General features: G+C 61.6%; 39 protein-coding genes and 1 tRNA gene (1 of these 40 cut by a window edge). 27 read left to right on the forward strand and 13 right to left on the reverse strand.

What is annotated here, in order from left to right; all coding sequences use genetic code 11:
- The 5 genes in view from HJO_RS04825 to maiA are tightly spaced (at most 14 nt apart) and all read left to right on the forward strand, a layout consistent with a single transcriptional unit that may run on beyond the window.
- Positions 1 to 1113, forward strand: partial view of a hydrolase gene (locus tag HJO_RS04825; RefSeq protein ID WP_035613987.1) — the 3' portion only. It extends 147 nt beyond the left edge of the window; only the last 1113 of its 1260 coding nucleotides appear in the window; the start codon falls outside the window, past its left edge; it ends in the stop codon at positions 1111 to 1113.
- 1 nt (position 1114) lies between these two features.
- On the forward strand, positions 1115 to 2155 hold the full coding sequence (locus HJO_RS04830) for an arginine N-succinyltransferase (RefSeq protein ID WP_035613990.1): 1041 nt from the start codon (positions 1115 to 1117) through the stop codon (positions 2153 to 2155).
- Positions 2156 to 2157: 2 nt separating this feature from the next.
- Complete coding sequence (gene astD / locus HJO_RS04835; RefSeq protein WP_035613993.1) at positions 2158 to 3612, forward strand: succinylglutamate-semialdehyde dehydrogenase; 1455 nt, start codon at positions 2158 to 2160, stop codon at positions 3610 to 3612.
- The gene (locus HJO_RS04840; protein ID WP_035613996.1) at positions 3609 to 4928 is read left to right on the forward strand and encodes an N-succinylarginine dihydrolase; all 1320 of its coding nucleotides are present in this window, start codon (positions 3609 to 3611) and stop codon (positions 4926 to 4928) included. Before astD ends, HJO_RS04840 begins: the two co-directional genes overlap by 4 nt.
- Before the next feature lie 14 nt (positions 4929 to 4942).
- Positions 4943 to 5590: a maleylacetoacetate isomerase gene (gene maiA / locus HJO_RS04845; protein ID WP_035613999.1), complete on the forward strand. Its 648-nt coding sequence runs from the start codon at positions 4943 to 4945 to the stop codon at positions 5588 to 5590.
- On the opposite strand, the gene HJO_RS04850 is transcribed toward maiA, so the two are convergent.
- The 3 genes from HJO_RS04850 to HJO_RS04860 are packed head-to-tail and all read right to left on the reverse strand — an operon-like array spanning position 5587 to position 7860.
- Positions 5587 to 6411 carry a hypothetical protein gene (locus HJO_RS04850; RefSeq protein ID WP_035614002.1) on the reverse strand — a complete coding sequence of 275 codons (825 nt, stop codon included), beginning with the start codon at positions 6409 to 6411 and terminating at the stop codon, positions 5587 to 5589. The two genes, maiA and HJO_RS04850, sit on opposite strands and share 4 nt — an antisense overlap.
- A 26-nt stretch (positions 6412 to 6437) precedes the next feature.
- On the reverse strand, positions 6438 to 6821 hold the full coding sequence (locus HJO_RS04855) for a DUF6285 domain-containing protein (protein WP_035614004.1): 384 nt from the start codon (positions 6819 to 6821) through the stop codon (positions 6438 to 6440).
- Position 6822: 1 nt separating this feature from the next.
- Positions 6823 to 7860 carry a phosphotransferase family protein gene (locus tag HJO_RS04860; RefSeq protein ID WP_241764663.1) on the reverse strand — a complete coding sequence of 346 codons (1038 nt, stop codon included), beginning with the start codon at positions 7858 to 7860 and terminating at the stop codon, positions 6823 to 6825.
- A gap of 46 nt (positions 7861 to 7906) precedes the next feature.
- On the opposite strand from HJO_RS04860, the gene HJO_RS04865 reads away from it, so the two are divergent.
- Entirely contained in the window at positions 7907 to 8635 is a 729-nt protein-coding gene (locus HJO_RS04865) for a DUF502 domain-containing protein (protein ID WP_051618215.1), read from the forward strand.
- On the opposite strand, the gene recG is transcribed toward HJO_RS04865, so the two are convergent.
- Positions 8636 to 10705, reverse strand: a complete 2070-nt coding sequence (gene recG / locus HJO_RS04870; protein ID WP_035614008.1) for an ATP-dependent DNA helicase RecG — start codon at positions 10703 to 10705, stop codon at positions 8636 to 8638.
- Between the two features lie 96 nt (positions 10706 to 10801).
- Between recG and HJO_RS04875 the strand changes: the two genes are divergently transcribed.
- A complete protein-coding gene (locus HJO_RS04875; protein WP_035614011.1) occupies positions 10802 to 11062 on the forward strand; it encodes an FAD assembly factor SdhE in 261 nt (86 codons plus the stop codon).
- 48 nt (positions 11063 to 11110) lie between these two features.
- On the forward strand, positions 11111 to 14572 hold the full coding sequence (mfd, locus tag HJO_RS04880; RefSeq protein WP_035614014.1) for a transcription-repair coupling factor: 3462 nt from the start codon (positions 11111 to 11113) through the stop codon (positions 14570 to 14572).
- Here the strand turns inward: mfd and HJO_RS04885 are convergent.
- Positions 14569 to 15816: a nucleotidyl cyclase domain-containing protein gene (locus HJO_RS04885; protein ID WP_035614017.1), complete on the reverse strand. Its 1248-nt coding sequence runs from the start codon at positions 15814 to 15816 to the stop codon at positions 14569 to 14571. The genes mfd and HJO_RS04885 overlap by 4 nt on opposite strands.
- 116 nt (positions 15817 to 15932) lie before the next feature.
- Between HJO_RS04885 and HJO_RS04890 the strand changes: the two genes are divergently transcribed.
- The 16 genes from HJO_RS04890 (at position 15933) to HJO_RS04965 (ending at position 31814) form a co-directional block, all read left to right on the forward strand.
- Positions 15933 to 17030 (forward strand): CaiB/BaiF CoA transferase family protein, encoded by a 1098-nt coding sequence (locus HJO_RS04890; RefSeq protein WP_035614582.1) that lies wholly within the window; start codon positions 15933 to 15935, stop codon positions 17028 to 17030.
- On the forward strand, positions 17030 to 17605 hold the full coding sequence (locus tag HJO_RS04895) for a histidine phosphatase family protein (protein ID WP_051618216.1): 576 nt from the start codon (positions 17030 to 17032) through the stop codon (positions 17603 to 17605). Before HJO_RS04890 ends, HJO_RS04895 begins: the two co-directional genes overlap by 1 nt.
- Positions 17606 to 18030: 425 nt before the next feature.
- Positions 18031 to 19275 (forward strand): dipeptidase, encoded by a 1245-nt coding sequence (locus HJO_RS04900; protein ID WP_084141474.1) that lies wholly within the window; start codon positions 18031 to 18033, stop codon positions 19273 to 19275.
- A 122-nt stretch (positions 19276 to 19397) separates the two neighbouring features.
- On the forward strand, positions 19398 to 19583 hold the full coding sequence (gene rpmF, locus HJO_RS04905; protein ID WP_035614020.1) for a 50S ribosomal protein L32: 186 nt from the start codon (positions 19398 to 19400) through the stop codon (positions 19581 to 19583).
- A 117-nt stretch (positions 19584 to 19700) separates the two neighbouring features.
- Positions 19701 to 20981 (forward strand): phosphopyruvate hydratase, encoded by a 1281-nt coding sequence (gene eno / locus HJO_RS04910; protein WP_035614024.1) that lies wholly within the window; start codon positions 19701 to 19703, stop codon positions 20979 to 20981.
- A gap of 42 nt (positions 20982 to 21023) precedes the next feature.
- Positions 21024 to 21323 carry an FtsB family cell division protein gene (locus HJO_RS04915; RefSeq protein ID WP_035614028.1) on the forward strand — a complete coding sequence of 100 codons (300 nt, stop codon included), beginning with the start codon at positions 21024 to 21026 and terminating at the stop codon, positions 21321 to 21323.
- A 66-nt stretch (positions 21324 to 21389) separates the two neighbouring features.
- A complete protein-coding gene (gene pdhA, locus HJO_RS04920) occupies positions 21390 to 22403 on the forward strand; it encodes a pyruvate dehydrogenase (acetyl-transferring) E1 component subunit alpha (RefSeq protein WP_035614585.1) in 1014 nt (337 codons plus the stop codon).
- On the forward strand, positions 22404 to 23813 hold the full coding sequence (locus tag HJO_RS04925; protein ID WP_035614031.1) for a pyruvate dehydrogenase complex E1 component subunit beta: 1410 nt from the start codon (positions 22404 to 22406) through the stop codon (positions 23811 to 23813).
- Between the two features lie 4 nt (positions 23814 to 23817).
- The gene (locus tag HJO_RS04930) at positions 23818 to 25149 is read left to right on the forward strand and encodes a pyruvate dehydrogenase complex dihydrolipoamide acetyltransferase (protein WP_035614033.1); all 1332 of its coding nucleotides are present in this window, start codon (positions 23818 to 23820) and stop codon (positions 25147 to 25149) included.
- 39 nt (positions 25150 to 25188) lie between these two features.
- A complete protein-coding gene (locus HJO_RS04935) occupies positions 25189 to 25596 on the forward strand; it encodes a hypothetical protein (protein ID WP_035614036.1) in 408 nt (135 codons plus the stop codon).
- On the forward strand, positions 25593 to 27014 hold the full coding sequence (lpdA, locus tag HJO_RS04940; RefSeq protein WP_035614039.1) for a dihydrolipoyl dehydrogenase: 1422 nt from the start codon (positions 25593 to 25595) through the stop codon (positions 27012 to 27014). Before HJO_RS04935 ends, lpdA begins: the two co-directional genes overlap by 4 nt.
- A gap of 220 nt (positions 27015 to 27234) precedes the next feature.
- A complete protein-coding gene (locus HJO_RS04945; RefSeq protein WP_422120068.1) occupies positions 27235 to 28296 on the forward strand; it encodes a DUF2891 domain-containing protein in 1062 nt (353 codons plus the stop codon).
- Positions 28293 to 29501, forward strand: a complete 1209-nt coding sequence (locus HJO_RS04950) for an Nramp family divalent metal transporter (RefSeq protein WP_035614042.1) — start codon at positions 28293 to 28295, stop codon at positions 29499 to 29501. Before HJO_RS04945 ends, HJO_RS04950 begins: the two co-directional genes overlap by 4 nt.
- Positions 29498 to 30259 (forward strand): 5-oxoprolinase subunit PxpA, encoded by a 762-nt coding sequence (locus HJO_RS04955; protein WP_035614588.1) that lies wholly within the window; start codon positions 29498 to 29500, stop codon positions 30257 to 30259. Before HJO_RS04950 ends, HJO_RS04955 begins: the two co-directional genes overlap by 4 nt.
- Positions 30256 to 30891 carry a 5-oxoprolinase subunit B family protein gene (locus HJO_RS04960; protein WP_035614045.1) on the forward strand — a complete coding sequence of 212 codons (636 nt, stop codon included), beginning with the start codon at positions 30256 to 30258 and terminating at the stop codon, positions 30889 to 30891. The genes HJO_RS04955 and HJO_RS04960 overlap by 4 nt, the downstream gene beginning before the upstream one ends.
- On the forward strand, positions 30888 to 31814 hold the full coding sequence (locus HJO_RS04965) for a 5-oxoprolinase subunit C family protein (protein WP_035614048.1): 927 nt from the start codon (positions 30888 to 30890) through the stop codon (positions 31812 to 31814). Before HJO_RS04960 ends, HJO_RS04965 begins: the two co-directional genes overlap by 4 nt.
- A 229-nt stretch (positions 31815 to 32043) precedes the next feature.
- Here the strand turns inward: HJO_RS04965 and HJO_RS04970 are convergent, their stop codons facing one another.
- From HJO_RS04970 to HJO_RS17560, 6 genes are all read right to left on the reverse strand, one after another.
- Positions 32044 to 32853: an MBL fold metallo-hydrolase gene (locus HJO_RS04970; protein WP_035614052.1), complete on the reverse strand. Its 810-nt coding sequence runs from the start codon at positions 32851 to 32853 to the stop codon at positions 32044 to 32046.
- Complete coding sequence (locus tag HJO_RS04975) at positions 32850 to 33623, reverse strand: TatD family hydrolase (RefSeq protein ID WP_035614055.1); 774 nt, start codon at positions 33621 to 33623, stop codon at positions 32850 to 32852. The genes HJO_RS04970 and HJO_RS04975 overlap by 4 nt, the downstream gene beginning before the upstream one ends.
- Before the next feature lie 10 nt (positions 33624 to 33633).
- Positions 33634 to 34569 (reverse strand): DNA polymerase III subunit delta', encoded by a 936-nt coding sequence (locus HJO_RS17555; RefSeq protein WP_051618220.1) that lies wholly within the window; start codon positions 34567 to 34569, stop codon positions 33634 to 33636.
- Entirely contained in the window at positions 34566 to 35225 is a 660-nt protein-coding gene (tmk, locus tag HJO_RS04985) for a dTMP kinase (protein ID WP_241764665.1), read from the reverse strand. The genes HJO_RS17555 and tmk overlap by 4 nt, the downstream gene beginning before the upstream one ends.
- Positions 35215 to 36369, reverse strand: a complete 1155-nt coding sequence (locus tag HJO_RS04990; protein WP_035614058.1) for a D-alanyl-D-alanine carboxypeptidase family protein — start codon at positions 36367 to 36369, stop codon at positions 35215 to 35217. The genes tmk and HJO_RS04990 overlap by 11 nt, the downstream gene beginning before the upstream one ends.
- 121 nt (positions 36370 to 36490) lie before the next feature.
- Entirely contained in the window at positions 36491 to 37666 is a 1176-nt protein-coding gene (locus HJO_RS17560) for an SPOR domain-containing protein (protein WP_051618222.1), read from the reverse strand.
- A 229-nt stretch (positions 37667 to 37895) separates the two neighbouring features.
- On the opposite strand from HJO_RS17560, the gene HJO_RS05000 reads away from it, so the two are divergent.
- The 3 genes from HJO_RS05000 to HJO_RS05010 all read left to right on the forward strand — a co-directional run bounded on the left by HJO_RS05000 (position 37896) and on the right by HJO_RS05010 (position 42443).
- Positions 37896 to 37985, forward strand: a tRNA-Ser gene (locus tag HJO_RS05000).
- 313 nt (positions 37986 to 38298) lie between these two features.
- A complete protein-coding gene (locus HJO_RS05005; RefSeq protein ID WP_035614061.1) occupies positions 38299 to 38925 on the forward strand; it encodes a DUF6445 family protein in 627 nt (208 codons plus the stop codon).
- A 146-nt stretch (positions 38926 to 39071) separates the two neighbouring features.
- Positions 39072 to 42443 carry an autotransporter domain-containing protein gene (locus tag HJO_RS05010; protein ID WP_084141483.1) on the forward strand — a complete coding sequence of 1124 codons (3372 nt, stop codon included), beginning with the start codon at positions 39072 to 39074 and terminating at the stop codon, positions 42441 to 42443.
- A 61-nt stretch (positions 42444 to 42504) separates the two neighbouring features.
- Here HJO_RS05010 and HJO_RS18345 read toward each other — a convergent pair whose 3' ends face one another.
- Both HJO_RS18345 and HJO_RS18350 read right to left on the reverse strand, forming a co-directional pair.
- Entirely contained in the window at positions 42505 to 42960 is a 456-nt protein-coding gene (locus tag HJO_RS18345; RefSeq protein WP_156945416.1) for a hypothetical protein, read from the reverse strand.
- Positions 42961 to 43146: 186 nt separating this feature from the next.
- Complete coding sequence (locus HJO_RS18350; protein WP_156945417.1) at positions 43147 to 44766, reverse strand: hypothetical protein; 1620 nt, start codon at positions 44764 to 44766, stop codon at positions 43147 to 43149.
- Positions 44767 to 45019 lie beyond the last annotated feature (253 nt).

The raw sequence follows: 45019 nt of genomic DNA on the forward strand, positions 1-45019 counted from the left end.
GGCCATCTTGCGGATGCGTTCTCGGAGCTTGATGCCGATGTGCGACTCGCCGAGGCACCCGGATTCGAATCGATCGACGCCAAAGGGCAGGTTGAGACGATCCACACCGGCCCCATTCTCCGCGTGTCGTCCCGCCCTGCAGCGCCCATTCAGGTCGTCCTTTCCGGGCACTATGACACCGTGTTTCCGCCCGGCACTTTCGAAGGCGTCACCGACTTGGGTGATGGGCGCCTCAACGGCCCGGGACTGGCTGACATGAAAGGCGGGCTGTGTGTCATGCTCGAAGCCCTCAAGGCGTTCGAGGCAGGCCCTCTCAAGGACCGGCTCGGCTACCAGATCGTCGTGACACCCGATGAAGAGATCGGGAACCTGGCAAGCGCGCCGTCATTGACTGAAGCAGCCCGCGCCGGCGCCCATATCGGCATGACCTATGAGCCGGCCATGGATACGGGTGCCATGTCAGGCGGCCGCAAGGGTTCGGCCGTATTCGACATTGTCCTCCATGGTAAGGCCGCCCACGCCGGACGGGCAAAAGAGGAGGGGCGCAGCGCGCTCGAGGCCGCCGCCGAACTGGTGGTCGGGTTGGAATCCCTGAACGGCGCGCGCGATGGCGTCACCGTGAATGTCGGCAGCATCGATGGCGGAAGTCCGGTCAATATCGTGCCTCAACTGGCGATCGTCAGGTTTGGCGCACGTGCCCCGGATGGCGCAGCAGCCGACTGGACGGTCAGCCAGGTGCAGCGCCTGTTAGACCGCGCAACCGCGAGAGATGGCATCACCGGGCACCTCCATGGCGGATTCTACCGGCCACCAAAGCCCCGCAACGCCGCGCAGCAAGCCCTTTTCGATGCCGTCCACGCGACCGGCCAGTCGATCGGCCTCGATCTCGAATTCATCGACACGGGTGGCGTCTGTGAAGGAAACAATATTTTCGCTGCCGGCGTGCCCAATGTCGATACATTGGGTGTCCGCGGCGGTCGCATTCATTCCAATGAGGAATTCGTGGTCGTGGAGAGCTTCGCAGAGCGCGCTATCCTGTCGGCATTGTTGCTCAATCGACTCGCAGACGGGCGTCTCGACGGAGCCCGTATCAAGGCGATGATGGAGCACTGACATGGCGGCAAACTACGTCATGCGTCCATCGCGGCTCGACGACTTCGACGCGCTGCTGCAATTGGCGCAGCTGTCCGGCCCGGGCTTCACCAGCCTGCCTGTCGATGAGGGCATCCTGAAGGAGCGTCTCGAGAAGTCGGAACGCGCCTTCTCCGGGCGACAGAAGCGCATCGACTACGGCAAGTACCTGTTGATGATGGAGCACCTGGACACGGGCGAAGTTGTCGGATGTTCGGCCGTCAAGGCGGGTACCGGGATCGACCAGCCATTCTTCAATTATCGGGTCATCACCCTCGCGCAGGCAAGTCACGCTGCTGGCAATATGCGCTTTGATATGGATGCGTTGATCCTGACCAATGAATATGTCGGCTACACCGAGGTCGGCACGCTGTTCCTGAAACCCGAGCACCGAGGCGGCGGGGCGGGGCGCCTTGCGGCGCAGTCGCGCTACCTCCTCATGGCTGCAGCACCGGACCGCTTCAGCGATCATGTCCTCGCAGAACTCCGCGGCGTTGTGGACGACAAGGGGCGTTCGGAGTTCTGGGAATGCCTCGGCCGGCATTTCTTCCGCATGGATTTCACGGAAGCAGACAGGCTCTCGGCCACTACCGACAACCAGTTCATTGTCGACCTGATGCCCAAGTATCCGATCTATGTCGACCTGCTGCCTCCCGAAGCGAGAGAAGTGATTGGCCGCTGCCACTCTGACGGCGTCGGCGCCTACAAGCTGCTCCAGTGGGAAGGCTTCCAGTTTGATCGCACTGTCGATATTTTTGATGGCGGACCTCTCGTGGCCGCACAGCGGCGACATATCCGGACGATCCAGGAAAGCCGCGTCGTGACACTGGAGCCCGGACGTGTGGCGGGCGACCCAGCGACCCGCCAGGGGCTTGCCGCGACCAATTCCTTGCCCGATTTCCGCGCCTCACTGGCAGAAGTGCTGATGTCGGAAGATGGAAACGTCGCGACGATCGACCCGGCAACAATCGAAGCACTTCAATTGAAAAGAGGCGCCGAAGCGCGCGTCTGGTTACGGAGCTGAACATGGCAGACGGCGTCTATATCGACGGCAAATGGTCGAGCGGAAACGGAGAGCGTTTCACCAACAGGTGCCCGGCCACGGGTGAAGTTGTCTGGGACGGGCAGGGGGCGGATGCCTCCGAAGTGGACGCAGCGGTCAAGTCGGCGCGCGATGCATTTGGCCATTGGGCGCACCTGCCACAGGGCGACCGCACAGCCGTGCTGGAAAGGTATGCTGACGAGGTCGGCAAGCGTGCCGATGCCATCGCGACGACGATCAGTCGCGACATGGGAAAGGCGCTGTGGGATTCCCGGGGCGAAGCCGCCACCATAAAGGCCAAGGTCGCCGTTTCGGTCGCAGCCCAGGTTGAGCGCGCCGGATCGAAATACCAAAGCGCCGCATTCGGTTCGGCGCATCTCACGCACAGGCCGCACGGCGTCATGGCCGTGTTTGGTCCATTCAATTTTCCGGGTCACCTGCCGAACGGCCATATCGTTCCAGCGCTGCTCGCGGGGAATACGTGTGTCTTCAAACCATCCGAGCAGGCGCCGGGCGTCGCCGCCATCCTCGCGGACGCGTTTGAAGCGGCGGGCCTGCCACCCGGATGTCTCAACATCGTGCATGGCGGACGTGAGACGGGTGGCGCACTCTTGAACGCCCCCATCAACGGACTCCTGTTCACCGGTTCGGCCAAAACCGGTGTGGCCTTCCACAAGCACTTTGCGGGTCGACCGGAAGTCATGCTTGCCCTCGAAATGGGCGGCAACAACCCGCTGATCATATGGGATCCTGCCGACGTCGATGCGGCGGCGGACATTGCGGCGCAGTCCGCGTTCCTCACCACGGGGCAGCGTTGTTCATGCGCTCGCCGGGTCATTCTTCCGGAGGGGGCTTTCGGTGACGCGGTTGTCGACGCCATCGTCGCGCGGGCTAAAAAGCTGAAGATCGGCGCCTGGGACGAAGAAGACATATTCATGGGGCCGCTGGTATCGGAAGATGCCGCTGCTGCCGCGACCGATTTCCAGATGATGCTCTCCAAGGCTGGGGGAAAGCCCCTGCGCCGTCTGAAACGGATGGATCGCGGTGGCGGGTTTGTCACTGCTGGCGTGATCGACGTCACGGACGCTCATCATATCCCCGATGAGGAACTCTTTGGTCCTTTGATGCAGGTCATCCGGGTCAAATCCTTCGATGAGGCAATCACCCGGGCAAACGCGACCCGTTACGGCCTCTCGGGCGGCCTCGTCTGTGACGACGACGCCCGCTGGGTTCAGGCGCATCAGCAGATGCGTGCAGGCATCCTGAACAGGAACCGGCCGACCGCCGGCGCCAGTGGTGCAATGCCGTTCGGCGGCCCCGGCCTGTCCGGAAATTTCCGTCCCGGTGCCTATTACGCAGCAGATTACTGTGCCTGGCCCCAGGCGAGCCAGGTGTCCGATACTGCTGTGCGCATGACCGCTCAGGGCTTCCCGAAGTGACGGCCCACGAAGTCAATTTCGATGGCCTGATCGGACCATCCCATAATTATGGCGGTCTTTCAGACGGCAACCTTGCCAGCGGGAAGAATGCCGGAGACATTTCGAACCCGCGTGAAGCAGCGCTGCAAGGTCTCGAAAAGATGCGGACCATGCTGCGCGCCGGTCTGGTGCAAGGCATAATTCCACCGTTGCCCCGGCCCAATTTTGACTTGCTGGTGTCAGCAGGCTTCACGGGAAGCGACTCGCAGATCATCGCGGCCGCGGCGCAACAGGCGCCCCACCTCTTGAAGGCCGCCTATTCAGCCAGCAGCATGTGGACCGCCAACGCCGCCACGGTGTCGCCATCCGCCGACACCAGCGATGGCCGGCTTCACCTCACCACCGCCAACCTGTCCACCATGCTGCACCGCAGCCTCGAGCATCCCGACACGACTGCGACGCTGGTCTCGATCTTTCATGACGAAGCCCGTTTCGGTTTGCACGCGGCCTTGCCGATGCATCAGGACTTTGCCGACGAGGGCGCAGCCAATCATGTCCGTCTGTGTGCAGAGCATGGGTCTGCGGGCGTTGAACTTTTCGTGTTCGGGCGCATGGCGGGCGAAAGCCTGATCGGATTCCCGGCCCGCCAGACACGCCTGGCGAGCGAGTCCATTGCGCGCGGCCATGGCCTCGACCCGGCTCGAACTGTCTACGCCCGCCAGTCGCGGGCTGCGATCGATGCCGGTGCGTTCCACAATGATGTTGTGGCAGTCGGCGCGCTCGACACATTGTTCTTCCATGAGCTTGCATTTGAGAACGCCGAAGAGACTCTGGCTGCGATCCGGGCTGCCGCCGGTGACCTGTTCGATTTCAAGCCGCTCATGGTCCCCGACTCGGCGGTGCCGATCCAGGATGCCATCAGGTCTTATCTGTTCAATTCGCAGCTGCTGAAGTTTCCCGGGGAAGACCGTCTGGTCCTGGTCGCGCCACTCGAGACGCAGGAAATGGAATCCACTCGCTCGTTCTGCGACGCCATGGTCAGCGGCAATGGCCCGATCGGGCGCGTCGACTATGTCGACGTCCGCCAGTCGATGCGCAATGGAGGTGGCCCGGCCTGCCTGAGACTGCGCGTCGTCATGACAGCGGCTGAAATCGACGCGTGCCATCAGGGTGTCCTGCTCGATGAAGCCGCGATCGACGAACTGCAGGATGTGGTGCGCGCATCCTATCGTGATCGCCTTGCACCCGCAGATCTCGCAGACCCCGCCTTCGCTGACGAATGCCGGCAAGCCCGCGAAAGCCTCCTGGCGGTCCTCGATCTCGACGCGCTGGCCTAGAACGGAGCAGGAAGTTGATCACACTCTACGATTACTGGCGATCATCGGCGGCCTATCGCGTACGCATTGCGCTCAACCTGAAGGGCGCCGCCTACGAAAGCATTCCGATCAATATTGCCCCGGGCAAGGACGAGCAGTTTGCCGAGTCCTACGCGACCATGAACCCGCAGATGCGCGTCCCGGCGATCATTGTGGATGGTCATGTTATCGGCCAGTCGATGGCGATCATGGAATGGATGGAGGAAACGCTTCCGGGCCCGTCGCTATTGCCGGAATCGCCGCTGGACCGCCTTCGGTCACGGGCCTTTGCCAACGTGATTGCCTGTGACATCCACCCACTCAACAATCTTTCCGTGCTGAGCGCGCTGCGTACTGACTTCCAGGCAGATGATGCGGCCGTTACCCGATGGTACCAGGACTGGATACGGCGCGGGTTTACGGCGCTGGAACTCACGGTTGCCGATTTGCCCCGGACGCCATTTCTCTTCGGCGACCGCCCGACGTTTGCTGAAATTGCGCTTGTGCCTCAGGTCGCCAATGCCCGCCGGTTTGACCTGGATTTGTCGGAATTTCCGCGGCTCGTTGAAATAGATGCCGCAGCACGGCAGCTCGATGCCTTTATCCGCGCCGCGCCCGAGAACCAGGCAAGACCCGCCACTTAGTTCTCTTCACCACGGGCTTCCAGTTGCTCGTCTGTTTCGCCGGGCCTGCGAATGTCGATGATCTCGACTTCCTCGAGCGCCCCCAACGGTTCGGCTGTTTTCGCAACATTCGCTTCCAGCCAGTCGGGGAAGGCAGCCAGCTGTTCTCCTCCGATCGGTGCGGGTTCGGTCACGATGATATTTCCATCCTGGCGCCCGATTTCGACAATCGGCTGGCACGCGTCTCCCGTCAGGCGTTCAGGACAGAAGGGCGCAATGCCTGCGCCGGACGCCACGGCCTGGAACTGGGCACTGTCACCCTTCGGCCGGGTGAGTCTGAGAAACCCGCCAAATCGCTCTCTCAAGGCAGCGTCAGTTTCCAGCTCACGCAGCATGGAGGCGGGCAGGGGGTGCTCCGTGGCGATCACGAAAGCCCGGCCACGATTGTGGGTATCGAGGTAATTCTTGAACGCTGCGGCGAGATCGGGCGCCGACTCTCCGGCCCGATAAAGTGGGGCATAGACAGGGCCAACCGGCGCAAGTTCCTGAGACAGGCCTCCTGCCTGGTGGCGGGCCCGTTCGACATCACGTGAAAGCTCGGATTCGGATTTGGCCGCGAGGTCCTGCTTCGGTCCGACCAGGAACACGTCAACGCCCCATCCGCCCATCCACACCGCTGGCGGAACCTCCGCCGGCGTGGCTGCCCAACTATCCAGCGCGCGATAATCGAATGCCGGCAAGGCCATGGCGGGACGCTGGTCGAAAAAGGTTCGGTACGCCCATGGGCCGAGGCCGATTCCCAGGGCAACAAGGATCGTGAAGACGAGAAGCAATCGTTTCATGGGTATCCCTGCACGATTGAAGGCCTTCAACTGCGCGGGGCGCGCGCCGCTTTGAGGCCGGAATATTGAGGCTGGTCGATAGACAACTGGGCGATTGTGGTAGTTTTGAGATGTTCCAGCAAGCCCGGCGTGCTGATTGACATCGATCCGGTCCGCAATTGTTCGCACAGAGTCCTGTTCAGGGATTGAATGGAATCGCCCGCCTGGGTGCCCAGGAGTGCCTTTAGGCCAGCAAGTTCTTCTGCCTCTGCCGCAGGCCTCTGCTCGATTTCCCGCAACAATGTCGAGAGAACATTCGAGGCCACCCGTGCATAAAATGCCGCGTGGCCAGTCAGCTGCGGCGCGGCAGTATCGTCGATGAAGGACTTTACGGCAGAGATCAGTTCGGCAGGAGAGGGCGCATCGTGCATCTCAGGACACCTTTTCGAGCAGGTTCAGCAGGTCGATCTCGGTTTCCGAAACGCGCCGGCCGATCGCTGCGCGCTCCACGCTGGCATCTGCACCCGAGCGGAATGCTTCATACATGATCATGCACATGATGCCCCATTTCAGGCTTCCGAGCGTCTCCCACCAGTCGATCTGTCGGGTATCGAACCGAACACCACCGGCCTCGGCATAGGCGTCCAGCAGGGAATCGAGGTCTCCAAACCCGCCAACCCTGTTCTCGATCTGGCCGAACCGCCACGAATTGACGCAGATCCAGGCAATATCCTCGCGCGGGTCACCCACATGCGCGAGTTCCCAGTCCAGGACCGACGCCAAGCCCTCTGGCGCAACAATCAGGTTGCCGAGCCGGAAATCCCCATGCACCAGAACTGCAGGCTGCGGCGCTGGCGGATTGGCTTTCAACCAGGCGAGGGCCAGTTCAAACACCGGCCGAGGCAGGTCGAATGCCCGATAGATCGCCTCATACTTGTTGATCTGGTCCAGCCCGTTGCTGTGGGGCAGGGCCGGCAAGGAGGCCAGGTCCGCAGCATGAATGCCAGCAAGCGCCCGTCCACACTGCGCAGCCAGCACAGGCCGCGCTGGCGCATAGGCATCATCCCGAAGGATTTTCCGCCCGAGCGTCTCGCCATCGATTCGTTCCATGATGAACGCTTCGCCGAGATCGGTGCCGGGATCAGATACGCCAAGAACGGCGGGAACTGGCACACCAGCCGTGGCTGCCGCAGCCAGAAGGGCCGCCTCTGTCGCCAGGGACACCGCTTCCGATGACCGCGCCATCGCAACGCCGCCCGGTGCCCGCCTGAGAATCAGCCTGCGGCTGGTGCCCACTCCGGAGACTTCGAAGGCCCAGGTTTCCTGGCTGGCACCGCCAGACAGGCGTTTGAGTGCCTCAATACGGGATTTAGGGCCGAAAAGGCCCTTGGCCCATCGCTCGAGGGCCTTTTCAATGTGGTCTGCACTTCCCATCTTCGCCACAATCGCGCGGAAGATGTGACTCGCCAAGGTCTTACCTTGAGGAACGCAGCGATAGAATAATCGGAGATACTGAATGGCTCGCAAGAAAGACCCGGATATGGGCAGATTGCCGGGGGAGGCCCCGCCGACACAAAGCTTGTTCGGCTGGCTGCGAGGCCGTTTTTTCGCAGGCATGGTCATCGCGGCGCCGATCGCGGTCACATTCCTCATCCTCCAGTTCCTGATTGGGGAAATCGACAAGCGCGTCGTGCCGCTGATTCCTGCGGCCCTGAATCCGGAAACCTACCTGAAATATGCTGTCCCGGGCTTTGGCCTGATCGTGCTCGTTGTCTTCCTGACAATCCTCGGTGCGATCACAACCAACCTGATCGGCCGCTCGGTTGTGGGAATCGGTGACCGCGTCCTCAGCCGGGTTCCGATTGTCCGCTCGCTCTATTCCGCCTTCAAGCAGCTCGTTGAAGTGTTCGCGAAGGACAATACCGACCAGTTCAGCGAAGTTGTCCTGATCGAGTATCCGAAGCCCGGCACGTGGTGCCTCGGCTTTGTGTCTTCGGCGGCTAGGGGAGAGATCGGTGCGGCCCTCGGCCATGAGTTTCTCGGCATTTTCGTGCCGACGACGCCAAACCCGACCTCGGGCTTCCTGATGTATGTCCATGCAAAGGAAGTCATCCGCCTCGGCATGACGGTCGAAGAGGGCGCCAAGATGATCCTGTCGGCGGGCCTGGTCGTTCCGGAATTTCCGCCGGCCGCGAAACCGGAAGGCGGATCAGGCTCCCGAAACCGCACCATCGTCGGCAAATGATCAGCCTGCGCTGCTGGCCACGCGCGGAGTCAACAACTCGCGCACCAGCCTGAGCGCCTGACCACGCGGACCGGCCAGATCCGGATCGCCCTCGACGACAGCGCTTGTGTCCTTCTTTGCGATCTCCAGCAGGTCGGCGTGCCTCGACAGGTCGATGATCCGGTAATCGGTTGCGCCGGCCTGACGCAGGCCCAGCATGTCGCCTGGGCCCCTCAGTTTGAAATCGGCCTCGGCGATTTCAAACCCGTCATCCGTGCTGCGCAGCGTTTCCAGCCGCTCGCGCGCCATGTCGCCAAGCGGAGGGCGATACAATAACAGGCAGAACGAGTCGCGGTCACCGCGTCCGACACGCCCGCGCAGCTGGTGCAATTGGGCCAGGCCAAAGCCCTCAGCCCGCTCAATCACCATGATGGTCGCCTCGGGAACGTCGACACCCACTTCGATCACGGTCGTGGCGACAAGAATCTTTGTTCGCCCGGACCGGAAGTCTTCCAGCGCACTATCCTTGTCAGCTGGCTTCATCCGTCCGTGCACCAGGCCGACAGGAACGGCCAGCCGGTCTTTCAGCGCTGCATGCCGGCCAACAGCTGTGGAATCGTCATCATCCACGTCCACCTTCGGGCAGACCCAGAAGGCCTGCTCGCCCCGCTCGACCGCGCGACCGACCGCCTCCACGACATCATCGATCCGTGTGTCGGGGATGGCACGTGTCTCGACGGGTTTGCGGCCTTCCGGCTTCTCGTCCAGGATGGTGACGTCAAGGTCGCCATGAACGGTCTGCGCCAGCGTTCGGGGAATGGGTGTGGCGCTCATGACCAGCATGTGCGGCGATGTGGCCTTGCCGACCAGGCGCATCCGGTCCTGCACGCCGAAACGGTGCTGTTCGTCGACGATGATCAGCCCGAGATTCTGGAACGATACCGACTCCTGGAAGAGTGCGTGTGTTCCGGCGACGACCTGGATGGTCCCGTCCGCCAATCCCAGCAGCGTGCCTTCGCGGGCCGCGCCCTTGTCCCGGCCAGTCAGCGCCGCCACGGAATAGCCGAGCGGCGAGAGCAGCTTGTCCAGCGTCTCGTATTGCTGGCGCGCAAGCACTTCGGTGGGCGCCATGAACGCTGTCTGGAATCCGCCTGCCGCCGCCTGCACAGCTGCCATCGCGCCCACCAGCGTTTTGCCCGCCCCGACATCCCCCTGCAGCATGCGCCGCATCGGAGACTGGCTCGCCATGTCTTCGGCTATCTCTGCCACCGCCCGTACCTGCGCCCCGGTCTGGCGATAGGGCAGCGTCCGCGCAAGCCGCCCCTGCGCCAAGGGGGCCTTGGGGACGGATGCAGCGATCCGGCGCTTGCGGCTGGCCCGCGCCAATGCGAACGCGGACTCACGTGCGAGGGCCTCGTCATAGGCCAGCCGGTCACGCGCGCGCTGGAACGCCTCTTCGTCATACTCGAGGGGGTTGTGCAGCCCCTGCAGCGCCGCCTTGAACCCAACCCACCCGCGTTGCGCCACCAGGTGCGCGTCTCCCCATTCCGGCAGGTCATCCGGTACAGCCGACAAGGCCTGCAGCGCAAAGCCATGAACCCGCTTGTTCGTCAGGCCGGCCGTCAGCGGGTAGATCGGCTCCACTTCGGGTGGCGGCTCACCTCGGGCCGGATCGACGATATAGTCGGGATGGGTCATCTGGCGCTCACCCTTGAAATCCTCGATTCGCCCGGACACGATCCGTGTGGCGCCCAGCGGGAACTGGCCCTGAAGCCAGCGTCCGTCAGCCCGGAAAAAGGCGACAGTCAGGAACCCTGTCCCGTCAAACAGCTGGATTCGATGGGGGGCCTTGTCGGAATAGGGCGCGTGATAGGCGTGGACTTCGCCCCGCACGGTCGCGACTTCGCCAAAAACGATCTGGTCGAAACTGTCACGGACGCGCCGGTCGACCCATCGCTCGGGCAGGTGCAGCAACAGGTCCCAAACCGCTTCGCCGTCCACAAGTCGTTCGAGCACGGGCTTCAGCTTCGGGCCGACGCCCGTCAGCGTCTCGAGGCCCGCAAAGAGTGGAAACAGTCGCTCATCCCGCATCAGCAAAGACTAGGCGGGCCCGCTCGTGTGTACAATGCAAGTTTGCGAACCCTGCCAGACGCCTGTATCCCTCTCTGAAAGCCAGCGGAGCACGTCATGGAAACGAGAAAGCGGAAACTGAAATTCCGGGCCTGGCGCCGCGGCTTCCGGGAAATGGATCTCCTGATGGGATCCTTCGCCGACAAGCACATCGCCGCCTTTGGTGAAAGTGAGCTCGACGAGTTCGAACGCCTGCTCATCGTGCCGGACTGGGAAGTTTATGCATGGCTGATCGGGCAAACGCCCATCCCTGACAATCAACGGGGTCCGGTGCTGGACCAGTTGATCGCTTTCCGCTACGCCGCGCAGGCCGGTTGATCCTTTCGACCGCGTATCCACGCAACCCACGCTATCCCAAGGGTCAGGATGACTCCCGTTGACCTTCTCAAATCCCTGAGCGGCCCTGCCAGCTTTGCTGGCGCACCGTTTGGTGCCGACATGATCGCGTTTTGCGGCGCTCTGTCGGCGCGTGGCGGAGTCGGACTCTACGTCGCCCGTGATGACAAGGTGGCGAGCACGGCCCGCCGGCTCGCCCAGTTCATTGCGCCCCGACTCGATTGCATCGAGCTGCCGGGGTGGGACACGCTGCCCTATGACCGCATCAGCCCGACGCCCGGTGTCGCCGCACGCCGCTGCGCCGGTCTGGCGCGCCTTGCGCGCTACGATGCCGCGCAGGGGCCACTGCTGGTCATCACGACCGCGACCTCCATCGTGCAGCGTGTTCCGCCCGTGTCGACAATGCGGCGGGCCTCCTTTTCCGTTTCGACAGGACACACTGTCAGCCAGAAGGACCTGACGGACTACCTGTCGATGAACGGCTATGTGCGGGCCAGCACCGTCCGCGAGCAGGGCGAGTTTGCCATTCGCGGCGGGATCATCGACATATTCCCGCCGACGGCTGGCGAACCGTATCGCCTGGATTTCTTCGGGGACGCGCTGGAAACGCTGCGAACCTTCGATACCGAAACCCAGCGATCCACCGGGGATGCCAACTCGGTCGCTTTCGCGCCCGTCAGCGAACTCCTCTTCGATGATGACATTCTCAGCGTTTTCCGTGAACGCTACCTCGCCACATTCGGCCCGCCATCCGGCGACCAGATGTACGAATCGGCCCGCGCGTCGATCCGTCGCCAGGGTGTTGAAGCCTGGTTGCCGCTGTTCCATGACCATCTCCAGACCCTGTTCGACTATGTCGGGCCGGATTGCCTGATCGGGTTCGGGCACCTGGCGGGCGAAGCGGCCGCAGAGCGCCTCGCGCAGGCACTGGACTATTATACGGCGCGCCTTGAGGCCGCCGACGGTGACCCGCACAGGGCCAAGGTTCTGGAACCCAGCGCGCTGTACCTTGAAACGCCGGACCTCGAGCAGCAATTGGCGACGCATGCCGTTGTCCGGTTCAGCCCGGCCGAAGCGACGGGCGGCGCATACGACATTGGCGCCCGGATCGGCCGGGACTTCGCGCCAGAGCGCCTGCGGGCGGACGAGAACGTGTTCGAGGTGACGATCGCTCACGCGCGTGCCCTCTACGCGTCGGGAAAACCCGTCGTGCTGGCGGCCTGGTCGACAGGCTCGGCAGATCGCCTGATCAACGTCATGGCGGACCACGGGCTGCCAAACCTCGCGCAGGTTCACACGCTCGAAGCCGCCCGCAAGACTGATTTCACGGTTGTCGAACTGCCGCTCGAATCCGGCTTCGTATCGCCGGAGATCGCAGTCATCTCCGAGGCGGACATTCTGGGTGACCGCCTGGCCGGGCCGCGCAGGAAGCGGAAATCCGCCAGCTATATCACTGACGCCGCAGCACTGTCCCAGGACGACCTCGTGGTCCACGTTGACCACGGCGTCGGCCGGTATATCGGCCTGAAGACACTCGACGTCACCGGCGCGCCCCACGACTGTCTCCAGCTTGAATATGCCGGCGGAGACATGATTTTCCTGCCGGTCGAGAACATCGATCTCATCAGCCGGTACGGGTCTGAGGACTCCGACAGTCAACTCGACCGGTTGGGAGGCGCTGGCTGGCAAACGCGCAAGGCCAAGGCCAAGAAGCGTATCCTCGAAATGGCGGCCGAGTTGATGGCGATTGCTGCGGCCCGTGCGCTGAAGCGCGCCGACGCACTCGCGGCGGGGCAGGGGCTGTATGAGGAATTCGCCGCCCGGTTCCCTTACGAGGAAACTGATGACCAGTTGAATGCCATCGAGGACGTTTTGAGCGATCTTGCGTCCGGCAAGCCGATGGACCGCCTCGTCTGCGGTGATGTCGGTTTCGGAAAGACCGAAGTCGCCCTGCGCGCTGCCTTCATGGCAGCCATGAGCGGAAAGCAGGTCGCCGTGATCGCACCGACCACGCTGCTCGCCCGCCAGCACTACAAGACCTTTACCGAACGCTTCGCGGGTTGGCCCCTCAAGGTGCGCCACCTCTCCCGCCTCGTCGGTCAGCGCGAGTCTGTCGAAACCCGTGACGGCCTCGCAGATGGCAGCATCGACGTCGTCATCGGCACGCACGCACTGCTGGCCAAGGGGATGGAGTTCAAGCGGCTCGGCCTGCTGATCGTGGACGAGGAGCAGCGCTTTGGCGTCAAGCACAAGGAGCGCCTCAAGGAGCTGAAGGCCGATGTCCACGTCCTGACCCTGTCAGCAACCCCCATCCCGCGCACCCTCCAGATGGCGCTCACGGGCATCCGCGACCTCTCCATCATCGCCACGCCACCGGTCGACCGCCTCGCTGTGCGCACCTACATCACGGAAGAAGACACCGTCACGTTGCGCGAAGCCCTGCTGCGCGAAAAATACCGCGGCGGGCAGGCATTCTTCGTCGCGCCACGGATCCAGGATCTCGACAAGCTCGAAAAGTTCCTGTCCACTCAGGTGCCCGAAGTGTCATTCATCGTTGCCCACGGCCAGATGGCGGCAGGTGAACTCGAAGACATCATGACCGCGTTCTACGAGGGCAAGTATGATGTCCTTCTCTCGACCACGATCGTCGAAAGCGGCCTGGACATTCCACGCGCGAACACACTGATCATTCACCGCGCCGACATGTTCGGCCTGGCCCAGCTCTACCAGCTGCGTGGTCGTGTCGGTCGATCGAAGCTGCGCGCCTACGCCTATTTCACGACACCGAAGGACCGCATCGTCACCGAGATGGCCGAAAAACGCCTCAAGGTCCTGCAGTCACTCGACTCTCTGGGTGCCGGGTTCCAGCTCGCCAGCCACGACCTGGACATGCGCGGGTCAGGCAATCTGCTCGGCGACCAGCAATCCGGCCAGGTCCGCGAAGTCGGTGTCGAACTCTACCAGTCCATGCTCGAGGACGCCGTAAAGGCCCTTCAGGCGGGTGCCCACGACGGCGACGACGTGGTCGACGATTGGTCGCCGCAGATCAATCTCGGGGTCGCCGTCCTCATTCCGGAAGACTATGTCGAGGATCTCACGATCCGCCTGTCGCTGTACCGACGGCTCGCAGACATCAGCACCCCGGCGGAACGCGAATCGTTTGCCGCGGAATTGATCGACCGTTTCGGACCGCTGCCTGAACCTACGCGGCAATTGCTGGAAGTGACGGCCATCAAGGTTCAGTGCAAGGCGCTGGGAATCTCGCGGCTGGATTGCGGCATCAAGGGCGCCGTGTTTGCCTTCCGGCCCGACACCGTCATGGACCCGGCCAGATTGATGGAACTGGTGCGCACCCGCCCGAGCACGCTGAAGCTGCGCCCGGACTCCAAGCTGGTGCATTCCGGCCTCGGTGGCGAAGCCGAGCGCCGTCTCGCCGGCGTGAAAGCGTTCCTCAAGGAACTTGAGGCCGTCGCAGGCCACGTGGCGGCCTAGGCGGCGTCGAGACGCATGAACGGGCCTGACAATCCGGCCCCCAGCAGTGTCGTCGGCGTATGGTAGGCGCGCTTTTCCACAACACGCCAGTTAAGCACCAGGCCGGATAGCGCCGGGTGAGCAGCGACTTGCAGCGCAATGCGGCCAGCCAGCCGCGCGGCGCCTCGATAAGGCGTGGACGGCATCGAAACCACAATCGTTCCGGCCGCAACGACGGCGGCAGAATCTGTATCGCGAAGCATCGGCTTGAGGCAGCTGCTCAGCGCCTTCAGCGTTTCAATATCGGTCTTTCGGTCTCCACCGAGCTTCAGCGTCATCACCGACAGCGGTGTTTCAAACTGTTCGGCAAGGCGCATCTGGCGCGCGAGGTGGATTTCGATGAATCTTCGAGAGAGCAGGCCAGTCGCGAGATCGGTCATTTCTGATGTGAGTGATGGCCCCGGCAAGACAGGCATTTCGGCCTGATAGCGCCGCGCGAGCGACTCGATCTGCGTTGCCATCGACCCGACGTCTCCGGCAAGGTCGATGATCTCGTCAGCCGAGGCGACCAGGTTCCCTGACACGCTGTTCAGGTCGACGCCAGGATCCAGGATCGCAAACACGGGTACGCCACCCAGCAGGTCGTCCGGCAAGTCCATGCCCACCGGCAGGTCTGCCCGGGATACATCCACGAGAGCGGCCACAAAGCGTTTGCTCGCCAGGTAGTCGCGGGTCGTCTTGCGGGTCAGCGCGGCCGTTACGGATACGCCCCGCAAAGTCAGCGCCCCTTGCAGCGACAGGAACAGGGGAGAGCCCACGCCCAGGTAAAGCAGGCTGGGCGATGCGTCCGGGTCGGTCATGGCCAGCTTGGCGCCAAACTGGCTGGCCGTCTCGGCGCGAATGGCGAATTCCCGCTGCCGCGCACCCCGCCGCGCCAGCGCTGACAGGCGCCCCTTCAGGAGGGTCAGGTCCCGGTCGCGACGGATCGTGATCGCGTCCGTGAGGGCCAGTCCGGTTTCGGCGACGTCCAGCACGGCCAGCGGCCGCGTGAGCCCGGCCATGCACGCTCGGGCACACCGCGCGATCACCTCACGTGGCACGCTCGAAATGTCGACGAGCAACGGATCTGTGGAGTTGAAATCCACTTGCGCACTGGCAGGGTAGGGCCGCATGCCACCCGACCGCAAACGCGACATGATCATTTCCAGACGCGGACTTGTCGCCGCAATCTCGATGGGCGGGTCGAGATATGACAGATCAGACATATGAGACTCGCTTGGCCGCCGTCTGGACGACGTTGGGACACCCCTAGCTTTTGCGCCTCCGACACTTAATGTTCCGCTAAACCGGGCCGACTGGCCGTACAGATTGGGAGAATATGATGGCGAGTGGCCCCTTGGATGGTGTGAAGATTGTCGAGTTCGCAGGGATTGGACCCGGTCCATTCTGCGGAATGCTGCTGTCGGACATGGGCGCGGACGTGATTCGAATTGATCGCCCGGGCGATGGACGGCCCGGACGGGCCGCCGACGTCATGAGCCGCGGGCGGCGCTCGATCAGTCTCAATCTGAAAGACCCGGCAGACGTGGAAGTGGCGATGAAACTCATCGAGAAGGCCGATGGCCTGATTGAAGGGTTCCGGCCCGGCGTCATGGAACGCAACGGCCTCGGGCCGGATGCGGTGCTGGCACGCAGTCCAAAGCTGGTCTACGGGCGGATGACGGGTTGGGGCCAGTTCGGCTCTCTGTCCCAGGCCGCAGGCCATGACCTCAACTACATCGCCCTGACGGGGGCGCTTCACGCAATGGGCCGCAAGGACGAACGGCCCAGCCCACCGCTCAACCTGGTCGGTGACTATGGCGGCGGGGCACTCTACCTCGCCATGGGCCTCCTGGCCGGCATCGTTAACGTGAAGAATGGCGGCGAGGGCCAGGTTATCGACGTTGCCATGACCGATGGCGCCGCATCGCTCTCCACCATGTTCTTCGGCATGAAGGCCATGGGCATCTGGACCGACGAGCGCGAATCGAACCTGCTCGATGGTGGCGCGCACTTCTACGATACCTACGAGTGCAGCGACGGAAAATGGGTGTCGATCGGCTCCATCGAACCCCAGTTCTATGCCTTGCTCCTTGAAAAGGGCGGCATCACGGATCCTGAATTCCAGGCGCAGATGGACCGCTCCAAATGGGGGAGCCTCAAGGCAAAGCTGATGGCACTCTTCAAAACCAAGACCCGGGATGAATGGTGCGCCATCATGGAAGGGACCGACATCTGCTTTGCGCCCGTCCTGTCAATGGCCGAAGCGCCAAGCCACCCGCACAATGCCGAGCGGAAGACCTTTGTGGAAGTTGAGGGTGTCGTCCAGCCGGCACCAGCCCCCCGCTTCTCCGCCACGCCCGCCGAAATACAGCGGCGGCCGGCCGGCGTCGGCGAGCATACGGATGAAATCCTACGCGACTGGCAAGTGAGTCGCTGATGAGCGCCCTTCCGGGCACCACCGGACGGCGCCGGATCTACCTGATGCGGCACGGGTTCGTGGACTATACGTCCGAAGCCGTGCGCATGGCGCGTGATCCGTCGGTTGCCACGCTGACCCCGGCGGGGGAACAGGAAGCCCTGGCTGCCGGTGTCGCCCTGTCGGATGTCCATTTCGATCTGGCGATTTGCACCGGCCTTATCCGCACCCGGCAGACGGCAGAGATCGTGCTTGCCCAACATCCAAACGCGCCGGTCCTGGAGGAAGAGCCTCGTTTTGGTGAGCTTCGGTCCGGGCAGTATATTGATTTCAAGTCCGCTGAACATCTCGCGGCAACGATGACGTTCCTGTTCGAACAGGCCGGGGAACCGGACGCCTGTTTTCTGCCAGGTGGCGAGAAATTCGCTGATGCGCTGGATCGGATCCTCGAGGGGCTCAGTGACCTTCTGACACGCCCGGACTGGGCCAGCGCCCTTGTCGTCGCGCACGAAGTGGTCAACCGCATGGTCCTGGCGTCTGTCGTCGGGGCGCCGCTTGGTGCCAGCGCCGGTTCGAACAGGATACAGGCTGCATAAACATTATCGACTTCGACCTTGTGCCCGACGCCAACGGAAACCGGACAAGAATCGAGCGCGGCGTGATCAAGGCAGTCAACCTGACACCCGCCAACTACCTCAAGAACGGCATGAATCTCCGCAGCCTCGAGGCCATATTCACCCAACCCGAGCCACCCGCCTGAGTTCGCGTGACACGCGATTTTTGGCGCCGCAGATCAACCTGAACGGAACATAACGCCACCCCCCGGCTCTGTTCAGGTTTACTTCGCTATTAACCGTGATGTCGGCCCTGAACCATCCAGGCTATTTGCCAAGGCGATGGGGCGACGTCCTTCTTGCTTACCTGGCCGCCCTTCGGGGCGGCCCTTTTCTTGCGCAGTACAATAATGCAGCTAAGGTCGCGCAATCGAGACAGATGGCGAGGGCTGAAATTGAAACGAATCATGACGAGCGGGCTAGTTCTGGCGCTGGTGGCCTGTGCGCCCAAGGCGCCGCCTCCCGAGGCCGTGGCCGCACCCGATCCTGCAGAAACAGCTGCCGAACTGCATGAGCGCTTGCTCGTCATGGATTCCCACCTCGACACGCCCGCCAATTTCTCGAAGCCTGACTATGATATCATGGCTGACAACCCGACCCAGCTTGGTGAAGTCCAGGTCGACTTCCCGAAAATGCAGCGCGGCGGACTTGATGGCGGATTCTGGGTGACGTTCCTGCCGCAAGGCCCCCTGGATGCGGCCTCCTATGAGGCGGCAAAGACTGCCGCCCTCAAGCGGAATGACGAAATCCACGCCATGGTCGCTGCGCATCCGGACACGTTCGAACTCGCCTATACCGCCGAAGACGCTGCCCGGATCGCAGCGTCGGGCAAACGGATTGTCTTCCAGTCCATCGAGAACAGCTATCCGCTCGGCACGGATATTTCGATGGTCGAGACCTTCTACGATCGCGGTGTTCGCATGATCGGCCCAGTCCATTTTCGCGACAACCAGTTTGCTGACAGCGCGACAGACCTCTCGGCAAACGACTATGGCGGCCTCAGCCCGCTGGGCCAGCAGCTTGTGCGGGAAGCCAACCGGCTCGGCATGGTCCTCGATGGCTCGCATGCCGCCGATGCGACAGTTGACGACATGATCGAACTCTCGACGACACCGATTATCCTGTCACACACGGGTGCGAAGGCCATCTATGACCACCCGCGCAATGTCGACGACGCCCTGATGCAGAAAGTCGCGGATAATGGCGGCGTCATCCAGATCAATGCTTATGGCGGCTACCTGGAATTGCTGGAGCCGACACCTGAGCGGCAGGCGGCCCTCGACGCGCTGGCGACCGAATTCGAAGGCGAGACAATCGCGACCGCCGATGCCGAGACCCGAGACCGGTACATCGCACGCATGAAAGAGATTGACGCGGCCTTCCCACCGCCGCGCTCCACCTTCGAGAAATTCATGGAGCACATGAACCATGCGCTCGAACTGGTCGGGCCGGACCATGTCGGCATGGGCGCCGACTGGGATGGCGGCGGCGGTGTCATCGGGATGGAGGACGTATCCTTCCTGCCGAAAGTCACGGAGCGGCTCCTCGCGGAAGGCTATTCCGCAGAGGATATCCAGAAGATATGGAGCGGGAACTTGCTGCGCGTGCTGCAGCAGGCCGAGGCCAACAAGGAAACCTCCCCAGCGCAATAGGGCAGGGGCGGGAACATTTCACTGGTTTGGTGAGGTTCATGCCTTGCAAAGCCTTGCCGGCGTCTGTAAGAGGCCGGTTCCATTTCACGCGCTGAAAATGCGCAACAATCCGGATACCTGTCATGGCAGTCCCCAAGAGTAAGATTTCCAAGTCCCGTCGCGGTCAGCGCCGCTCGCACGACCGGCTTGCGATGAACACCTATATCGAAGACGCCCAGTCGGGTGAGCTTCGCAGGCCGCACCACATCGATCTCAAGACCGGCGTGTATCGTGGCCGCCAGGTGCTCGAACCGAAGAGCGATATCTAGTCAGGTTGCGCAAATGCGCGCACATGACTAAGGGTTTCAGCGCCTCCCGCCACCCGGCAGGGGGCGCTTTTCACATCTGACGCAAACAAAACCACATACGAGGGGCCACGGAACGCCATGAGCGAGATCATCGACATTCACGCACGCGAAATTCTCGACAGCCGGGGCAATCCGACGGTGGAGGTTGATGTCACCCTTGATGACGGTTCAACAGGCCGGGCTGCGGTCCCGTCGGGCGCCTCGACGGGCGCTTACGAAGCCCACGAGCAACGCGACGGCGACAAGTCCCGCTATGGCGGCAAGGGCGTTCTCAAGGCAGTCGATGCCGTGAACGGCGAGATCTACAATGAAATCGAGGGCATGGACGCAACCGACCAGCGCCTGATCGACATGATGATGATTGATCTCGATGGCACAGAAAACAAGTCGCGCCTCGGTGCCAATGCCATTCTCGGTGTGTCGATGGCGGTCGCAAAGGCCGCTGCCGAGAGCTCGGCCATGCCGCTCTACCGCTATATCGGGGGCGCCAATGCCCGCGTCCTGCCGACTCCGATGATGAACATCATCAATGGTGGCGCACACGCAGACAACCCGATCGACATCCAGGAATTCATGGTCATGCCGGTCAGTGCCGAAAGCATGGCCGACGCCGTCCGCATGGGCGCGGAAGTCTTCCATGCGCTGAAGAAGACGCTCCACAGCGCCGGGCACAACACGAATGTCGGCGATGAAGGCGGCTTTGCCCCGAACATTGGCTCAACGGACGAAGCCATCGGCTTCATCATGAAAGCCATCGAAACGGCCGGTTATGTCCCCGGCGAAGATATCGCACTCGCCCTCGATGCGGCCTCCACCGAATTCTACAAGGACGGCAAGTACAACCTTGCAGGCGAGAGCAAGATCCTCGGATCGGAAGAATTCGCCAAATACCTCGCTGATCTCTGCGGGCGCTACCCGATTGTCTCCATCGAAGACGGCATGGCTGAAGATGATTGGGACGGATGGGTCGCCCTTACCGAAATGATCGGCGACCGGGTCCAACTCGTCGGTGACGACCTGTTCGTGACCAATCCCGAGCGGCTTTCCACCGGCCTCCAGAAAGGCGCTGCCAATTCCATCCTCATCAAGGTCAACCAGATCGGCACCTTGTCGGAAACCCTGGATGCCGTCGAACTCGCCCATTTGCACGCCTACACGGCTGTCATGTCCCACCGCTCCGGCGAAACGGAAGACACCACAATTGCAGATCTCGCGGTCGCAACCAATTGCGGGCAGATCAAGACGGGCTCCCTGTCGCGCTCGGACCGGATTGCGAAATACAACCAGCTTATCCGCATCGAGGAAGAACTGGGCCCGATCGGCATCTATGCCGGGCGGTCGCGCATCAACGCCGCCTAGCGCAAACGTGCGGTTAACCAATCGCCGCTACAGATTTCGGCCATGGTATCCCGCCTCGAAGCCTTCGGGCTCAGCGCTCTTGTGCTCTATTTCGCCTACCACGCCTTTGCGGGGGAGAAGGGGCTTGGCCGTTGGTCGGACGCTCAGCTGGAACTTGAAGACAGGCAGGCTGAACTGGCGGTCCTGGATACCGAAATCAGCCGGCTGCGCACCGACATTCGGCGTTTGACCCCCGGATCCGTCGATCCCGACTACGTGGAGGCCCTTGCGCGCGACAAGCTCGCATTTGTATACCCAAATGAGATCGTTCTGATCACGCCGGAGCGTAGCGTTGCAAAATGACATAGATGTTCTGACTTGTCGCTGCGTAAGCACGCATACATAAGACTGGAAGGGATGGAGCATCTGATGGCAACAAAACCAAAGAGTTCAAAAAAAGCACCCGCTAAGTCCAGCAAGGCGGACATGCTCGAATATTATCGCGGGATGCTGCTGATCCGGCGCTTTGAAGAAAAGGCCGGCCAGCTATACGGCATGGGCAAGATTGCCGGCTTTTGTCACCTCTATATTGGCCAGGAGGCTGTCGTCACCGGCATGCAGGCATGCCTCAAGGATGGCGACCAGGTCATTACCGGCTACCGTGACCACGGACACATGCTCGCCTGCGGCCTCGACCCGAAAGGCGTCATGGCAGAGCTCACCGGACGCTCGGGCGGCCTTTCCAAGGGCAAGGGCGGCTCCATGCACATGTTCAGCCGCGAAAAGAACTTCTTCGGCGGTCACGGCATCGTCGGCGCCCAGGTGCCGATCGGCACCGGGCTCGCATTCGCCAACAAGTACAAAGGTGGCGACAACGTATCCGTTGCATATTTCGGGGATGGCGCGGCCAACCAGGGGCAGGTCTACGAGGCCTTCAACATGGCGTCGCTGTGGGACCTGCCGGTCATCTACGTCATCGAGAACAACCAGTACGCGATGGGCACAAGCGTGGCCCGGGCATCTGCCGAAGTCGAACTCTTCAAGCGCGGCATCAGTTTCGAGATCGAAGGCGAAGCCGTGGATGGCATGGATGTGCTCGCCGTGAAGGAGGCCGGTGAAAGGGCCGTGAAATACGCCCGGTCCGGCAAGGGACCCTACATTCTTGAAATGAAGACCTACCGCTATCGCGGCCACTCGATGTCCGACCCCGCCAAATATCGCAAGCGCGAGGAAGTTGACGACATTCGGTCCCACCACGACCCGATCGAGGGCCTGAAGGCGCAGTTGGTCGAGGACGGCCATGCAACCGAGGATGAACTCAAGGATATCGACAAGGAGATCAAGGGAATCGTGAAGGACGCTGCAGACTTTTCGCTGGAGAGCCCGGAACCGGACCCATCAGAACTCTGGACAGATGTCCTGCGCGAAACGGAGACTGCATAGATGTCCGTCGATATCCTGATGCCAGCCCTGTCGCCCACCATGGAAGAGGGCACGCTTTCGAAGTGGCTGAAGAAAGAAGGCGATACGATTTCGTCCGGCGATGTGATCGCCGAGATCGAGACCGACAAGGCGACGATGGAAGTCGAAGCCGTCGATGAAGGCGTCCTCGCCAAGATTCTCGTCGCCGAAGGCACCGAGGGTGTGAAGGTCAACGCCGTGATTGCCGTTCTCGCAGAAGACGGCGAAGACGCCAGCAGCGTGACGCCCAAGGCGAACGGTGCAACGTCGCCTGCCAAGCCTGAAACCAGCGATGCCGTCGCGACGCCTGCCGCCGCCGAAGATGCGCCAGCCACGAAAGGCGAGGAGTCAGCGCCCGCCGCGCCGGTGCGTTCCGACCCGTCGATTCCCGACGGCACCACCTTCACCGAGACCACCGTGCGCGACGCGCTGCGTGACGCCATGGCCGAGGAAATGCGCCGCGACGAAACGGTCTTCGTCATGGGCGAGGAAGTTGCGGAATACCAGGGCGCCTACAAGGTCACACGCGAACTGCTGCAGGAATTCGGCGCTCGCCGCGTGGTCGATACGCCGATCACCGAGCACGGCTTTGCCGGCCTCGGGGTTGGCGCCGCCTTTGGTGGCCTCAAACCCATTGTCGAATTCATGACCTTCAACTTCGCCATGCAGGCGATGGACCAGATCATCAACTCCGCCGCCAAGACGCTCTACATGTCCGGCGGTCAGATGGGGTGCCCGATCGTGTTCCGTGGCCCCAACGGCGCAGCGTCTCGTGTCGGCGCCCAGCACAGCCAGGACTACGCTTCCTGGTATGGCCATATCCCGGGCTTGAAGGTTATCGCGCCGTATGACGCCGCCGATGCCAAGGGCCTCCTCAAGGCCGCCATCCGCGACCCGAATCCGGTCATTTTTCTCGAGCACGAACTTCTCTACGGCACCAGCTTCCCGGTTCCGGACCTTGATGATCACGTGCTTCCCATCGGCAAGGCCTCGGTCAAGCGGGCCGGGTCCGATGTCACGCTCGTTGCCTATTCCCGCATGGTCGGCTTTGCGCTGCAGGCGGCGGAAGAACTGGCAGGGCAGGGGATCGACGCCGAAGTTATCGACCTGCGCTCGATCCGGCCGCTCGACACGGCCACCGTGGTCGACAGCGTCAAGAAGACCAACCGGCTTGTCACGTGCGAGGAAGGCTGGCGCTTCATGGGCGTTGGTGCGGAAATCGCCGCCTCGGTCGTCGCCGATGCCTTCGACTATCTCGACGCGCCACCCGCCCGCGTCCACCAGAAGGATGTGCCGCTCCCCTACGCCGCCAATCTCGAAGCGATGAGCCTCCCCAGCGTCGCCGACATCGTCGCAGCAGCCCGCAAGGTCTGCTACGTGGACCAGGAGTAGCGCCATGAGTATCAACATCACCATGCCCGCACTTTCTCCCACGATGGAGGAAGGCACGCTGTCCAAATGGCTCGTCAAGGAAGGCGACACCGTCTCATCCGGTGACATCATTGCCGAGATCGAGACTGACAAGGCGACGATGGAAGTCGAAGCCGTCGATGAAGGCACCGTCGCGAAACTCCTCGTCGCCGAAGGCACAGAAGGCGTAAAGGTCAATGCCGTGATCGCCGTCCTGGCGGAAGAGGGGGAAGACGCTGCCGCCATCAAGGTGCCCACGCCATCCGCCTCCCCGGCAAAAACCGGGGCGTCGGGCAATGGCGAACCAAAGCCTGCCCCCGCACCAGCGAAACCAGCCCCCGCGTCCCCTCCGCAGGCACCAGTGGCTCCGAAATCCCAGCCTGTCGCGTCCACAGCCGTCTCCGGAGACCGGATCAAGGCAAGCCCTCTCGCCAAGCGCATTGCCGGCATGAAAGGCATCGACCTTGCCGCCCTCAAGGGCACCGGCCCACGCGGCCGCATCATCAAGCGCGACGTTGAAGGCGCCAGACCTGGCGCAAGCGCTGCACCGCAAGCCGGTGCGCGCCCGACGGGGTCACCTGACGGACTGATCCTGCCGCAAGTCCTCGACGACCGCATCTATGCGCCCGACAGCTATGACTTGAGGCCCCTGGACGGCGTCCGCAAGGTCGTCGCCAAGCGCCTCACCACCAGCTTCATGCAGGTCCCGCACTTCCCGCTGACGATTGATCTCGAACTCGACCACTTGCTGGCCAGCCGGACGGCAATCAATGCCGCTGCGCCGGATGGCATCAAGGTCTCCGTCAACGACCTGTTGATCAAGGCTAGTGCCATGGCATTGATGGACGAACCTGATTGCAATGCATCCTATACGGATAACGGCATTGCCTATCACAAGCACGCCCACGTTTCGGTTGCAGTCGCGATTGATGGCGGCCTGATTACGCCGGTCATCTTCAATGCCGAAGGCAAGGGCCTCGCCGACATCTCCGTGGAAATGAAGGATCTCGCTGCCCGCGCCCGCGAGCGCAAGCTGAAGCCTCAGGAATATTCCGGCGGCACGTTCAGCATTTCCAATCTCGGCATGTTCGGCATCCGCAACTTCGCCTCCATCATAAACCAGCCCGAAGGCATGATCCTGTCCGTCGGGGCCGGTGAGAAGCGCCCGGTCGTCAACGCCAAGGGCGACCTTTCCGTCGCAACTGTCATGAGCGTTACGCTGACCTGCGACCACCGCGTCATCGGCGGCGCCGAAGGCGCCAAATGGCTGCAGGCTTTCAAGCGCTACGTCGAAACACCCGAAGCAATGCTGCTTTAGCCGGCATCACCCTCGAACGTGCAAATGGGACAACAGACTATGAAACGTACCGGGCTGATCCTAGGGCTGACACTGCTGGCGGCATGTTCCGCGCAGACAACCGAGCCTGCGAACGAAACCGGGGCCGCCACAGTGCCAGGACCGGTTGTTCAGTTCGATCCGGACAGGCTTGCGGCCATTGCAGATGTGTTTGCCACGGAGCATGGCATGATGAACCTGTGCGGTGATGACGTTCCGGTGCGCCTTACGTTGTTCATGGCCGAGCTTGGCGCATCAACAACGCCGCCCGAGCTTGTTGCGAGCCTGACGGCCGCCAATGATGCAAAAATCGAAGAGCTGCGCGTCGCCGAGAAAGAGTACATCTGCACGCCCGAAATGTTCGAAAGCCGGGAAGCCAATTCAATGGCTGCGCAGGACGAATGGAACAAGATGCGAGGTGCAGAATGACCACCCAATACGACCTCATCGTTATCGGCTCCGGCCCAGGTGGCTATGTCGCTGCCATCCGCGCCAGCCAACTCGGCATGAAGACGGCCATCGTCGAACGCGAAGCGCTCGGCGGTGTCTGCCTCAACTGGGGCTGCATCCCGACCAAGGCATTGCTGCGCTCAGCCGAGGTCATGCACCTGGCCAAGCACGCTGAAGATTTCGGCCTGAAGATCGACAAGGTCGGATTCGATCTCAGTGCCGTCGTCAAACGCTCGCGCGGCGTTGCCAGCCAGCTATCGAACGGCGTGAAGTTCCTGATGAAGAAGAACAAGATCGACGTCATCGAAGGCACCGCCCGCCTCGAAAAGGGCACGCCCGCCCCGAAGGTCATCGTCAAGGACAAGGACGGCAAGGACACCACGCTCCAGGCCAAGCACGTCATGCTCGCCACTGGCGCCCGCGCCCGCGACATCCCACAGGCCGGCCTCGTCGCCGACGGCAAGCTGATCTGGACATACCGCGAAGCCATGACGCCTGACATCATGCCCAAGCGCCTTCTCGTCATCGGCTCCGGTGCCATCGGCATCGAATTCGCCAGCTTCTACAATGAGCTTGGCGCCGAGGTCACCGTCGCCGAAGTCCTGCCGCGCATCCTGCCTGTCGAAGACGCTGAAATCTCTGCCATGGCCGAGAAGGATTTCAAGAAGCAGGGCCTCAACATCATCACCGGCGCCAAGGTCGAAAACCTGAAAGCCGGCAAGACGACCGTCACCGCCGATATCACCAACAAGGACGGAAAGAAGGAGTCGAAGGAATTCGACCGCGCCATTCTCGCCGTCGGCATTGTCGGCAATGTCGAGAATCTCGGCCTCGAAGCGCTCGGTGTGAAGGTCGAGAAAACCCACGTCACCGTCGACGGCTTCGGCAAGACCGGCGTGCCCGGGCTCTACGCCATCGGCGACCTCACCGGTCCGCCCTGGCTCGCCCACAAGGCCAGCCATGAAGGCGTCATCTGCGTTGAAGCCATCGCCGGCAAGGGCAAGGACCACGTTGAACCATTCGACGCCTCCAATGTCCCAGGCTGCACCTATTCCCACCCACAGGTCGCCAGCGTCGGTCTCACCGAAGCGGCCGCCAAGGAAAAGGGCTACGACATCAAGGTCGGCCGCTTTCCCTTCATCGGCAATGGCAAGGCCATTGCCCTGGGAGAAACCAATGGCATGGTCAAAACCATCTTCGACAAGAAGACTGGCGAACTCCTCGGCGCGCACATGATCGGCGCAGAAGTCACCGAACTGATCCAGGGCTATGTCATTGCCCGTCAGGGCGAGCTGACCGAACAGGACCTCATCCACACCATCTTCGCCCACCCAACCATCTCGGAAACAATGCATGAGGCCGTGCTGGACGCCGAGGGCAGGGCGATTCACATCTGAAACGGGCCATGCACCAAACCGTAGTGGGGCCTCGCGTGGAAAGGCCCTCTGCCTCGCCTGCCCCCATCGGGCTTGCCCGCAGGCGCCGCTCACTGGTACGCAGGGGCCGGCAATAATCGTCTGGAGGAACCACCGCGTGCTGCGTTACCTAGTTCCCGCCCTCACTGCAGGGCTGATCGCAGCCTGCAGCCCCGCGCCTCAGCCTGAACCGGAAACCGTCATGCCTGCGCCCGAGGCCTCGATTGTCCTGCCTGAAGCCCGCGATGGCGTCGTCACCGACCGTTTCGCGCGCATGGCACTCGAGTGCATCCATCGCGAATACCCGAACAAGATCAGTCACGTCATGAACAGTGATGCGGACGCCGCCACACCGCGCCGGTTGCATCCGGCCTTCTATGGCTGCTTCGACTGGCATTCCTCTGCGCACGGTCACTGGTTGCTCGTACGCATCGTCAATACCGATCCCGACACGCCATTCCGCGACGCCATCATTGCTTCGCTCGGCCAGAGTTTCACGCCGGAGAACGTCGCGGGCGAGATCGCCTATTTCCAGGCAGACGACCGGGCGAGCTTCGAGCGCCCCTACGGCACAGCCTGGTTCCTCCAGTTGATGACCGAACTGCGCCAGTCAGACCTTCCTGAAGCCGCAACATGGGCTCGCACGTTGGAACCGCTGGAAACCTTCATCGTCGGCGAAACGTCCAGCTGGCTGTCAAAACTCGCCTACCCTATCCGTATCGGCACGCATAACCAGACGGCATTCGCTTTCGGCCTGATGCTCGACTGGGCCAAAGCCAAGAACGCCGGCGCCTTCAATGCCCAACTTACGCAGACAGTCCTCGACTTCTATTCAGGCGACGTGAATTGCCCGCTGGCGTACGAGCCATCAGGCGAGGATTTCCTGTCGCCATGCCTCATGGAAGCGGACCTGATGCGGCGCGTCATGCCTGCAGACGACTTCGCCACCTGGCTCTCGGCGTTCCTGCCGCAAATTCCCGAAGACGGGTCGAGTGACTGGCTGCAACCCGGCGTCGTCCTCGACGCGACCGATGGAAAACTCGTCCATCTCGATGGTGTGAACCTGTCGCGCGCCTGGGCGCTTGAAGGCATCGCCAGCGCGCTACCTGACGGCGACCCACGCACGCCTTCGCTGCTTGCGACAGCTGCGCTCCACAAACAGACGGGCATCGCGGCTGTCAGCGATGCGCATTATGCCGGTGGTCACTGGCTCGCAAGCTTTGCGACCTATCTCGAAACGCGCCGCGGAATCGACACCGAATGAAACTGCCCATCGGCCCCGGCGCTCTCGTCGCAGCGGCTTTCATCGGGCCTGGTACGGTTACAGTCTGCACGCTGGCCGGCGCAAATTTCGGATTCGCACTTGTCTGGGCGCTGGTATTTGCGACGTTCGCCACGATCATCCTGCAGGACATGGCCGCCCGCCTTGGTGTAATGGGCCGGGTCGGACTCGGCGAAGCACTTGTTTCCGGCACGGAGAATCCCTGGCTCAAATGGGGCGCTGCCGGCCTCGTCCTGACGGCCCTTGCACTCGGCAACGCCGCATACGAAGCAGGCAACCTGTCAGGCGCGGCCCTCGGGATAGAGGCGCTCGCTGGTGAAGGCACGGTACAGCGCCGGTGGATCATCCTGCTGCTTGCCCTGATCGCGGGCACGATCTTGATCATTGGCCGCTACAAGTTGGTCGAACGTGTCCTTATCTCACTGGTCATGATCATGAGCCTCGCCTTTGCAGGCAGCGCGATCCTCGTGCGGCCGGATATCGCCAGCCTTCTCTCCGGCATCATTCCGCGTGTCCCGGAAGGCGGCCTGCTGACGGCGGTTGCGCTGATCGGCACCACGATCGTTCCCTATAACCTCTTCCTGCACGCCGCCGCTGTGCGCGAGCGCTGGCCAGTCGCCAGCGATCAGGCCCTCGGCGAAGCAACCACGGATACCCGCGTGTCGATTGGCCTTGGCGGCCTGATCTCGATCCTGATCCTTACGACCGCAGCCGCCAGCCTGTTCGGCAGCGGCGCGCAAATCGACAGCGCAGCGGGCATGGCAGACGCCATTGCGCCGACCTACGGTGCGGCCGCCAAATATCTGGTTGCCATTGGATTCTTCGCCGCCGGGCTCACATCCTCCATCACGGCGCCGCTGGCCACGGCCTATGCGCTCAGCGAAATCGCCCGCCAGCCGCGCGGAGGTCCATTGTTCCGCGGTGTCGCGCTTGCCGTGCTGGTCATTGGCACGGGCATCGCACTGCTGGGCCTGCGCCCCGTTCAGGTCATCCTGGTTGCGCAGGTGGCGAACGGATTGCTGCTCCCGATCGTGGCAGTGTTTCTGCTGATCGCCATGAACCGCCGCAGCCTCCTTGGTGATCACGTCAATGGACGGGTCGCGAATGCGCTGGGCGTTCTCGTCATCCTGATCACGTTCGGGCTTGGCCTGCGCATCGTGCTGCGGGCCGTGGGGGTGTGGCCGTGACGAAAGCGATCTGCCTTAACGCTGACATTGGCGAAATGCCCGGCGAACCCGGCCGGGCGCTCGACCGCGCCATGCTCGACGTGGTCACCCGATGCAGCATCGCATCAGGCGGTCATGCAGGCGACGCGCAAAGCATGGCTGCCACGGTCAAGGCAGCAGACGCCCGCAACGTCCTGATCGGCGCCCATCCATCCTATCCTGACCGCGAAGGCTTCGGCCGGCGTGCAATGGCCATGGACGCCGACGCCTTGCGCGACAGCTTGCTCGAGCAGGTTCGTGCGCTCGCATCCATCGCCCGCGAGCGTGGTCAGGCCCTGTCGCACCTCAAACCTCACGGCGCACTCTACAACACCGCAGCCCGCGACGCCGGGATTGCGCGTGTCGTGGTGGAGGCCACGCTACGGTCCCGCATAGACTTGTTGATCGGCCCGCCACATTCGAAACTTGCAGCTGCCGCCGCTGACAGCGGACTCCCGTTTCTGGCCGAAGGCTTCGCCGACCGGACGTACGAGGCGTCTGGAGACCTCACCCCGCGTACTGAGCCGGGCGCCGTTATCGAAACCGACGCGGACCGGATCCGCCAGGCCCTGCAGATCGTCGAGACCGGCACTGTCACCACTCGCACCGGAGAAACACTCCAGCTGCCCGTCCGCACGATCTGCGTGCATGGTGACACGCCCGGAGCCCTCGCCAGCGCCCGCCATATCCGTTCGGCTCTGGAATCGTCCGGAATTGTTGTCGCGCCCGTCGAGCCATGAACGAGCCAGATATTCTGTTCAGCGGTGACGATGCGCTCCGGGTCCTGCTCAGCGACCGGGCAACGCGGATCGCGCGGGCAAGCCAGCTCCGCCAGTCGGGTGACTGGCTTGAAGTCGTGCCGGGTCGCCAGGACGTGACGGTGCAGTTCGATCCCATCCGTCTCACGCCTGCCGAGGCCATGGCGCACCTCCGCCTCACCCTTGCCACACCCCCACCACCCACGCGCCACGCCACACGGACGATCGACATTCCCGTCCGTTTCGGCGGTTCTGACGGCCCGGATCTCGCAATGATCGCAGAGAGTCTGGGCGTGACCGAGCCCGATATTGTCTCGCAATTGCTGGCCCAGCCGCTGCGGGTCGACATGCTGGGGTTCACGCCGGGATTCGCTTACATGACAGGCCTTGAAGAGCATTATGTGATTCCGCGCCTTCTGCAGCCACGGCAACAGGTTCCAGCAGGGTCCATTGGACTTATAACCGGCCAGTGCGGCCTTTATGCGCTCGCAGGGCCGGGTGGATGGCCCATCATCGGTCGCGCGCTTGCCAGCCTGTTTGATCCTGCCTCCGCTGATCCCTTCATCCTGCAGCCGGGCCTGCAGGTTCGGCTTGTGGACAGCAGCAAGGCATGAGCCTCACGATCCTCCAGCCCGGCGCCCAGATGACCCTGCAAGGCGCCCCCCGGATCGGCACCCGCCACCTCGGCGTCCCGGCGAGCGGCCCGGCTGACCCACTGTCCATGGCGCTGGCCAACCACCTGGTCGGAAATGCCTGCGACGCTACCTGTATAGAGATCACGTTCGGGAACGCAGCTATCCGGTTCAACACCGCAGCCAGTTTCGCGCTGACCGGCGCGCCCGCTGCAGCAGCGCTTGCAGGTCGCGCCATCGCACCTCACACCGCTCATACTGCGCAAGCGGGAAACGAACTCAGGATAGACGGCGTGGGGCAGGGGTGCCGAATATACCTATCCATCGCCGGAACGTTGGCTACCAACGCCTTTCTGGGCTCGACGTCTACATACCTGCCGGCCCGTCTCGGTGGCCACGAAGGCCGCGCATTGAAACCTGGAGACCAGATCGCCATTGCAGCGCCGCGCAGCGCACCAACCATTGAAACACCTGCCGAATTTCGTCCGATCTGCAGTAATAGTTACGCATTGCGTGCGGTTGAGGGGCCGGATTATGTCGCCAGCCAGTCTGGCATATGGGATGAAACGTTCACCGCCACGCAACGCGCGAGCCGCATGGGGCTGGAGCTTGAAGGCCGCTTTCCGGATCCTGCGAGCGCGTCCGACATCCCGAGTTCCGCCGTCTTTCCGGGGGCGTTGCAGTTGCCGCCCGGCGGACACGGCTTCCTGCTGCTGGCCGACGGTCAGACAACAGGCGGCTATCCGCACATCCTCCAGGTCGTCCGCGCTGACCGCCACATCCTCGGACAGATCAGGCCGGGTGATCGTATCCGTTTTCTCCAGCGCACACACGCGCAGGCGACCGAAGCGCTCCGCGCCAAACAGGCACTGCTGGCAGGCTGGCTACCGGAATTCAGCCTTTAAGAAAGGGAGGAGGGGGGCTTGCGGGACGGGTGGGAAGTCCTAACGGTTTCCTAATCGCAATCTTCGCGCACCCACACTAACAGCGGCAAATCTGGACCGTGAACGTCGCCGGAACGCGATGACCGACAGGCCGGTGGCTCGGGTGTTGCTTGAATGCGCCAAGGGTGCCGAGGACATTCTATCCTTGAGTCGCATAATCATCATTATGGGAAAAAATATAGGCCGGTAGTCAGGCCGAGAATGGCAGGACCATGCCATCATATCCAGGTTCAACGCCCTGTGGCAGCTCCCTCACCAGCGTCTGGTAATCCATGTCCACGTGCATGTTGGTAAGCACAGCGCGCGTCGGTTTCAGCTCGGCGATCCATGCCAGCGCCTGGTCAAGGCTCGCGTGGGATGGGTGCTCTGTGCGGCGCAGCGCATCCACCACGAGCGTATCGAGGCCTCTCAGATGGTCCATGGTCGCGTCTGGTATGCCATTCACATCGTTGCAATAGGCCAGCCCCCCTATACGGAACCCGCAGCTGCGGATGCGTCCGTGCTCCAGGTCGACTGGAAGCAATTCCACAGGCCCGCCGTCCCCTGAAAGCGTGAACCGCTCGTATGGCACAATGTCGGGCTCGGTCTGCAGGATCGGCGGATAGCCGCCCATGCCCTTGAAACAATAACCGAACCGCCGATCGAGGGATTCCCGCGTGGCCTTGTCCATATATGTCGGGATGTGCCGACGCATCCGGATGACGAGTGCCCGCACATCGTCGATACCGTGCGTCTGGTCGGCGTGGTCGTGCGTGTAGACAAGTGCGTCCACGTGGGTCACCCGCGCGGCCAGCAATTGCTCCCTGAGGTCAGGAGAGGTGTCGATCAGGATCCGCGTGATGGCGCCATCCGGCCCGAGCCGGTCGAGCAAGGCACCACATCGTGTCCGCCGGTTCTTGGGCTCCTCCGGGTCGCACAGGCCCCAGTCTCCGCCAACGCGCGGCACGCCGCCCGACGAGCCTGTTCCAAGCAGTGTCAGTCGGTACCCGGTATCGGTCATGCTGATACGCCCGCAAACAGTGCAACAGCGTTCGCTTCGGTAATCTTGATTACATCCTCGACGGGCAGTTGCTTTACCGCAGCTAATGCTTCGGCCACATGCACGAGATAGGCGGGCTCATTGCGCCGGCCCCGCATGGGCATCGGCGTAAGAAAGGGACAATCGGTCTCGAGGATCAGGCGGTCCATTGGCACCTCGGCGATCACCTCCCGCACTTCATTTGCACTCCGAAACGACAGGATGCCCGACACGGACACGAACGCGCCGAGCGCCAGGCCCCGTTTCGCGAGGTCCAGGCCGCCAGTGTAGCAGTGCAGCAGTGGTCGGAACGCGCCCTTCGCATATTCCTCTTCCAGGACGTCTGCCATCATCGCGTCAGCTTCACGCGTGTGCAGGATCAATGGCAGGCCGGTTTCCCGCGCGGCTTGGATGTGTTTTCGCAAGCTCACCAACTGGTCTTCCTGCGGGCTGTAGCCGTAGTGAAAATCAAGACCGGTCTCGCCTATCGCCACCACATTGGGATCGGTTGCCGCGTCCGCCAGATCATCAACCGTGATATTGGGAAAGTCCTTCGAATGATGCGGGTGGACGCCGACGGAGCACCAGATGTCATCATGCGCCGCCGCGAGGGACCTGACGGCCGGGAAATTGTCGAATCGGTCGCAAATCGCCAGGAACCGCCGGATACCCGCTGTCCTCGCCCGGTCGAGGACGTCTTCCAGATCGTCCGCAAAAGCGTCGCCGTGGAGATTGACGTGTGTATCAAACATGCGGTGACGCTTAGCCTTGGACGGCTACGGAATAAAGGCCCGCGATCACCTTCGAGACAGTCTGCGATGGCTCCATGTTCAGCCTGTCCGCCTCACCGAGCAGGCGCGATGTTTCCAGCCAGGCGCTAGCTGCCGGGGCGTCGGTCTCTGCGCGGTCCGCCAGCCAGCCGAGCACTTCTTCGCGAAAGGCCTCGAGCGCCACTGCGTCTACATTCGCTGCCTGCACGGCGGCCGTCAGCACCGCGTCCGTCGGCTTTGGCATCGCCCGCAGCAAAGTCCGCGCCGCGCTTGCCGCTTCCATCCCGCTCTGACTCGACAGCCTGAGTCCCAGCCCGGGTCGGCCGCGCGCAAGCCCGGCCGCTTCCTTGGGTGCACCAACGCTTTCGAGGACTTGCCGCGTTTCATTATCCGACAGCGCCGACAGCCGGAGTGTCCGGCACCGTGACCGGATTGTTGGCAGGATCGGCTGGGATCCGTGATTGATCAGAAACACGATGCTCGACGGTGGCGGTTCTTCCAGCGTCTTCAGCAAGGCGTTCGCGCCGTTCCGGTTCAGTTCGTCCAGCGCATCGATGATGCCCACGCGCCAGCCGCCAAGCGCCGGTTTCAGCGTGAAGAAGTGGTTCAGGTCGCGCACCTGGTCGACCGTGATGTCCTGCCTCGGCTTGCCCTTGTCGTTCAACTCGATCTGGACGGTCCGCTGATCCGGATGCCCGCCCGCAACACATTTCTGCATGACCGGGTCATCCGCACCAGCGTTCAGGGGCTCACCGGCCGGCCCCCGGGCGCCGAGCATGAACGCCGCGAGCCTGTGGGCCAACTGCGCTTTCCCGATACCTGCCGGCCCCTCGATCAACCAGGCATGATGCAGCTTGCCGGTGGCCTGCGCAGAAAGAAAGGCGGCCTGGGCCGCGTCATGGCCGATCAGGGGCAATGCGATATTCATGCGCCCTGGCCCCTGGCTGCCAGCAATCGGTCGAGTTCCGTCCATGCTGCATCTGCCACTTCGTCAGCGGGGCGCGACGCGTCCAGCAGCCGACACCGCGCTGGCTCGGTCCGCACAAGCTCAATGAAACCCGTTCGGACCGCCTGATGGAAATCGTCCGGCCGGACCTCAAACGCATCCGAGGCCCCAGGGCGACTCTTTCGCCGGCCGGCCGTCGCATCAAGCGGTGCGTCCAGCACCAGCGTAAGGTCGGGCACATCCTGCGCCAGCACCGAACGCTCCATCGCCTTCAGGAAATCCATCGGCACACCGGCGCCGACGCTCTGATAGACCCGCGTGGAATCGGCGAACCGATCGCAGATAACCCACTTTCCAGCCGCCAGCGCAGGACGGATCAGCTTGTCCAGGTGATCGGACCTCGCGGCATTCATCAACAAGGCCTCAGCCATCGGCGACCAGGCTTCACTGCGTGGAGGGTGCAGCGCCAGTTCCCGAACGGATTCGGCAAGCGGTGTGCCGCCCGGTTCTCGGGTCTCCACAACTTCGATGCCATTGGCGGCCAACCGTTCGGCCAGAGCGTGTTGCAGGGTTGATTTGCCCGTGCCCTCGCCACCTTCGAGCGTGATGAACCTGCCGCGCGATATGTCAGCCATCATTGCCGGAAATCATCGCGCTCAATCCTTCGACCGCGCGGCCAAAGAAGCCGAGCTTCTTCACATCGGCTTCGGCGATCACCGGCGCTTCGACGGGAGGGCGCCCTTCAAGCGTCACAACCAGCTTGCCAACGCGATCGCCTTTCTTGATTGGCGCCTCTAGCGGCTTCTCGAGGACGATTTCTGTCTTGGCTTTCTCGAATGCAGCCTTGTGGCCGGCGATCAGCATCGGTTCGGCGAGGGAAACGGGAACCAGCCCTTGCTGTCCCAGCCACACTTTTTGTTCCGGTAGTGCAACGGATTCCGGTGCAATCGTTTTCAGTTCATAGCTCTGGAAAGCGAGACGCATCATGCGTTCGCCTTCCGACGCCCGGGCCGCCTTCGTCGGGAGGCCGTTGATGACGATGATCCGCCGGACACCATCCCGGACCGCCGACGCCGTCAGGCCATAACCCGCTGCTTCCAGGTGTCCCGTCTTCAACCCGTCCGCACCGGCAACCTCAAGCAGGGGATTGCGATTGGGCTGGGTATACTCGCGCCAAGAATAGGAAGGGTCATCATACCATTCATAATATTGTGGGTAGTCTTCGATCGTCATTTTCGCGAGGCGCGCAAGATCGGCCGCCGAGATGACATGGCCCACAGCTTCGAGCCCGGTTGCGTTCAGGAAATTGACCGACTTCAGGCCCTTTTCATGCGCCAGGTCCGTCATGCGTTTCGCGAATGCTTCCTCTGATCCGGCCAGGCCTTCGCCCAGCACGATGCAGGCATCGTTGCCTGACATGATGATGACACCGTGCAGCAGTTCCTCGACCGTCGGTGTATCCTTGGGCACAAGGCCCATCGTCGATGTGCCAGACGGAAAGCCGCCGCGACGCCAGGCATCTTCACTGACGGTGAGCCGGTCGGTGAGTGAAATTTCGCCCCGATTGATCATGTCGAAGACGAGATAGGCGGTCATCATCTTGGTCATGGATGCCGGGATCATCGGCTCGTCGCCGTTCTTGGAGAACAGGATTTCACCCGTCGTGTAATCCATGATCACCGCGTGAGACGCAGGCGTATCAATGATCTGTGCCGTTGCCGGCGTTGCGACCAGGGAAAACAGACAGGTCAGGGCGGCGAGAATTAGGTTCCGGCGCTGCATGTATTGACGGCCTCCAATGCAATTGTTGGGGATCCGGAATGAAATCCGGCCCTTTTCCCCACTATAGGGGAAAAAGGGCCGGTTTGTGGTCAGCGTCAATGGGTTCAGCTGTCGCGGAGCGTTACTGGTCGGTCACGACGCGGGCGCCTGAAACTCCTCGTGACGCCAGTTGATCCTTCATCGTCACTGCCGGCAGGCGGCCATCAAAGGGGCCGACCCGGACCCGGAAGTAGTCTGCACCGTTGACGCGGGCCGGTACGATCACGACTGGCAGTCCCTGTCCGAGTTGGGCCTGCATGTCCTGAGCATTGCCGATGTCGGTAAAGGAGCCAACCTGCACAAAATAGTCTCCCGCCGCGCGCGACGGTGCTTGGGTGTAGGTGGGCATCGCAGACTCGGCCGGAACCGAATACTGAGCCTGGACGGGCTCGGCATAGGTGCTTTCAGGGGTATAATTCGCCAGCGTCAGGGTCGCAGCAGGCGGGTTGTAGGCTGTTTGCGTTCCGGACTGGCCGCCGACCGGTGCCGGACCCAGGTAACGGACGCGCACATTGGCCTTCCCTGCCCCGCCAAACCCAAGAACGTCTGCTGCCTTGCGGGATACCTGGAGCATCGCGCCATCTTCAAACGGCCCACGGTCGTTCACCCGGACCACGACTTCACGTTGCGTGTCCATGTTGATGACCTGCACGAGGCTGGGCAACGGCAATGTCGGGTGCGCGGCGGTCATGCCGCCTTGAGTGAAGGTCTCGCCATTCGCGGTGGGAAGCCCGGCAAATTCGTCGCCGTAGACAACGCCCACTCCAAGCTCGTCGAATACCGGCGTGGCTGAAGGCGCGACCGGATAGGCTGCGGCAGGCGTGACGCCTGGCCGTTGGACTGCGCCTGCTGTGCCCTGCCCCGCAGGCTGGTCTTGTGGCGCGAGAGCGGCAAGCGCCACAGATTCAACTGGCGCAGGAAGGCGCGGTGTCATTTGTACCGGCTCGGTCATCTGGATCGGCGCAGATTGTTGAGGTGCAGCCGCACTGGCGTACTGACGCGGTGCGGGGGCGGATGCAGCACCCTGCCCTGGATACTGGAACACGATCCGCGCGCGTTCCTGGCCTGGCGCCGGCATGGCCGTCCTGACTGAACTGTTTGCCCGGGCATCCGGTGCCTGGCCGCCTTGCCCAGCAAACACGATTGGCGCGGGTGTGCGCTTGCCGGCAGATGCAGGCAACGCAACGACGAGCGCGACGGCACTGAAAGCCAGGAACGTGATGATGTGTTGGGATGTGAATTTGCTGGTCGAACGCATTACGTGAAATCTACCTCATTCTGCGGCTCGGGAACGGCGTAACGGCGTTCCCAACGCGGCTTTTCTGCCGCGATCGACAACATGGTTACCAGAACTAGGTGGATGCCCGATGAACCAGCCCGGACAGATTCAGGCGATCCGGCAAGGTTGCCTTAACGGTTTGACACCCGGCACTTGCAGACAAAGGCCCTTGCCATGGCGCGCGCCATGGCCGAAACACTCCCGCGCCGGAGGAGTGGCAGAGTGGTTGAATGCGGCGGTCTTGAAAACCGTTGAGCCTTCGCGGGCTCCGGGGGTTCGAATCCCTCCTCCTCCGCCATGATGCTGGTGCAATACATTGTCCTTGAATCGCATTGCGTGCGCGCCATAACTTGCCTCCGCGCCACCTGCCCCACCCTGCCGGACAAAAAGAGATCGATTTTCGATTAGTGCGGACTTCGGAAAGGTTAGTCGTTGCCGGACGCCACGCACAGCAAAGCGCAATGTCCCGTTCTTCATTTTGCTGGTTTCGCCTGGACAATGTCTCGTATCGCAAAATGTCGGAGCGTCCTCGTTCGATGTGGACAGTGCGGATGATGACGGTTCATTGCCGCTCCCCTTGCCGACCATCGGTTAGTCGAATAACGGACCTCATGCTGCCCAGTATTGCAATCTTCGATGACTTCTTGCGAGAGCCGATGCGGGCCCGAACAGATGCACTGAGATTGGGTTATGATCCAAAGCGCAATCACGGGAACTATGCAGGACTGATGTCAGACAAGCCTTTGGCGATCCAAGGGCTCGTCGAATCGGTATCCAGCCGCGTCGGCGCACCATTGGAAGCGGCGGCTGGAACGGCGCATGCTCATTGCCGCTTGACCTGCAAGGGCGACAAAGGGCGAAGCGGCGTTCATGTCGATCCGTGTTACTATTCCGGCATCTTGTTTCTCAATGCGCCATGGCACTCCAAGGGTGGAACGGATTTCTATACGCATCGACGGACAGGGCTGGACGGAGTTCCTAAAAACCCCATCGACCTTCTTGCTGCAGGCTACAATCATCCCGATGCGCTGATCGAAGACGTTGTAAACAAGGATACGCTCAGACCCGAAAAATGGCATCGCACGCTGCGCATCCCGATGAAGTTCAACCGTCTGGTATTGTTTAGTCCATGGCTTTTCCACAATGCCGGTCCCGCGTTCGGAAATAGTCCAGAGGATGGCCGACTCGTCTGCCTGATGTTCTTCAATCGAAAAGCTGGCGAGGTCAGCGCGAGCTAGGTGGCGCCCCCTCGTTGGTGGCGCTTGGTAACCGCTGCCCTGGTCCGCGCGATTATTCTTCGATCTGGGGTTGCTTCCCGAATCCTTTCAACTTACCAGAAATTAATGTTCGGGCGTCGGTTCCCGACGTCCTGGAGGGGCACGCAATGAAAATTATTCAAAAAAATCAATCGCGCGGATCGTTGTTGGGCACTGTTGGGGCGTCAGCTGTCGCAGTTGCTTTGATGGCGCTTCCCGCATCAGCAATTGTCCCGAACGATAATCAAACATCAGAAGATATCGTCGATACGTCACAAGATGTGAACGGTGTCGGCATGTTCTTTCGGAATGACGGCTTTGTGTGCACGGGAACATTGATAAACCCCCGCACGGTCTTGTTCGCTGCGCACTGCGTGAACGATCGGCCAGCCAGCGATTACGGGTCAACCATACAGTCTGCGTGGTCCTTCCGGGCGAATGCGCTGCCAGGCTTTACCGACTGGATATCAAACAGCTTTGGAAGCAACCCGGACCTCTTCGTCTACAACAATAATCAGGTCATCTATAATCCCGATTCACTAGCGCGACCGGGGGGGTCTGGATTTCTCGAAGGAGATATCGCCCTGTCGTCATTGGATGCGCCGGCGGCCAATATTCCGACCTGGGCACTCCTCTTTTCCCCGCTCGATACGCCAGCCTCGATCGATCCCGTCACGGGCACCGGCTACCACGTGAACATCACCGGTTACGGCCGTACTGGTAGCGGCACAACCGGCGCGGATATCGGGGTCGATTGGCGTCGGCGCGCTGCAGAGAACATGCTGGGTGCGCTTACCTCATTCGATGACCGCAATACATTCCTGTTCGGAGATCCGTTCGGCGACTTGCCGCAGAATCTCTACAGGCTCGATTTTGACGACCCGAATGACGCGGACCCTTTCGATTTCAACTTGTACCGCGATGAAGCTTTGGCGAACGAGGGCACGACGGCCGGTGGAGATAGTGGTGGCCCGCTGATCATCGATGCAGCGAACAATAGCGGCTTTGATGAGAATGTCGTGATCGGCGTATTGTCGGGCGGTTCGCGATTCTTCGGTCCTCAAGTCTTCAGCTCCTACGGTACCGAGAACTTTTACCAGCCGCTGTTCTATTATTGGGACTGGATCGCAGCCAACAATCCTTACCGGTATGTCGGTGCGAATGCCGGAGACGGGAACTGGGAAGACGCCAGTCATTGGGCCAGCCGCCTGGACCCCACCTACCGCATCATTGATGCGTCTGGTGCCGTCGTAAATGGTACGCCGTCCAATCCAGGCGCGGGGCTCGTGGGTGACGAACCAAGTTTCGGAGTGGTTTGCTTTGATCCTCACCCTCGCGGCGAAGGCGTGGGCGACTCCTGTCAAAACCTGGGCACAGGCGATCCAGAACCGATCAGCAACCCGTCCATACAGTCAGGTATTGGCCAGCTCCAACAGGATCTCGATAGCAATGGGCTCATCGCGGTATCGATTGACGGTTCCGTCGGCGCCGAACAGCAAAGCGGCATTGGTACGGCCGACCTGTCGTCCCGGATGCGGGTAGACCTGGAGGATCAACCGCAGGCCGGTGGATACTCGGATGACGCGCTACCCAGCCCGACCATCGATAATGGCCTGGTCGGCGCAACTGACTTTGTTCCCGACAACATCGATCCGGATATCCTTGCCGGAATCAATGCGCGCTACTTCGACGTAACGCTTGCAGAGGATGGCACGACAACGCTCACCTCATCAGTCGTGATCGACCGGTTGACGGTCGCAGGAGGCGGCGCGGCCCTGGATGTCGCCGCGTCGGGCAGCCTGACCAGCCTGATCGATGTCATGCATGTCTCGGGAGCGGTGAATGTTGATGGATCTCTCGTGACACCTGGGGATTATCTCAATATCGGCGGCTTGTTGTCGGGTTCAGGCACAATAACCACCCCCTTCCTGACAAACATCGCTGGTGCGATAGCGCCGGGCGGTCTTGGGGCAGAAGGTCAATTGACGATCGATGGCAACCTTGTCCTGTCGTCCGGGTCAATATTGTTGATTGACGTCTCGGCAACAGGCAATGACGTGCTTGATGTTTCGGGCGATGTCTCGCTCGGAGGAATCGTCGAGTTGAACGGTCCCGCCGCTTACGGCGATCAGTATTCCATCCTGACTTATGACGGCACTTCTTCCGGTGCATTCAGCAAAGCAACCGGTCTGGGTGCTGGTGTGCTTCAAGCGTTGTTTACCGATGCTGACGGCATCGTCCAGCTGAGCATCGATGCCGGGTCGTTCCTTGATTTCCTGCCAGCGGCACCGACTGGCGTCCAACTTTACTATGCGCAGTCCCTGGATGGCGCGCGGGGCACCTCCTATTCTGACTTGAACGAGCTTTATGCCATCATCGATCGTCTCGGACCGACCGATCTTGCGGCGGCTTTTGACGCGATTGCGCCGAACGACGCGATAATCGCTGGTCAGGGGAACATTGCGATGGGTGACGCGCTCGGAAAGCGGCTTGACGCACGGCTGCGTCAGGTTCGCAGAGGAGAGCGGGGATTCAGCACACAAGGGTCTGCCGCTGGGGTAGAGGTTGCTTCGCTCGACGCGATGTCGAGCTTCTCCCTGATATCGAGCCAGCTCGCCGCCGCCACGGCAAGCGAGGCGTCAGAAGCGCGTCCGATGAAGGACGGATATGGTGGATTCGCCAATATCGACTTCTTTACCGGCGATGCCGACTCGGGACTGCCGGGTAGGAAAGCTGATGTTGAAGGGTTCGCCATAACAGGCGGCATAGACAAGACGATCGGCACAGATGCCATCATTGGCGGTATGATCAGCTACACTTCGTCCGACAATACGCTGGGATCCGGAATGGGTGATGCCGAGATCAGCGGAGCTTCCGTTGGATTGTACGGATATGTGCCATTCGAGAACAGGTTTTTCATCGATGGTCATATCAGCTTCGGCACCTATTCAGTTGATACGTCTCGGACGGCCCAACTTGTTGGAGGGACACTCGCGGCGGCGGGCGATACTGATGCTGACCAGCTTTTGGTCGGTGCAAGCGTTGGCCGCGAATACCGGCTCGATAACGGGCTTAATATCACGCCGTCAGCGAGCCTCCTGCATGCCAACTATGATATAGATGCGTACACAGAAAAAGGCGGCGCTATCGCAATGAACGTGGCTTCGCGAGACTTGACCAGCACGCAGCTGTCTCTCGGTGCGGTGTTGGATTGGGAGATGGGTCAATCTGGCGGAATTCGACCAATGCTCGGCGCAGCTGTCGTCCAAGACCTGGATGCGGGCCATGACGTGGTCTTCGCGACGTTTGCCGGCGCGCCGACCGCATCCGCTGTTCTATTCGCGGGACCTGACCGCAGCCGAACCTGGATCGATCTCGAAGCCGGCCTCGATGTAAATGTCTCGGAATCAATCGTCGCAACATTTGCGGTGAAGCAGACTGTTAACCGCGATGAGCTGTCCCAGACTGTAATCGGGGCCAGTGCGCGACTCAGGTTCTGAGGTTTGTCGTGATGCACGGCGAGGCAAGACCAAGCGGTCAGCCTCGCCGGTTCACTACCGCTTATCGTACTTGTTCACGAACAAGTCGGCTTTTCGTTGTCTTGCCTGAGAATGCACCGACAAGGGTGTCGCCGTTTTCTGATTGCCCACTCCAGGCAGCAACTCCATGCTGATCAACTAGCGTAAGCTGCCCGAAGCCGAGATAGATCCAGGTTTTCGGCGGCTCGCTGTTGAAGGGCCAGTCTGACAACAAGTCGACGTCTCCGGTCGCTGTTCCTGAACGCTGAAGCAGTCTGACATTGGCTGTCTGGGCAGCGCCGTCCGACACGATGGTCCACTCGCCCGTAATGGTCGCTGGTGCCAGGTCTGTAGAGATGCCACCTATCGGCACGCTTGGTCCTGGTGACGACAATCCGGGGGTGAGTGCATCCCGGCTTGCCGCTTCCGGTACATTGGTAGATGTCGTGGCCAGATCGTCTTGCTCCGTTTCCTGCCCGGTTACCGGGGCTGCGAGCATATGATCGCTCTCCTTCCCGGCACTGCTTTGCGTGCACCCGACCAATGTAATCGAAAGCAGGGCGCCAAGCGAACCATCAAGTTGGCGAATTATTCTCGGTGTTTTCATTGGGAGACGCTACTACACACCGGCGCTTGATCGCAAATGTGCGCCTTTGAATCGGCGGGCGATAGTCTCCGCCAAATTCTAACAGACCTGTCCAACCAAGATGGCCACCTCGTCGCTTGCAACGCGACCACTGTCATCACGGGCAATAACTTTGACGGTTTGGTAGTCCACCCCGCATGCCTGTGTTGCTATCGGTCTTGATAGTGATGCGCCAGTGCCGACAGTCACCCCGTCAACGATCCAGGTATAGGTGGTGTTGGCAACAGCCTGGCCGTTGGCACCGGCTGCGATGGCAGTCATCGAAACGGGCGGTGTCGTTGTGCCGTTACCGCTTGCCGAAAGATCTGGACCAATGGAAAACCCGTCTTCAGGCGTCAGAATTTCAACAGTGAAGCGAACCTTTGGAAGCTTAAAGCAAGTAGCAAAGCCAGTCAGGGTCTGCGACGCGCTCTGGGAGCCGAATATGCCGCTCACAGTCCAGCCACCAAAATCGACAAACGGATTGGTGTCATGCGATATGACATCTCCAGACGGTCCAATGACAAGGTCGTCTTTGTAAGACTTGGTGGGATGACCGGGGTTTGAGCCTTGCGTGTCAGGTCCAGCGACATCGCCCGCGGGCGTCGTCCCAATTGATTGGGGCTTTGCGAGAATGGGCTTTGACGCACGCAAGGGGCTGGCAGACTTTGCTGCTTTTGTCGGTGATGAACCGGTCTTTCGCGGATTGGCTTTGGGTGTAGTCGTAGATGGTCTGGTTTTGCTGGGTATCTCTCGCTGAATGATCCTTGGGCGGCTATATGAATGGCTCTCTATGATCTGGTGTGGAACGAACAGATCAGCGTGACCTGTGCTGTCCCCGAAATTGTAGCCGCCGCTCAAGGCGATTTCGCCCGCAGGACATTGTAGTGTCCTTGGACCAAGGCTGCTGTAGCCGAAATCGGTTCGGCTCGGGATGTTGCCACTGATGACGCTGCCGCTTTTTATCTGGTCCGTGCCGATATTGGGATTTGTGCAGACGGCAAACGTCTGCAGTGTCGGACGAGATGGCGGTTCGTCCCATTGAATTGCGTCGATTGCCGCACGCCAGCCACGCGCCTCGCCAGAGGCATTCTGGACAGGCAGGAAAGATGACAGCCATGCATTGTAAATGCCTGAATGAGCCTTTGTGGCGCTGGTGCGAAAGCCACCGCCCGTCAAAATGGTTGCACCGGGGCAGACAGCCTGGCTCTCGGCGCGAAAGAACCGACCGTCACCGTCGGGCTGAGACCGTATGATGCCGGACGAAATGGTTTGTGCTGACGCTCCCGTGCTTTGAATGCAATAGGCTTCCGCACTGACATAGCGCGCCGTTCCACTGGGGCTGTCATGGCTACCGCTAACGGTCCAATCCTTGCTGCCGGAGGGGTAGTTGCCTTCCACACTCAGTGCGTCATCGGCATTCAGTTCAGGGTGTGAGAGCTTGTATCCACCACCCAGACGGATTTCGCCATCCTGGCAACTTGCCGTAATGCTAAACGGTCCACCTGTGGACTCGACCCCCTGCTTGCGCAGAACAAGACGATCATTACCCGGGTCTGCCTGTACTGTGAGCACTGGAAACACCAATAGACTACAGACGATCATGATCGCCCCTGATCGGGTACGAAGTCGGTTGGAAAATTTGCTTTGTTGATGACGCATTGCGGGAAATTTGATCATGGAGCCGCTCCATTGGATTGGCGGGCAAGTTGAGTTTGAATACAATCCTCGTATCGAGGCGTACGACGTGAGTGATTATCATGCCTCTTCCGAGATGACCAATCCATGGGGTGATGCCGGTCTAATGCGAAGCCGTCTCCAGTATTCTCTTGAGATGGCGTTCGGTTCCTGGCGTGCATGAGCACGTCCAATTGTATGCTATCGGACAAGGTTCTGAGGTATTAGGTCGGATCATTGTCCAATGGAAAAAGAC

Source organism: Hyphomonas johnsonii MHS-2, from assembly GCF_000685275.1.
GTDB lineage: Bacteria > Pseudomonadota > Alphaproteobacteria > Caulobacterales > Hyphomonadaceae > Hyphomonas > Hyphomonas johnsonii.

Excerpts from the sequence above, each read along its gene's own strand:
- HJO_RS04850 (WP_035614002.1), bottom strand. The coding sequence starts at position 6,411 with ATGAAACGATTGCTTCTCGTCTTCACGATCCTTGTTGCCCTGGGAATC.
- HJO_RS04975 (WP_035614055.1), bottom strand. The coding sequence starts at position 33,623 with ATGTTTGATACACACGTCAATCTCCACGGCGACGCTTTTGCGGACGAT.
- HJO_RS04925 (WP_035614031.1), top strand. The coding sequence starts at position 22,404 with ATGTCCGTCGATATCCTGATGCCAGCCCTGTCGCCCACCATGGAAGAG.
- astD (WP_035613993.1), top strand. The coding sequence starts at position 2,158 with ATGGCAGACGGCGTCTATATCGACGGCAAATGGTCGAGCGGAAACGGA.
- HJO_RS18345 (WP_156945416.1), bottom strand. The coding sequence starts at position 42,960 with ATGCTCGCAGCCCCGGTAACCGGGCAGGAAACGGAGCAAGACGATCTG.
- mfd (WP_035614014.1), top strand. The coding sequence starts at position 11,111 with ATGACTCCCGTTGACCTTCTCAAATCCCTGAGCGGCCCTGCCAGCTTT.
- HJO_RS04890 (WP_035614582.1), top strand. The coding sequence starts at position 15,933 with ATGGCGAGTGGCCCCTTGGATGGTGTGAAGATTGTCGAGTTCGCAGGG.
- HJO_RS17560 (WP_051618222.1), bottom strand. The coding sequence starts at position 37,666 with ATGCGTTCGACCAGCAAATTCACATCCCAACACATCATCACGTTCCTG.
- HJO_RS04930 (WP_035614033.1), top strand. The coding sequence starts at position 23,818 with ATGAGTATCAACATCACCATGCCCGCACTTTCTCCCACGATGGAGGAA.
- eno (WP_035614024.1), top strand. The coding sequence starts at position 19,701 with ATGAGCGAGATCATCGACATTCACGCACGCGAAATTCTCGACAGCCGG.
- HJO_RS04950 (WP_035614042.1), top strand. The coding sequence starts at position 28,293 with ATGAAACTGCCCATCGGCCCCGGCGCTCTCGTCGCAGCGGCTTTCATC.
- tmk (WP_241764665.1), bottom strand. The coding sequence starts at position 35,225 with ATGATGGCTGACATATCGCGCGGCAGGTTCATCACGCTCGAAGGTGGC.
- HJO_RS18350 (WP_156945417.1), bottom strand. The coding sequence starts at position 44,766 with ATGATCAAATTTCCCGCAATGCGTCATCAACAAAGCAAATTTTCCAAC.
- HJO_RS04960 (WP_035614045.1), top strand. The coding sequence starts at position 30,256 with ATGAACGAGCCAGATATTCTGTTCAGCGGTGACGATGCGCTCCGGGTC.
- HJO_RS04885 (WP_035614017.1), bottom strand. The coding sequence starts at position 15,816 with ATGTCTGATCTGTCATATCTCGACCCGCCCATCGAGATTGCGGCGACA.
- HJO_RS04830 (WP_035613990.1), top strand. The coding sequence starts at position 1,115 with ATGGCGGCAAACTACGTCATGCGTCCATCGCGGCTCGACGACTTCGAC.
- HJO_RS04970 (WP_035614052.1), bottom strand. The coding sequence starts at position 32,853 with ATGACCGATACCGGGTACCGACTGACACTGCTTGGAACAGGCTCGTCG.
- HJO_RS04965 (WP_035614048.1), top strand. The coding sequence starts at position 30,888 with ATGAGCCTCACGATCCTCCAGCCCGGCGCCCAGATGACCCTGCAAGGC.
- HJO_RS05010 (WP_084141483.1), top strand. The coding sequence starts at position 39,072 with ATGAAAATTATTCAAAAAAATCAATCGCGCGGATCGTTGTTGGGCACT.
- HJO_RS04895 (WP_051618216.1), top strand. The coding sequence starts at position 17,030 with ATGAGCGCCCTTCCGGGCACCACCGGACGGCGCCGGATCTACCTGATG.
- HJO_RS04865 (WP_051618215.1), top strand. The coding sequence starts at position 7,907 with ATGGCTCGCAAGAAAGACCCGGATATGGGCAGATTGCCGGGGGAGGCC.
- HJO_RS04990 (WP_035614058.1), bottom strand. The coding sequence starts at position 36,369 with ATGCAGCGCCGGAACCTAATTCTCGCCGCCCTGACCTGTCTGTTTTCC.
- HJO_RS05005 (WP_035614061.1), top strand. The coding sequence starts at position 38,299 with ATGCTGCCCAGTATTGCAATCTTCGATGACTTCTTGCGAGAGCCGATG.
- pdhA (WP_035614585.1), top strand. The coding sequence starts at position 21,390 with ATGGCAACAAAACCAAAGAGTTCAAAAAAAGCACCCGCTAAGTCCAGC.
- recG (WP_035614008.1), bottom strand. The coding sequence starts at position 10,705 with ATGCGGGATGAGCGACTGTTTCCACTCTTTGCGGGCCTCGAGACGCTG.
- HJO_RS04900 (WP_084141474.1), top strand. The coding sequence starts at position 18,031 with ATGACGAGCGGGCTAGTTCTGGCGCTGGTGGCCTGTGCGCCCAAGGCG.
- HJO_RS04915 (WP_035614028.1), top strand. The coding sequence starts at position 21,024 with ATGGTATCCCGCCTCGAAGCCTTCGGGCTCAGCGCTCTTGTGCTCTAT.
- HJO_RS04875 (WP_035614011.1), top strand. The coding sequence starts at position 10,802 with ATGGAAACGAGAAAGCGGAAACTGAAATTCCGGGCCTGGCGCCGCGGC.
- HJO_RS04855 (WP_035614004.1), bottom strand. The coding sequence starts at position 6,821 with ATGCACGATGCGCCCTCTCCTGCCGAACTGATCTCTGCCGTAAAGTCC.
- HJO_RS04935 (WP_035614036.1), top strand. The coding sequence starts at position 25,189 with ATGAAACGTACCGGGCTGATCCTAGGGCTGACACTGCTGGCGGCATGT.
- lpdA (WP_035614039.1), top strand. The coding sequence starts at position 25,593 with ATGACCACCCAATACGACCTCATCGTTATCGGCTCCGGCCCAGGTGGC.
- HJO_RS04945 (WP_422120068.1), top strand. The coding sequence starts at position 27,235 with ATGCCTGCGCCCGAGGCCTCGATTGTCCTGCCTGAAGCCCGCGATGGC.
- HJO_RS17555 (WP_051618220.1), bottom strand. The coding sequence starts at position 34,569 with ATGAATATCGCATTGCCCCTGATCGGCCATGACGCGGCCCAGGCCGCC.
- rpmF (WP_035614020.1), top strand. The coding sequence starts at position 19,398 with ATGGCAGTCCCCAAGAGTAAGATTTCCAAGTCCCGTCGCGGTCAGCGC.